General features: G+C 71.1%; 48 protein-coding genes, 1 tRNA gene and 1 riboswitch (1 of these 50 cut by a window edge). Of the genes, 17 read left to right on the forward strand and 32 right to left on the reverse strand.

What is annotated here, in order from left to right:
* The 5 genes from ACFUPX_RS24480 to ACFUPX_RS24500 all read right to left on the reverse strand — a co-directional run.
* Nucleotides 1-1,114 (reverse strand): proton-conducting transporter membrane subunit (locus ACFUPX_RS24480; protein WP_383326392.1); only part of this gene is annotated, 1,114 nt, incomplete at its 3' end.
* A 105-nt stretch (nt 1,115-1,219) separates the two neighbouring features.
* Nucleotides 1,220-1,906, reverse strand: a complete 687-nt coding sequence (locus ACFUPX_RS24485) for a GNAT family N-acetyltransferase (protein WP_383326396.1) — start codon at nt 1,904-1,906, stop codon at nt 1,220-1,222.
* The gene (locus tag ACFUPX_RS24490) at nt 1,903-2,766 is read right to left on the reverse strand and encodes a class I SAM-dependent methyltransferase (protein WP_383326399.1); all 864 of its coding nucleotides are present in this window, start codon (nt 2,764-2,766) and stop codon (nt 1,903-1,905) included. Before ACFUPX_RS24490 ends, ACFUPX_RS24485 begins: the two co-directional genes overlap by 4 nt.
* Before the next feature lie 267 nt (nt 2,767-3,033).
* Nucleotides 3,034-4,620 carry an MFS transporter gene (locus ACFUPX_RS24495; protein ID WP_383326402.1) on the reverse strand — a complete coding sequence of 529 codons (1,587 nt, stop codon included), beginning with the start codon at nt 4,618-4,620 and terminating at the stop codon, nt 3,034-3,036.
* An 88-nt stretch (nt 4,621-4,708) separates the two neighbouring features.
* Complete coding sequence (locus ACFUPX_RS24500; protein WP_383326602.1) at nt 4,709-5,698, reverse strand: NAD(P)/FAD-dependent oxidoreductase; 990 nt, start codon at nt 5,696-5,698, stop codon at nt 4,709-4,711.
* A 237-nt stretch (nt 5,699-5,935) separates the two neighbouring features.
* Here ACFUPX_RS24500 and ACFUPX_RS24505 point away from each other — a divergent pair, with 237 nt between their 5' ends.
* Both ACFUPX_RS24505 and ACFUPX_RS24510 read left to right on the forward strand, forming a co-directional pair.
* Nucleotides 5,936-6,535 (forward strand): helix-turn-helix domain-containing protein, encoded by a 600-nt coding sequence (locus ACFUPX_RS24505; RefSeq protein ID WP_383326405.1) that lies wholly within the window; start codon nt 5,936-5,938, stop codon nt 6,533-6,535.
* 114 nt (nt 6,536-6,649) lie between these two features.
* Nucleotides 6,650-7,525, forward strand: coding sequence for a methyltransferase (locus ACFUPX_RS24510; protein WP_383326408.1), 876 nt, complete (start codon nt 6,650-6,652; stop codon nt 7,523-7,525).
* A gap of 350 nt (nt 7,526-7,875) precedes the next feature.
* Here the strand turns inward: ACFUPX_RS24510 and ACFUPX_RS24515 are convergent, their stop codons facing one another.
* On the reverse strand, nt 7,876-8,217 hold the full coding sequence (locus tag ACFUPX_RS24515) for a hypothetical protein (protein ID WP_383326411.1): 342 nt from the start codon (nt 8,215-8,217) through the stop codon (nt 7,876-7,878).
* 349 nt (nt 8,218-8,566) lie between these two features.
* On the opposite strand from ACFUPX_RS24515, the gene ACFUPX_RS24520 reads away from it, so the two are divergent.
* A complete protein-coding gene (locus ACFUPX_RS24520) occupies nt 8,567-9,847 on the forward strand; it encodes a YeeE/YedE family protein (protein ID WP_383326414.1) in 1,281 nt (426 codons plus the stop codon).
* A gap of 9 nt (nt 9,848-9,856) precedes the next feature.
* Here the strand turns inward: ACFUPX_RS24520 and ACFUPX_RS24525 are convergent, their stop codons facing one another.
* Together ACFUPX_RS24525 and ACFUPX_RS24530 are read right to left on the reverse strand one after the other, a co-directional pair.
* A complete protein-coding gene (locus tag ACFUPX_RS24525; protein ID WP_383326417.1) occupies nt 9,857-11,068 on the reverse strand; it encodes an FAD-dependent oxidoreductase in 1,212 nt (403 codons plus the stop codon).
* Between the two features lie 92 nt (nt 11,069-11,160).
* Nucleotides 11,161-12,669: an MDR family MFS transporter gene (locus ACFUPX_RS24530; RefSeq protein WP_383326420.1), complete on the reverse strand. Its 1,509-nt coding sequence runs from the start codon at nt 12,667-12,669 to the stop codon at nt 11,161-11,163.
* A 160-nt stretch (nt 12,670-12,829) separates the two neighbouring features.
* Here ACFUPX_RS24530 and ACFUPX_RS24535 point away from each other — a divergent pair, with 160 nt between their 5' ends.
* Nucleotides 12,830-13,438, forward strand: coding sequence for a TetR/AcrR family transcriptional regulator (locus ACFUPX_RS24535; protein ID WP_383326423.1), 609 nt, complete (start codon nt 12,830-12,832; stop codon nt 13,436-13,438).
* A gap of 24 nt (nt 13,439-13,462) precedes the next feature.
* Here ACFUPX_RS24535 and ACFUPX_RS24540 read toward each other — a convergent pair whose 3' ends face one another.
* Both ACFUPX_RS24540 and ACFUPX_RS24545 read right to left on the reverse strand, forming a co-directional pair.
* A complete protein-coding gene (locus ACFUPX_RS24540) occupies nt 13,463-14,128 on the reverse strand; it encodes a histidine phosphatase family protein (RefSeq protein ID WP_383326426.1) in 666 nt (221 codons plus the stop codon).
* Between the two features lie 145 nt (nt 14,129-14,273).
* Complete coding sequence (locus ACFUPX_RS24545) at nt 14,274-15,317, reverse strand: Ku protein (protein WP_383326429.1); 1,044 nt, start codon at nt 15,315-15,317, stop codon at nt 14,274-14,276.
* A gap of 260 nt (nt 15,318-15,577) precedes the next feature.
* Between ACFUPX_RS24545 and ACFUPX_RS24550 the strand changes: the two genes are divergently transcribed.
* Both ACFUPX_RS24550 and ACFUPX_RS24555 read left to right on the forward strand, forming a co-directional pair.
* Nucleotides 15,578-16,219: a GntR family transcriptional regulator gene (locus ACFUPX_RS24550; protein WP_383326432.1), complete on the forward strand. Its 642-nt coding sequence runs from the start codon at nt 15,578-15,580 to the stop codon at nt 16,217-16,219.
* Nucleotides 16,220-16,410: 191 nt separating this feature from the next.
* Nucleotides 16,411-17,730: a phosphatase PAP2 family protein gene (locus ACFUPX_RS24555; RefSeq protein WP_383326435.1), complete on the forward strand. Its 1,320-nt coding sequence runs from the start codon at nt 16,411-16,413 to the stop codon at nt 17,728-17,730.
* Between the two features lie 36 nt (nt 17,731-17,766).
* Here ACFUPX_RS24555 and ACFUPX_RS24560 read toward each other — a convergent pair whose 3' ends face one another.
* Together ACFUPX_RS24560 and ACFUPX_RS24565 are read right to left on the reverse strand one after the other, a co-directional pair.
* Nucleotides 17,767-22,224: a CHAT domain-containing protein gene (locus ACFUPX_RS24560; RefSeq protein WP_383326438.1), complete on the reverse strand. Its 4,458-nt coding sequence runs from the start codon at nt 22,222-22,224 to the stop codon at nt 17,767-17,769.
* Nucleotides 22,225-22,233: 9 nt separating this feature from the next.
* Nucleotides 22,234-22,569, reverse strand: a complete 336-nt coding sequence (locus ACFUPX_RS24565) for a hypothetical protein (RefSeq protein WP_383326441.1) — start codon at nt 22,567-22,569, stop codon at nt 22,234-22,236.
* 245 nt (nt 22,570-22,814) lie between these two features.
* Here ACFUPX_RS24565 and ACFUPX_RS24570 point away from each other — a divergent pair, with 245 nt between their 5' ends.
* Nucleotides 22,815-23,537, forward strand: a complete 723-nt coding sequence (locus tag ACFUPX_RS24570; RefSeq protein WP_383326444.1) for a restriction endonuclease — start codon at nt 22,815-22,817, stop codon at nt 23,535-23,537.
* Nucleotides 23,538-23,559: 22 nt separating this feature from the next.
* Here ACFUPX_RS24570 and ACFUPX_RS24575 read toward each other — a convergent pair whose 3' ends face one another.
* Nucleotides 23,560-24,807, reverse strand: a complete 1,248-nt coding sequence (locus ACFUPX_RS24575; protein ID WP_383326605.1) for a cation:proton antiporter — start codon at nt 24,805-24,807, stop codon at nt 23,560-23,562.
* 344 nt (nt 24,808-25,151) lie between these two features.
* On the opposite strand from ACFUPX_RS24575, the gene ACFUPX_RS24580 reads away from it, so the two are divergent.
* Nucleotides 25,152-25,280 (forward strand): LPFR motif small protein, encoded by a 129-nt coding sequence (locus tag ACFUPX_RS24580; protein ID WP_351165998.1) that lies wholly within the window; start codon nt 25,152-25,154, stop codon nt 25,278-25,280.
* A gap of 9 nt (nt 25,281-25,289) precedes the next feature.
* On the opposite strand, the gene ACFUPX_RS24585 is transcribed toward ACFUPX_RS24580, so the two are convergent.
* Nucleotides 25,290-26,501, reverse strand: a complete 1,212-nt coding sequence (locus ACFUPX_RS24585) for an aromatic acid exporter family protein (RefSeq protein WP_383326448.1) — start codon at nt 26,499-26,501, stop codon at nt 25,290-25,292.
* 100 nt (nt 26,502-26,601) lie between these two features.
* Nucleotides 26,602-26,757: a DUF6131 family protein gene (locus ACFUPX_RS24590; RefSeq protein ID WP_383326451.1), complete on the reverse strand. Its 156-nt coding sequence runs from the start codon at nt 26,755-26,757 to the stop codon at nt 26,602-26,604.
* 300 nt (nt 26,758-27,057) lie between these two features.
* Here ACFUPX_RS24590 and ACFUPX_RS24595 point away from each other — a divergent pair, with 300 nt between their 5' ends.
* A complete protein-coding gene (locus ACFUPX_RS24595) occupies nt 27,058-27,711 on the forward strand; it encodes a YceI family protein (protein WP_383326454.1) in 654 nt (217 codons plus the stop codon).
* Between the two features lie 92 nt (nt 27,712-27,803).
* Here the strand turns inward: ACFUPX_RS24595 and cobN are convergent, their stop codons facing one another.
* Complete coding sequence (gene cobN, locus ACFUPX_RS24600; protein WP_383326608.1) at nt 27,804-31,400, reverse strand: cobaltochelatase subunit CobN; 3,597 nt, start codon at nt 31,398-31,400, stop codon at nt 27,804-27,806.
* A gap of 69 nt (nt 31,401-31,469) precedes the next feature.
* A riboswitch (cobalamin riboswitch) is annotated at nt 31,470-31,622 on the reverse strand.
* Nucleotides 31,623-31,670: 48 nt separating this feature from the next.
* Between cobN and cobG the strand changes: the two genes are divergently transcribed.
* From cobG to ACFUPX_RS24615, 3 genes are all read left to right on the forward strand, one after another.
* Nucleotides 31,671-32,981, forward strand: a complete 1,311-nt coding sequence (gene cobG / locus ACFUPX_RS24605) for a precorrin-3B synthase (RefSeq protein WP_383326611.1) — start codon at nt 31,671-31,673, stop codon at nt 32,979-32,981.
* A gap of 71 nt (nt 32,982-33,052) precedes the next feature.
* Nucleotides 33,053-33,679, forward strand: a complete 627-nt coding sequence (locus ACFUPX_RS24610) for a precorrin-8X methylmutase (protein ID WP_383326614.1) — start codon at nt 33,053-33,055, stop codon at nt 33,677-33,679.
* The gene (locus tag ACFUPX_RS24615; RefSeq protein ID WP_383326457.1) at nt 33,676-35,187 is read left to right on the forward strand and encodes a precorrin-2 C(20)-methyltransferase; all 1,512 of its coding nucleotides are present in this window, start codon (nt 33,676-33,678) and stop codon (nt 35,185-35,187) included. Before ACFUPX_RS24610 ends, ACFUPX_RS24615 begins: the two co-directional genes overlap by 4 nt.
* 15 nt (nt 35,188-35,202) lie before the next feature.
* On the opposite strand, the gene ACFUPX_RS24620 is transcribed toward ACFUPX_RS24615, so the two are convergent.
* Nucleotides 35,203-35,958 (reverse strand): cobalt-precorrin-6A reductase, encoded by a 756-nt coding sequence (locus ACFUPX_RS24620; protein ID WP_383326460.1) that lies wholly within the window; start codon nt 35,956-35,958, stop codon nt 35,203-35,205.
* An 11-nt stretch (nt 35,959-35,969) separates the two neighbouring features.
* On the opposite strand from ACFUPX_RS24620, the gene ACFUPX_RS24625 reads away from it, so the two are divergent.
* The gene (locus tag ACFUPX_RS24625; protein WP_383326463.1) at nt 35,970-37,085 is read left to right on the forward strand and encodes a cobalt-precorrin-5B (C(1))-methyltransferase; all 1,116 of its coding nucleotides are present in this window, start codon (nt 35,970-35,972) and stop codon (nt 37,083-37,085) included.
* A 26-nt stretch (nt 37,086-37,111) separates the two neighbouring features.
* On the opposite strand, the gene ACFUPX_RS24630 is transcribed toward ACFUPX_RS24625, so the two are convergent.
* From ACFUPX_RS24630 to cbiE, 3 genes are all read right to left on the reverse strand, one after another.
* Nucleotides 37,112-37,948, reverse strand: a complete 837-nt coding sequence (locus ACFUPX_RS24630) for a GAF domain-containing protein (protein ID WP_383326466.1) — start codon at nt 37,946-37,948, stop codon at nt 37,112-37,114.
* A gap of 90 nt (nt 37,949-38,038) precedes the next feature.
* The gene (cobM, locus tag ACFUPX_RS24635; RefSeq protein ID WP_383326469.1) at nt 38,039-38,791 is read right to left on the reverse strand and encodes a precorrin-4 C(11)-methyltransferase; all 753 of its coding nucleotides are present in this window, start codon (nt 38,789-38,791) and stop codon (nt 38,039-38,041) included.
* Entirely contained in the window at nt 38,788-40,089 is a 1,302-nt protein-coding gene (gene cbiE / locus ACFUPX_RS24640) for a precorrin-6y C5,15-methyltransferase (decarboxylating) subunit CbiE (protein WP_383326472.1), read from the reverse strand. Before cbiE ends, cobM begins: the two co-directional genes overlap by 4 nt.
* Before the next feature lie 137 nt (nt 40,090-40,226).
* Here cbiE and tsaD point away from each other — a divergent pair, with 137 nt between their 5' ends.
* Together tsaD and ACFUPX_RS24650 are read left to right on the forward strand one after the other, a co-directional pair.
* Nucleotides 40,227-41,294 (forward strand): tRNA (adenosine(37)-N6)-threonylcarbamoyltransferase complex transferase subunit TsaD, encoded by a 1,068-nt coding sequence (tsaD, locus tag ACFUPX_RS24645; protein WP_383326475.1) that lies wholly within the window; start codon nt 40,227-40,229, stop codon nt 41,292-41,294.
* An 80-nt stretch (nt 41,295-41,374) separates the two neighbouring features.
* Nucleotides 41,375-42,031: a maleylpyruvate isomerase N-terminal domain-containing protein gene (locus ACFUPX_RS24650; RefSeq protein WP_383326478.1), complete on the forward strand. Its 657-nt coding sequence runs from the start codon at nt 41,375-41,377 to the stop codon at nt 42,029-42,031.
* Between the two features lie 21 nt (nt 42,032-42,052).
* Here the strand turns inward: ACFUPX_RS24650 and ACFUPX_RS24655 are convergent, their stop codons facing one another.
* A complete protein-coding gene (locus ACFUPX_RS24655; RefSeq protein ID WP_383326481.1) occupies nt 42,053-44,548 on the reverse strand; it encodes an alpha-L-fucosidase in 2,496 nt (831 codons plus the stop codon).
* Nucleotides 44,549-44,854: 306 nt separating this feature from the next.
* Between ACFUPX_RS24655 and ACFUPX_RS24660 the strand changes: the two genes are divergently transcribed.
* A complete protein-coding gene (locus ACFUPX_RS24660; RefSeq protein WP_383326484.1) occupies nt 44,855-45,565 on the forward strand; it encodes a hypothetical protein in 711 nt (236 codons plus the stop codon).
* A gap of 7 nt (nt 45,566-45,572) precedes the next feature.
* Here ACFUPX_RS24660 and ACFUPX_RS24665 read toward each other — a convergent pair whose 3' ends face one another.
* From ACFUPX_RS24665 to ACFUPX_RS24715, 11 genes are all read right to left on the reverse strand, one after another.
* A complete protein-coding gene (locus ACFUPX_RS24665; protein ID WP_383326487.1) occupies nt 45,573-47,375 on the reverse strand; it encodes an ABC-F family ATP-binding cassette domain-containing protein in 1,803 nt (600 codons plus the stop codon).
* A 73-nt stretch (nt 47,376-47,448) separates the two neighbouring features.
* Nucleotides 47,449-47,952, reverse strand: a complete 504-nt coding sequence (locus ACFUPX_RS24670; RefSeq protein ID WP_383326490.1) for an AraC family ligand binding domain-containing protein — start codon at nt 47,950-47,952, stop codon at nt 47,449-47,451.
* Between the two features lie 52 nt (nt 47,953-48,004).
* A tRNA-OTHER gene (locus ACFUPX_RS24675) sits at nt 48,005-48,124 on the reverse strand.
* A gap of 165 nt (nt 48,125-48,289) precedes the next feature.
* A complete protein-coding gene (locus tag ACFUPX_RS24680; protein ID WP_383326493.1) occupies nt 48,290-48,931 on the reverse strand; it encodes a class I SAM-dependent DNA methyltransferase in 642 nt (213 codons plus the stop codon).
* A gap of 123 nt (nt 48,932-49,054) precedes the next feature.
* Nucleotides 49,055-50,404 (reverse strand): PQQ-binding-like beta-propeller repeat protein, encoded by a 1,350-nt coding sequence (locus ACFUPX_RS24685; RefSeq protein WP_383326496.1) that lies wholly within the window; start codon nt 50,402-50,404, stop codon nt 49,055-49,057.
* On the reverse strand, nt 50,401-50,949 hold the full coding sequence (locus tag ACFUPX_RS24690; protein WP_383326499.1) for a SigE family RNA polymerase sigma factor: 549 nt from the start codon (nt 50,947-50,949) through the stop codon (nt 50,401-50,403). The genes ACFUPX_RS24685 and ACFUPX_RS24690 overlap by 4 nt, the downstream gene beginning before the upstream one ends.
* An 83-nt stretch (nt 50,950-51,032) precedes the next feature.
* The gene (locus tag ACFUPX_RS24695) at nt 51,033-51,482 is read right to left on the reverse strand and encodes a response regulator (RefSeq protein ID WP_383326502.1); all 450 of its coding nucleotides are present in this window, start codon (nt 51,480-51,482) and stop codon (nt 51,033-51,035) included.
* Nucleotides 51,479-53,056, reverse strand: a complete 1,578-nt coding sequence (locus ACFUPX_RS24700) for a CHASE3 domain-containing protein (protein WP_383326617.1) — start codon at nt 53,054-53,056, stop codon at nt 51,479-51,481. Before ACFUPX_RS24700 ends, ACFUPX_RS24695 begins: the two co-directional genes overlap by 4 nt.
* A gap of 70 nt (nt 53,057-53,126) precedes the next feature.
* Entirely contained in the window at nt 53,127-54,398 is a 1,272-nt protein-coding gene (locus tag ACFUPX_RS24705) for a PP2C family protein-serine/threonine phosphatase (protein ID WP_383326505.1), read from the reverse strand.
* Between the two features lie 181 nt (nt 54,399-54,579).
* The gene (locus ACFUPX_RS24710; protein ID WP_383326508.1) at nt 54,580-55,149 is read right to left on the reverse strand and encodes a DinB family protein; all 570 of its coding nucleotides are present in this window, start codon (nt 55,147-55,149) and stop codon (nt 54,580-54,582) included.
* 60 nt (nt 55,150-55,209) lie between these two features.
* The gene (locus ACFUPX_RS24715; RefSeq protein WP_383326511.1) at nt 55,210-56,022 is read right to left on the reverse strand and encodes an IclR family transcriptional regulator; all 813 of its coding nucleotides are present in this window, start codon (nt 56,020-56,022) and stop codon (nt 55,210-55,212) included.
* 104 nt (nt 56,023-56,126) lie between these two features.
* Between ACFUPX_RS24715 and ACFUPX_RS24720 the strand changes: the two genes are divergently transcribed.
* Nucleotides 56,127-56,557, forward strand: the start of a protein-coding gene (locus ACFUPX_RS24720) for a 5-dehydro-4-deoxyglucarate dehydratase (RefSeq protein ID WP_383326514.1). Its footprint extends 541 nt past the window's final position; the window shows 431 of its 972 coding nt (coding positions 1-431); the start codon lies at nt 56,127-56,129; its stop codon lies off the right edge, out of view.

A 56,557-nucleotide genomic window follows, 5' to 3' on the forward strand; every position in this document is an offset into this window, starting at 1 on the left:
CGACGACGGCGACCACCGCCACCCAGGGAAGTGCCCGCCCCACACCGGAGAGCCGCCGCAGATCGCGCGTCCCCGCCGCGTGGTCGACGATCCCGGTGACCAGGAACAGCGGCGCCTTGAACAGGGCGTGTGCCAGGAGCATCGCGATGGCCGCGAGCGCGACGTCGTACGAGCCGTCGCCCGCGAGCACGATCAAGAAGCCGAGCTGGCTGACGGTCCCGTACGCGAGCACGAGCTTGAGGTCGTTCAGCCGCAGCGCGCGCCAGCCGCCGAGCAGCATCGTCGCCGTGCCCAGCGTGAGCAGCACCGGCCGCCAGGGTGCGGCGTCCGCGAACGCGGGGGCGAGGCGCGCCACCAGGTACACGCCCGCCTTCACCATCGCCGCCGCGTGCAGATAGGCGCTGACCGGGGTGGGCGCGGCCATCGCGTTCGGCAGCCACAGACTCAGCGGCCACACCGCCGACTTGGCGAGCGCCCCAACGAGGATCAGCACCAGGGCGGCCGAGAGCGTGCCGCTCGCCGCGGGCGGCGACTCCAGGATCCGGGAGATCCGGTACGTGCCCGCCAAGTGACCCAGCATCAGGAACCCGACGAACATGGCGAGTCCGCCCACCGAGGTCACGGTCAGTGCCTGGAGCGCCGAGCGGCGGCTCGCGCGCTTCTCGCTGTCGTACCCGATCAGGAGGAAGGACAGGACGGTCGTCAGTTCCCAGAACAGGTACAGGATCATCAGGTCGTCGGCGAGGACGAGCCCCAGCATCGCTCCGGCGAAGGCGAGGAGGTTGCCGCCGAACGCCCCCAACTGCCGTGTCCCCGGAGGGAAGTAGCTCACGCAGTACAGGAGGACGAGCGCCCCGATCCCGGCGGCGAGCAGCACCATCACCAGGGCCAGCGCGTCGAGCCGGAACGCCACGTCGACGTCGTACGCCTCGATCCACGTCCACGCCTCGCCGCGCGCTCCGCCGCCCGTCACCGTGCCCCACTGGCAGAGCGCCCATGCGAGCGCGGCCGCGGGGGGTACCGCGAGCCCGACGAAGGCGCGCGGGCCGAAGCCGCGGACGAGCGGGGCGGCGCAGAGCGCGACGACGAAGTGGGCCAGGACCAACACGGTCATGGGTCATGCATATCGGCAAGTAAGCGACATATAGGGTGGGCGCGCCGAGGAACGGTGCGGGGCGCCGCCGAGCGGTTGCCTACTCAGGGAGCGGCTCGCGGTTTCTCAGTAGCCGCGCAGGGCTTTCCAGTCGTCCTCGAGGATGGAGTACTGGACGATGTCGTGCCACACGCCGTCGACATGGCCGTAGTGCCGCAGCCGGCCCTCCCGGACCATGCCGGCCTTCTCGATGGCGCGCTGCGCCGCGATGTTGGACGGCATGAAGCCCGACCAGATGCGGTGCAGGCCGAGCCGGTCGAAGCCCAGGACGCCCAGCAGGAAGCCGATTTCGACGCTGTGGCCGACGCTGACCCGGTCGGCGCGCAGCGCCAGGCCCACCTCCGCGCTGCGGTAGCCGACGCGGACCATGCCGCCCTCGGCCGACTGGTCCTCGACGATGAGCTTCGCGGAGCCGATCAACTCACCCGTGGCGATCTCGCTGACGCCCAGCCGGTAGTGGGAGCGCGGCGTCCGCCGGGCGCCTTCCCTCGCCTGCTCGACCAGCGCCGCCGCGTCGGGGCGCCGGAAGGGCGGCATGCCGAACTCGCGGGTCGTGCGGGGGTCGCCGAAGATGTCGAGTACGCCGTCGACGTCGCTGGGCAGGAACTCCCGCAGTCGCAGCGTGGCACCTTCGATGAGTACGGCACGCTGCTCGGACACGGGCGGTGGCCGTTCGTCGAGCCGTGTCTGGCGCGGCTCTCGCGGCGCCCACAAGGGTGTTTGCTCCCGCTCGGCTTCCAGGCGTTCCGTCATGTGCTGACTCCTTGGTGATGTTCCGTCGGGCCGAACGACACACGTGTGACCCAGAGTGGTTTGCGCGCACGGAGCGCAGGAAGGAGGTTGGCCAGCGGCAGGAGCCACCCGCAGAGGAAGCCCCGGCCCCGGGGTTCGCGCACCGCGCGCACGGCCTTGATGTTCGGGTGCACCGCCCGCAGCTTCCGCTGTTCCGCCGGTGTCATCCCCCAGAGCATCGGCGGCGGCCGGTACCCGGCGGGGTACTTCCACCGGCCCTGTTCGGTGCGGGCGGCCATCCAGGCGGGCGGGGTGTCGAAGACCAGCTCGGCTCCGGGGAAGCGGGCGGCGCAGTCCTCGATGAGCCGGTGGACCACGTCCCGCGGGAGGTACATCAGCATTCCCTGGGCGAGGATCAGCACTCCGCGTGAGGCGTCGACCTCGTCCATCCACCGGGTGTCCGTGGCCGAACAGGGCAGCGTGCGGTGGCGCGGCGCGTCCGGCAGCAGCCGCTGCCGCAGCGCGGCGACCTCGGGCAGGTCGACCCCGAGCCAGTGGACCCTGCCGTTGTCGACCCGCCAGAACTGCGTCTCCAGGCCTTCCCCGAGCGAGACGACCGTGCCGTCCGGGTGGTCGTCGAGGAAGCGGCGCACCACGCGGTCGTAACAACGCGCGCGTACGGCCATTCCTTGCGCCAGGCCCCAGTTGCCGGTGCCGAACCGCCGCTCGAAGGGGTAGTCGACGGCGTCGATCACCTCGATGGCCTTCGGGTCGAGCAGTGCCGAACCGGGGTCCTTTGCGGCCAGAGCGCGATGGTGCAACGTCCACAGCGTCGTCTCGGCGACGCCGTCCAGCTGGGCCTGCCGCTTCTGTCCGTCCATCCGGCGATGTTCACAACACCGGCGGCGGCCCAGCAAGGAGCATCACTCCTCCGAGCGCATAGATCACTCCTTCAGTTGGGATTTCCCACCGCGCCGTTCCCGCCCTCAAACCTCCCGATCACGTCAACTTGCCGCACGGCCGCATCACCCTGCCGTGCCGCCCCACGCTGGTCAGTTGGACCCGCAGAAGTTCTATGGACATGCACGATGAGGTTTTGACACGGCGAGACCCCCCGGCCCACGCATCGAACGAGTGGCCGACGCCTCCTAGGCGGGCTGTTCCACCACGACATCGCGAGGGACCGGTCCTCGCGCCAGGATGTAGAGGAACAGCACGGCCATGACGGCGACGCCTGCCCACATGGCTTGTTGCCAGCCGTCGACGAACGACTCCTGGGCGGCGCGGATCAGCTCCCGGCCATGGGTACCGGCGCCGTCCGCGGCGCCGATGGCGTTCGCGACGCCTTCGCGTGCGGTGTCGGCCGCGCCCCGGGGAACGCCTTCGAGCCGGGAGTCGATGGCGCCGCGGTAGCCGGAGGACAGCAGCGCGCCGAGCAGGGCCACGCCCAGCGCGGTTCCGAACTCCCGGGTGACGTCGTTGAGCGCGGAGGCGACGCCCTGGCGCTCACGCGGCAGGGAGCTGGTGATGGCCTCCGTCGAGGGAGTCATCGCCAGGCCCATACCGGCCCCCATGGCGAGCATGCCGGGGAGTACGGAGAGGTAGCCGCCGCCGACGGAGACGAAGGAGGCCATGAGGGCAAGGCCCACCCCTGCCAGCAGGATCCCTGACGCCATGGTCGAGCGGGCGCCGACGCGGGCGGCCAGCTTGGGGGCCAGGCCCGAAGTCATCATCATCAGCACGGCCATGGGCATCAGCGCCACAGTGGAGAGCAGACCCGACCAGCCGAGCACGGCCTGGAAGAACGGGAAGAGGACCACGAAGATGCCCGCCTGGACACCGAACACCACCAGGAGCGTGATCGAACCGCCGGCCGGCGAACGCTCGCCGAACAGCCGCACGTCCAGGAGCGCGGCATCCCGGCGGCGCAGTTCCCAGACCACGAACCCGACGGCGGCGACGGCGCCGACACCGAGGCTGAGCAGGGTCACGGGGGCGGTCCAGCCCCGCTCGGGGCCCTCTTGCAGTACGTAGATGAGCCCGACCACCGCGACGACGGAGGTCAGCGCGCCGACGGTGTCAAAAGCGTGCACGAGCTTCTCGCGGGAGTTGGGAACGGACCGCAGTGCCATGACGAGGGCCACGACGACCAGCGCTACGGGCAGGACGAACAGCCAGCGCCAGCTCGCCGCGTCGACCAGGGCGGCGGAGAGGAACATGCCCAGGATGCCGCCGCCTCCGGCGACACCGGTCCACACGCCGATCGCCCGGCCGCGCTCCTCCTGGGGGAACGTGGAGGTGATGACGGCCAGGGTGATCGGCATGATCATCGCCGCGCCGACACCGCTGAACAGCCGTGCGGCGAGCATGACTTCGGCCGAAGTGGCGAGCCCTGCCACCACGTTGGCGACGCCGAAGAGGGTCAGCCCCGCGAGCAGCATGGGCTTGCGGCCCCAGCGGTCACCGAGCGCGCCGAGCGGCAGGAGCAGCGCGGCCAGGCTGAGCGTGTAGATGTTGATGATCCACAGAATGGTGCTCTGCGAGGCGCCGAAGGCGATGGCTAGGTCGGGCTGGGCGACGTTCAGCCCGGACACGGAGGCGATCACCGCCATCAAGGCGATGCAGACGGCGATCAGAATGGTGCGGCGCCGGCGCGCGTCCGGTACGACCTCGCCAGTTGGGCCACTGGGACTGGGATCAGCCGTGCTCACCTGCGGAGGCTGGTTCGTACTCATGGATTCCTCTCCAAGGGCATGCGGACACCAGCGCCGGATCAATCGACGGGCGGCGCCGGTGTGGTGGGGCGAGGTCAGGCGGGGTTGTTCAGGTCCGGGTGATTCCGCGCTGCGCGGCGGCGAGGGCCGCGTCGGTGTCGGCGGTCGCCAGGTCGGCATTCATGCGGGCGCCGGCCAGCGCACCCGCCGCGGCGGAGGCGCCGACCTGGGCGGACAGGTCGGTGGCGTTGCCGGCCACCCACACCCCCGGCACATCGGTGATGCCGGCCGCGCCGGTGGCGAAGTGGCGGCCCATACCGCCGGGCAGGTCCTGCATCGCCAGCCCCAGTTCCGCCAGGCCTTCGGTGCGGGCCCGCATGGTGGTGGCGACGGCGAGGACACGCCGGGCGACCAACTGACCGTCCCCCAGGCGTACGCCTGCGATGCCGCCGTCCTGCGAGGCCACGACCTCGGTCACCGGGGTGTCGACGACGCGGATGCCGCGCGCGGAGAAGCGCGCGCGGGTGTCCTCGTCCAGTTCGGTGCCGCGGGTGAAGTAGGCGAGGTCGTCGGTCAACTGACGGAACAGCAGGGCGTGGTGGACGGAGGCCGGACCGACGGCGAGGACGCCGATGGGCTCGTCGCGCACCTCCCAGCCGTGGCAGTACGGGCAGTGCACCACCCCGCGTCCCCAGTGCTGGGCAAGGCCGGGCACGTCGGGCAGGACGTCGCGCAGTCCGGTGGCGACCAGCAGGCGGCGCGCCGACAGGGTGCCGCCGTCGGTGAGGCTGACCGTGAAACGCAGGTCGCCGTCGGCATCGGGTCCGGCCGGAGCAGCGGAGGCGACCTCCCCGGTCACCACGAGGCCGCCATAGCCGCGTACCTCCTCGCGTCCCTTCCGCAGCAGTTCGGCGGGCGGGGTTCCTTCGAGGCCGAGCAATCCGTGCACGCCGTCGGCGGGGGCGTTGCGCGGGGTGCCGTTGTCGATCACGACGACCGTACGGCGGGAGCGGGCGAGCATCAGCGCGCCGCTCAGGCCCGCGGCGCCGCCGCCGATCACCACGGCGTCGACGGTCTCGCCCGGCAGTCGGTCGGTCATGCGGGCGGCAGTGGTCCGGGGCGCGTGCGCGGCGGTAGTTGTCGCGCTCGCGGCGGTGGTCATCGCACTCGCGGCGGTGGTCGTCGCACTCGCGGCGGTGCTCGTCGCATTCGCGGCGGTGGTCGGGGACATGGCGTCGCACCTCTCCTTCGCGTCCTTCGCGCGAGCCCCCGGCGGTTCGGGGGCCGTGCTCACGACGATAGGCACGCCTTGCGGTCAGGGCATACAATGTTGCCTATGACGCAAGACAATGGCGAGATGGACAGCCTGGTACGCAAACGGATCCGGGCCCTGCGTGTGGCGCAGGGCTGGTCCCTGGAGGAACTGGCCACCCGCGCATCGGTCAGCCAGTCCACGCTCAGCCGCATCGAGAACGGCCAGCGCCGCCTGGCCCTGGACCAGCTCGTCACCCTCGCCCGGGCCCTGGACACCTCGCTGGACCAGCTCGTCGAGACGGCCACCGACGACGTCATCAGCAACCCGGCGATCGACGGAGCCCACGGACTCATGCGCTGGCCGATCAAGGCCGAGCCCGGCATGAGCGTCGTACGCCAGCGCATGACGAACCCACCGCCCGACAACCCCTCCCGCATGCGCGCCCACCCGGGCCGCGAGTGGCTCGTGGTTCTGTCCGGCACCGCGGTCCTGCTGCTCGGCAACCGGCGCCTTCGCATCGAGACCAACCAGGCGGCGGAGTTCCCCACGATGCTCCCGCACGCCATCGGCGCCGAGGGCGGACCCTGCGAGATCCTCGGAATCTTCGACCGCGACGCCCGCCGCGGTCACCAGCGCGAGGACAGCGGCGACAGCGGCGACGGCGGCCGATCCCGGACGTGACGTGTCCGGCGGCGACGCCCGTCGGTTGCGCGTACGGCAGCGCGGTCGGCCATCTTCTTGCGCACTCCGGGATCCATGGTGTCGCCACGGCATGATCGACTTAGCGTCGCTGTCATGACCCACACTTCCCCGCACGCAGCCCACGCCCACGCCGACACCCACCACCGTCCGCAGCACCAGCCGGTCGCGGACGACCAGGCGGAGATCCTCGACCTGGACGCGGAGGTGCTCGCCGAGCACATCGCGTCCATCGCCGCGTGGCTGCCCCTCGATGAGGAGCCACGCCACATCGTGGACCTGGGGTGCGGGACGGGCGCCGGCACCTTCGCTCTGCTCGCGCGCTTCCCTGGAGCCGAGGTGACCGCCGTCGACACGTCGAGCGGCCATCTGCACCGGCTGCGGGCACGGGCCGACGCGCTCGGGGTGGGCGACCGGGTGCGTACGATGACCGCCGATCTCGACGCGGACTGGCCCGAGCTCGGCGAGCCCGGTCTGGTGTGGGCGTCGGCGTCGATGCACCACATGGCCGACCCCGACCGCGCCCTGCGCCGCGTCCACGACGTGCTCGCGCCCGGTGGTCTGTTCGCCGTCGTCGAGCTGGCCGACTTCCCGCGCTTCCTGCCCGCCGACGCTCCGAAGGAGCGGCCCGGCCTCGAGGACCGCTGCCACGCGGCCCTCGCCCACCACGACGCCGAGCATGTGCCGCACCGCGGTGCCGACTGGGGCCCCAAGCTGGCCGCCGCCGGGTTCACCGTCGAGGGCGAGCGCACGATCACCGTGAACGTCGAGGGCTCGCGCGACGAGGCCGTCGGCCGCTACGCGCTCAGCAGCCTGAAGCGTGTGCGCGCGGGCGCCGTCGACACCTTGGCCCCGGACGATCTCCAGGCCCTCGACCAGCTCCTCGACACCGAAAGCCCTCTCAGCATCCTGCGGCGCGGCGACCTCGCGGTGCGCACCGAACGCAGTGTGTGGGCGGCACGGCGCGCCTGAGGGGCCTGAGGGGCCTGAGGGGAGGGAGGATTCGGGGCCGAGCGGGCCGGAGCCGAGGCATCCGCCTGGCCACCCCGGACGACATCGCCCAACTCACGCGGCTGCCTACTCACCTCACCGCGCCGGACACGAGAAGGGCGGGCCCGCCACGTGCGAACGGAAACGGGCCCACCCACAGCGTCCTCGGGAACGCATGCGGCCACCGTACGATCACCCGCGCCACCCCGCATGCCGAGCACCCACCTCAACCCCGCCGGAGGGAGCGGCCGTCGTACGCGCAGGCGCCCCGTAGCGAACTGTGCGGCGACGGGTGTCGATCCTGAGCCTGCTGCTTCTTCGCAGGTGGGCCACTACATCGGCGCGGGCCCGCCGACCACCGACACGACGTCCTCGTCGACTACTTCGAGCCCTTTGATCAGCCAGAAGCGCCCGTCCATGGCAGTACCGGCACCCGTGGTGTAGGCCATCACCCTCAGCACCATCCCCCCGGAGGCGTCCGTGCGCAGCTCTGCCTCCGTGACCACGTCGTCGGCGAAGCGCAGCACCAGTTCGATCGTCCACGGAGCGGCCGCGAACGCGTCAGGGTCGGCCAGTCCCTGGATGCGGCAGCGGGCGCCGGGGAATAGGTGGGTGTGACCACAGTCAGCGAGGAAGGCATCCTCTTCGACCGGTCCGGTGGCGTCCTGATCCACGATCCAGCTCCGAGACACACGGGGGCGACGGGCTCACAGACTGTCTGACGCGGTGGGCGGGAAACGGCATCGCATGGCCGGCCTGTTTCCGCCGTCACCCGGACGGATCCGTTCCAGATCACGGCAACGAGCCAGGGATCTCTGGCTCTCTATGTGAGACGGCGCGCCGGGATCTCCGCGGGTTGCTTATGGTGGTGCGCATGTTCGGACCCGCCCGTCAGCTCGCTCTCGCGCTCTTCGCGGCCACGCCGTGGAGCGTCGACGACGCGCTCTGTCGCCGCTGACGCCTCGCTCCGCGCTCACGCGAGCACCGCCCGTCCGATCCGCCCTCCCGTTCCCGGAGACCCCCTTGACCACCGCTGCCGACGCCGAGGCGCCGCCCAGGGCCGCCCTGCTCACCCCTGCCCCCACCTCCACCCCCGCCCCTGCGACCGAGGCGTCGCCGCCGGTCCGGCGGGTGCCGCTGGCGGTGGCCTGCGCCATCGGCGCCGCGCTCACCGGGTACGTCTTCGCGGAGCACGGGGCCAAGCCCGGCGTCCTGCTGCTGCTCGGCATCGGACTCGGGTTCGCCCTGTTCCACTCCCGGTTCGGCTTCACCTCCGCCTGGCGGCAGTTGGTGGCCGTCGGCAACGGCACCGGGCTGCGCGCCCACACCCTGCTGCTCGGCACCACCGCGACACTCTTCGCCCTGATCATCGGTACCGGCAGCGGCCTGTTCGGCTCGGTGCCCGCGCCCAGCGCCGGGCCGATCGGGGTGGCCCTGCTCGTCGGCGCCTTCCTCTTCGCCATCGGCATGCAGCTCGGCGGCGCCTGCGCCTCCGGGACCCTCTTCGCCGTCGGCTCCGGCCAGGGCACCATCGTGCTCACCCTCCTCGGCTTCATCACCGGCTCCACCCTCGCCGCCTGGCAGTTCGGCCTCTGGAACGATCTGCCCGCGCTCGACCCGTATGTGCTGTCCGACCACATCGGCTGGTTCGGCTCCTGGGCGGTGACGATCGCGGCGCTCGCCGGGATCTGGCTCATCGCCCGCGCCGTGCAAGCCCGCCGCACTCCCCCGCCGGTCGGCAGTCCGCCGTCCGCGCGGGGCGTCCTGCGCCGTACGGTGCGGGGTTCGTGGCCGCTGGCCGCGGGCGCCGTGGTGCTTTCGGTGCTCGGCGCCGGCGTACTGCTCGTCTCGGGCGGCGCCTGGGGCGTCACCAGCGCGTTCGCCCTGTGGGGCTCGAACGTCGTGGACGCGCTGGGCGGCGCGCCTCAGACCTGGGCGTTCTGGCAGCAGCCCGACAGCGCGGCCCAGCTGTCGGGGCCGGTGCTCGCCGACAAGAACAGCCTCACCGACATCGGCATCATGGTCGGCGCGGCCGTCGCCGCGGCCGCAGGCGGCGTGTGGCGGTTGCACCGCGCCATCCCCGCCCGCACAGCGCTCGCCGCCGTGATCGGCGGCATCCTGATGGGCGTCGGCGCCCGCCTCGCGGGCGGCTGCAACATCGGCGCCTACCTCGCCGGCATCGCCTCCGGATCCCTGCACGGCTGGATCTGGGCCGCCGTGGCGATCCTCGGCACCTGGGCCGGACTGCGGCTGCGCCCGCTGTTCGGCCTGGGCAACCCGAAGCCGACGGACAGCGTCTGCTGACCGTGCGCCTCAGTGATGCTGCGTCATGTGGGCGAGGGTCTGCGTGGCGCTGTCGGGGGCGAAGGCGCTGTTGATGCCCTCGGCCGCGCCTTCGGCGGCTTCGATCGATCGTGGCAGGAGGGTCTCCTCGTACGCGGTGATCGCTTGGTCGATCGTGGGGTTGTCGACGAGAGCACGCGCGAGGTCCGCGCCGTCGAGCATGGCGAGGTTGGCGCCCATCCCCGAGAAGGGGGACATGAGGTGGGCGGCGTCGCCGAGGAGGGTGAGGCCGGGTGTGTGGGGCCAGGTGTGCGGGACGGGCAGGGCGTACAGGGGGCGGTTGGTGTAGCCGGTGTCGGTGCCGGTGATGAAGCCGAGCAGCTCGGGGCTCCAGCCGGCGAACTCGTCGAGCAGGGCTTCGCGTACGGCGGCGGTGTCGGTGTCGGTGAGGTCGACGCCTGCCTGCTGGTGCCAGTTCTCGTCGGTACGCAGGCCTACGTAGACGCGGATGTGTCCGCCGCTGTTGCGCTGGGCGACGAAGCCCCGGTTGTCGTCGAGGGCCATCATGGTGCCGTCGCCGGTGAGTTCGGCGAGGACGGGGTGGTGGCGGTCGGCGTCATTGAAGCCGGTCTCGACGAAGGTGACTCCGGTGTAGACGGGCTCGGCGTCGGACAGGAGGCGGCGGACCCGGGACCAGGCGCCGTCGGCGCCGATGACGAGGTCCGCGTCGGCGGTCGTCCCGTCGGCGAAGTGGAGGCGGTGGGTGCCGTCTTCGAGGGGCGCGACGCGGGTGAGTTTGTGATCCCAGCGCACGGTGTCCGGCTTGAGGGAATCGAGGAGCAGGTCGCGCAGTTGGCCGCGGTCGATCTCGGGGTTGCCCTCGGTGGCTTCGGACGTGGGCGGGGCGGTGTCGGACGTCGGCGGGGCGGTGTCGGCCGGGGGCGGGACCGCGTCGAACAGGATCCGGCCGTCGCGTCCGACAAGGCGCATCTGCTGGCCCTCGGGGCGCGCCTCGGCCAGGAATTCGTCCAGCAACCCGGCTTCTTTCAGGGCGTGTTGGCCGGAGCCGGGATGCATGTCGAGGGTGCCGCCCTGGTCGCGTGCGGTGCGGGAGGCGTCGGCGTCGTAGACGGTGGCGGTCACGCCGTGCTCTTGCAGGATGCGGGCGCAGGTCAGGCCGCCGGGGCCGGCGCCGATGATCGCGATGCGGGGTGCGGGTGTGGGTGCGGGTGTGGTGTTCATGGTCGTCCTCGGTTCGTGCAGCACAGCCGTGCCGTGCCGCCGGGGTGCGTGGGGTGTGGGTGTTCTTCTGCGGGTTGCTCGCAGTGGTCGGGTCAACTGGCCGTGGTGGCAGGGCTCTTGTCAGGCTGCTCGCTGCCCGGCCGCGGGCCGGCCTTCTTCAACGGGACTTCGACGACCCGGAGTGCGGCGACGAAGGCCAGGGCACACAGGATCGCGGCGGCGAGGAAGATCTGGTGGGTGCCGTCGGCGACCGCGGTGAGGTAGGCGTCCTTGGCGCCGGCGGGCAGCCTGGAGGCGGCGGATGCGCCGTCGGTCGGGATGCCGCCGCCCATGCCTGACAGGTGGGGCTGGACGGCGCGGGTGAACATCGAGCCGAAGACCGCGATGCCGAGCGAACCGCCCAGCGTACGGAAGAGGTTCACCGAGCTCATCGCCGCGCCCATGTCCCGCATGGCGACGCTGTTCTGCGCGATCGTGCTCGCCATCTGCAAGGTGAAGCCCAGGCCGATGCCGACGAGCACCATGTAGAGCCCGGTCGACAGCCGTGAGGTGCCGGTGTCCATGGTGGCCAGCAGGGCCAGGCCCGCCGTCAGGAACCCCGTACCGAGCACGGGGAAGATCTTGTATCTGCCGGTGGCGGACATGACCTTGCCCGCGAGCGTGGACACGATCACCACCGGGATCATCATGGGCAGCATCAGCAGCCCGGAGTTGGCGGCCGACGCGCCCTGGACGGTCTGCTGGAAGAGGGGCAGGTAGAGCCCCGTACCGAACATGACCACGCCTGCGGCCAGGATCATCGCCACCGCGAGCGGGAAATTGCGATGGCCGGTGAACACCGACAGGGGCACCAGCGGCTCACCGGCGCGCTTCTCCGTGCGGATGAACAGGGCGAGTCCGCTCACGGCTACGGCACCCAGGGCGAGGATCTGCCAGGAGCCCCACGGGTAGGTGGTGCCCGCCCAGGTGGCGGCAAGCACGATGGCGCCGATGGAGACGCTCAGCAGGGCGATCCCCGCCCAGTCGATCGATGCCTTGATGCGCCGGGCGGGCACGTGCAGCTTCAGCCACAGCCACACCAGGGCGAGCAGGCCGAGCGGCAGGTTGATGTAGAAGGCCCAGCGCCAGTCCCAGTGACCGGCGATGAACCCGCCGAGCAGCGGGCCGCCGATGGTGCCGATGGCCATGACCGAGGCGGTCATGCCCTGATACCTGCCGCGCTCCCTGGGCGGCACGAGGGCGGCGATCAGGGCGAAGGCGCCCGCGCCGATGCCACCGGCTCCGACGCCCTGCAGCGCCCGGAAGGCGATCAGCCCGGTCATGGACTGGGCGGCGCCGCACAGCGCGGAGCCGACGATGAACACGGCGATCGAGGCCAGATACAGGGGCTTGCGGCCGAACAGGTCGCCGAACTTGCCCCAGATCGGGGTGGTCACCGCGGTGACGAGTGTGTACGCGGTCACGACCCAGGACATGTGCTCGAGCCCGCCCAGGTCACCGACGATCGTGGGCATCGCGGTACCCACGACCATGTTGTCGAGCATCGACAGGAGCATGGCGAGCATGACGCCGAGCAGCACCCAGCGCACGTTCTTGGGCATGATCACCCCTTTCGGAGGTGAGGAAGAGAGGCGCAGAGGCCCGGGAGGAGAGGGGGGCCGGGCAAGTGCTTCACGGCCGCTGTTCCAGAAAAGCACATCAGCTCACTAAGTGCAACGACTCAACTTTTGGAGCTGGGCAACCTACGAGTAGAGTGTGGGTATGACCGACACCGACACTGAGGCCGGGACCCCATCGGCGCCGATGGGACGCCGCGAGCGCAAAAAGGCCGCCACCCGCCAAGCCATCGCGGATGCGGCCCTGCGCCTGTTCCTGGAGCGCGGGTACGACGACGTGGGCATCCGCGAGATCGCGGAGGCCGCGGACGTGTCCACCACCACGCTGTTCAAGCACTTCCCGGTCAAGGAAGCGCTGGTCTTCGACGAGGACGCCGCCCAGGAAGCCCGCCTGCTCGCCGCCGTGCGCGAGCGGCCCCGGGACCAGTCCATCCCTGCGGCGCTACGCGACCACGCGCTGCGCTACCGCTTGGCGGGCGCGGGCGGCGACGACCGCTTCACCGCGTTCTTCGACCTGGTCAACACCACCCCGGCCCTGCGCGACTACGTACAGAACATGTGGCTGCGCCACACCGACGCACTGGCCCGCGTCATCGCCGACGAGAGCGGCCTGCCCGCGGACGATCCCGGCTGCACCGCCCTGGCCCACTTCACCCTCGAGGCCCCCCGCGCGGCTCGCGGCCACGGCGACCCCCGCCAGGCCATCAGCCGCGCCTTCGACCTCCTGGAGAACGGCTGGCGCGCTCCGGCCTGAGGCTCCTGCGGCCGGCCCCGAGCTTCAGGCCACCGAAGTGGTGGCCTCTCCCGCCGGGCCGCTGTCCTCGGGCGAGTCCCCTTCCGGGCCCAGCGGGCGGCCCTCCCACACCAGGGCGTGCCAGCCCTCGTCGGGCGAGCCCGTGAGGACGACGACTCCCGTGTTGGCCAGCGGGTGACTCGCAGCGAATGCCACGTCCACGTTGACCGCCCGAGCCGCCACCCACATCCGGATCGCGGCACCGTGGCTGACCATCGCCACCGTCTCCGCTCCCGTCGCGGCCGCCTCGGCCACCACCGCGTCGAAGCGGCCCAGCGCCTCCACGCCGTTCTCGCCACCGGGCATCCGGCGCTCGGTGTCGCCCCCGGACCAGGCGAAAGCGGCGGCGAGGTAGTCGGCGGCGGCCTCGGCGTCGCCCCGCATCTCCAGGTCGCCGGCGATCAGCTCCCGGATTCCGTCCCGGACCTGGGCCTCCAGGCCCGTCGCGGCGGCCAGGGGCGCGGCGGTCAGCTGGGTGCGCAGCAGAGTGGAGACGTACAGGGATTCGATCTTCTCCGCGGCCAAGGCCTGCGGCAGCGCCGCCGCCTGGTCCTGCCCCAGCGACGTCAGTCCCGGGCCCGGCGCGCCGGTGTCCAAGAGGTGCTTGACGTTGGACGGGGTCTGACCGTGACGTATGAGCAGCAGACGCATGCGGGAACTACCTCCAGTGGACGGAACAAGCCCTTCCACTCTGCCACCGAAGGCCGCCGCCCCGACACACGGGCGGGCCCGGCGCGCTGCTCGTACGCTCCCGGGCGGCATTCTCTGCAAGTGGCCGCCGCCCGGGGCCGACGGCTCAGGCAGTACGCCGCGGTCGCCTCGCGGTCGTCTTCTTGTCGGCGGTCTTCTTGTCGGCGGTCTTCTTCGCCGTGGAGGATTTCGTCGCCTCGGAGGACTTCTTCGCCGCAGCGGTCTTCTTCGCCGCCGCGGTGGTGGTGGTTTTGGCCGCCGCCTTCTTCGTGGCCTTCTTGGCCGCGGTCCTCTTCTTCGGCATCTCGTGGACAGTCGCGTCCTTGCCGTCCTTGCCGTCCTTGCCCTCCTTGCCGCTCTCGCCACGGGCCGACCGAGCCTTCTGTACGGACTCCTGGAGTGCGGCCATGAGGTCGAGGACCTGCCCTTCCGGTGCTTCCTCCTCTTTCGCCTCCGGCGGCTTCTTTCCCCCGGCCTTCGCCCGGATGATCTGTTCCAGGGCTTCGGTGTAGCGGTCGGTGGCCCACTCCTGGTCGGCGATGCCGTCCGTGGTCATGGAGTCGATGAGCAGGATCGCCCGGTCGATCTCCTCCTCGTCCAGGTCCATCGCCTTGGGGGCCAGTTCCTCGGGATCCCGGACTTCGTCGTCCCACTTCATGGCGTGCAGCAGGATCACGTCGTCCTGTACGCGCAGCAGGCCCAGCCTCTCGCGCCCGTGCCACGCGAACTTCGCGACGGCGGCCTTGCTGTTCCGCTCGAGGGCTTTGCGCAGGAGCGTGTAGGGCTTGTTCGCGACCTGCCCGTCGGCCTGGAGGTAGTAGCCCTCGCCGATCCGGATCGGATCGATCGATTCGTAGGGCACGAAACCGGCGATCTCGATCGCCTTCGCGGTCGGGAGCGGCATCTCGTCGAGCTCGGCGTCGGTGACCGCGACGATCGTGTCTTTGCTGACCTCGAACCCCTTGCCGATCTCGGCGTTCGTGAGCTGCTTGCCGTCGAGGTCGCAGATCTTCCGCGTTCGCACCCGGCTCATGTCCTCCAGGTGGTACTGGTGGAACGAGATCGAGTGGTTCTCGGTGGCGGGCAGCACCTTGATCGGGATCGTGACCAGGCCGAACGAGATCGCACCGGACCAGACAGGGCGGGGCATGAGGTACCTCCGTTGCAGCCCCGAGAGCACCAGACTAGGAGCGGCGACGGCCGACGGCACGCGGAGCGCTCATCCGCCGGTCAGGCGGCGAAGACCTGGCTCGATGACGAATTCGACGCCTGCCGTGTGCAGCCGCTCGGCGAGCTCCTGGAAGGCGGGGATCGCCAGGATCAGACCGAAGTGCGGTACCGGGCGGCACCGGGACGTCGTGGCCGTCGACCGGATTGTGGATGCGCTGGGCGCGCTCCGGTGCGAGGTGGGTGACGAACTGGTGGCCGTGCAGATTCCAGTCCCCCAGGTGTCCGCGCTGCGTCTCTGCTCGCCGTCGAGGCCTGGCCGACGAGGTCGCGGACCGCATCCGCGAGGCCATCTTCAGCGGCGCCTGCTTCCCCGGCGCGCAACTGCGCGAGGTGGAGCTGTCCGGCGAGATGGACGTCAGCCGCGGCCCGGTGCGCGAAGCGCTGCGCCTGCTGGAGCGTGAGGGTCTGGTCCACTGCGCGTGGCACCGGGGTACGACGGTGGCGACTATGTCCGCCGAGGACGTCGACGAGATCGACGGCCTGCGCGGCGCCCTGGACGACCTCGCCGTCCGTCAGGTGATCGCCCGCGCCTCGGAAGACGATCTCGCGTCCATCGCGAAGACGGCCGACATGATGGACCGGGGCGCGGACGCGCACGAGATGGTGCGCCTGGACATCGCCTTCCACGACGCGGTGTTCGCCGCCGCCAGGCACCGGCGCCTCGCCGATGCCTGGGACGGCATCCGGTGCCAGGTCCACCTGTTCCTGCTGACCCGGATCGGTGGCCGCAGCACCACGGGCCATCTCAACTGCGTCCCGCGCGAGCACCGCGGGCTCGTCGCCGGACGTGCCCCGGTGGCGTGTTTCCGCCCCATCTCGTGACCCTGGCCCGTTAACCCATCCGTACCGCTCCGCTAACATGATCGAACTCACAACGAGTGCCGTGATCGCCCGTACTTCACCGGAAATCCTGCTATCTAGCACGAAGAGTGAGCTATTAACTAACATCTAACAAATCGGCCAAACCATTGATATCTATAGCATCTCAAGTGTTTTCGCGAAAAAACGTCAGAATGGTGTTCGCCGCGTGGCGTCAGCCGCGGGCGTTGCTGTGGACCGCGGCAGCCCTGGTGGCCCTCGGGTTCCTCGTCGCACTGGAGATCGCCGCGCGTCACTACGGCGTGCAGGGGCCGATCGCGAACCAGGTGCGCGAGGTGGTGTTCGCCCCCAAGTCGGGGCCGCTGCTGTACGCCTCCATGGCGTTGATGATGGTGGTCCTCACCTGGCGGCAGCGCTTCATCGCGATGGGTACGGCGGTCGGCATCGACATCGTCTTCTTCCTGGTGCGGTGGGCCGTCGACGCCGAGATGATGTTCGGCAACGGCGCGTTGTGGGTGATGATGGGCTGCGCGGTCATCGCCGTCACACGCCGTACCGGCTCGGAGCGCGTTCTGCTCCTGAAGGGCGTCGGGCTCGGCCTGCTCCTGGTGGCCGGCCGTAAGACGGGCGACATCTGGCTGCTCATCACGTCGAAGACCCGTCCCACGGTGCTCGACCAGTACGTGGCGACCGCCGATCACGCGCTGGGCAACCCCTCGTGGGTGGTGGGCAGGCTGGTCAACGCCACCGGGCCGATCGGCGCCCACGTTCTCGACTACGTCTACATCCAGCTCGCGGTGGCCGCGGTCATCGTCGCGCTGTACCAGCTGCGCAACGTGGCGGTCGAGCGGCGCTTCCCGGGCCACCATCTGGTGCGCACGTTCCTGGTCATCGGTCTGCTCGGGCCGGCCATCTACATGATCTTCCCGGTGGTCGGACCGATCTTCACCTACGGCACGGGCGCCTTCGGCACCGGCGGCGAGCACTGGGCGCTGGCCAACCTGTGGCCGCACACACCGCCGCCGATCGCTGCCCCGCACGCGATACCGTTCGACGAGATCACCCCGCGCAACTGCATGCCCAGCCTGCACACGGCGTGGGCGACCACGATCTTCATCCACTCCCGCAAGGGCCCACGACTCCTGCGCTACGCAGGCGTGTTCTGGCTGGTGGCCACGCTGGGCGCGACGCTGGGATTCGGCTATCACTACGGCGTGGACATCATCGCCGGTGTGGTGTTCGCGTTCACCATCGATGCGGCGCTGCGTGCGCTCGACCGTGGCTGGGACCGCTCGGGCATTCAGCTGGTCGCCTACGGCACAGCGGTCTTCACCCTGCTCCTGGTGTCGTATCGCTATCTGCCGATGCAGATGGCCAGGCACCCCGAGGTGTTCGGGCCGCTTCTCGTTCTGGCGACGGCCTCGGTGGTCTACGGCTACATGCGGACCACCAGGCTGTGGGAGCCGAAGGCCGCACCCGTACAGCAACCGGAGCCACAGCCCGAACTGGTGTGAGGCACGGTGCGGCAGGGGGCGGGCCCCCGGAGAGGATCAGCGCTCCAACTCCCCCAGGGGGTCCGCCGAGGCAGGAGCGGCGGCCAGGACGATGACGTTGCGGGCCATGACCGTCGCCGACCGCAGCACCTCCTGACCGGCGGCCGTCCGGCGTGCGGCCTCGGCTTCGTCGATCCAGACGAGGGGGTCCGGCCAGGCGGGCTCCTGCGTGACGGGCCCTGCGGGCATGGGACCCGACAGATCCGCGGTGACGGCGAACGGCGTCGGGGCGCGCAGCGTTGCCCGCGTGTCGCCCCCGCAGAGCACGGCGTAGGACGTCGGCGCCATCGCCTCGCTGTCCACGATGCGCACCACGGGAAGCTCGAACCCGCTCTCCGCGAGTGTCTGCGCGCGCAGGCGTCTGATCTCGTCCAGCAGGATCCCGCCCTGGTCGGGGTCGCAGGCCGGTACGAGTTCCTCGCCGACCACCAGGGCGACCGGAGCCAGCTCCATCCCCAGCCGGAACGCGGCGAGGTCCAGGGCCGAGGCCTCCTCCGTCATCCCTCCGGCGTGGGCGAGCCGCGCCAGGGACTCGGTCACCAGCAGGGCCAGTTCCTGGTCGTCAAGGCCGGACATCAGGTCGAGGACGTATTCCATCTGGTCCTGGGCCTGGTCCAGGAGTCCGTCGTCCATCGCCCACTCGGCCAGCCGGCACCGGCACCGGACCGCTTGGCCGAGGTCGCCGAGGCCTTGCCAGGCTTGGGCCGCCTCGATCAGGGCGGCGTTGGCCTCTTCGGACCTGCCCGACTCGCGCAGGAGCGCCGCCTCCGAGTGCAGTGCCATCGCCGCGAGCTCCGGGTTGCCGCGCTTGACTTCGATCACGCGGCTGCACCTGACCCATTCCAAGGCCGCCGCACAGTTCTCCGGGTGCCACAGGAGTGCCAACGCCCGTGCGGCCTCCACTTGGCCTTCCGGGTCCTTGGTGGCCCCGTACCCCTCGAACGCCTGCTCCCAGACCTGCCGGGCCTCGTCGACGTGCTGCCCTCCGCACTGGCTCAGGGCTCTGCCCAGGTGGGCGCGTGCGGCGGCTTCGTCGTGCGCGTTGCGCGTGTTGTCCAGGGCGCGGCGCAGCATGGCTACCGCGCCCTCGGCGTCACCCCGCATCAGCTTGTCGTCGGCCCAGCTGCGCAGGAGGTTCACGACGGAGTGCCGCTGGCCGGCCTGCGTCATCAGCTGTTCCGCCTCGCGCAGCCGGCCGTCGGCGGTGTCGGGGTGGTCGTCGTGGGCGGCGCGGGTAGCGAGGAGGAGCGCCTTGCACATGGCGTCGTTGCACAGCTCGGCATCTCTGTAGGCCCTGTCCCAGGCGGCCTTCGCCTCCTCCACCCGGTCCGGCATCTTGAAGTAGATGGCGGCCAGGAGCCGCCCGGTGGCGCACAGACCCCGCACTCCCTGTACCGAGCCGCTGATCTCCAAGGAGTGCAGGGCGAGCTGCCGCGCGGTCTCCAGTTCGTCGCGCTGGCAGAGGATGTCCGCCATGTCGTGCAGCACCGCCGCTTCGTGGAGGGGTGCGTGAGCCGTTTCGTAGATCTCCTTCGCCTCGCGCAGCATGGTGAGGGCCTCGTCGCTGCGGTCGGTGGCGAAGAAGAGGTTGTAGGCCATCTCGGAGAGGACTCCGGCTCGCTGGCTGCGCCGCTCGCGCTCGTTCGGGTTGGTCTCGTCCGAGGCGACCCGCAGAGCCGAGCGGTAGGTGTGTTCGGCCTCCTCGAACCGGCCGACCGCCGCCGCCATGCCGGCGAGTTGGGTGAGCGCGAAGGCCCGTACGCCGTGGTCGCCGGTGCGCTCCCCCAGCTCCAACGCCTCGCGCAGCTGGGCCTGCGACTCCTCGGGCGGGCCTTGGGAGCCATGGTGGAAGACCATGCCGTTGAGGAGCGCCGCGCGTAACGCCGCCAGCTCGCGGGACGCGTCGTCCAGTGGACCGGGCAGGGGCGCGGGCACCTGGTCCAGCGCCTGCCGGAACAGCTCGTGGGCCCGTGCCATCTCGCCCAGTTCGGCCAGGGCGACGGCCTCCACGTGCAGCACTTTGGCCTCGGTCCGGCGCCTGGGGTCTTCGGCGCAGAAGTCGGCGACCGTCCGGAAGCGGCTGCGTTCCAGCCAGGCCGTGCCGAGTTGGTGCGCCGTCTCGGTGACGAGACTCCGGTGCCGGCCGGCGGCCGCGAGGCGGTGTACCTCTTGCAGGTACTGCTCGCGGCTGGGCCCGCGGGGCAGATCAAGCCGCTCCACGTCGTGCCACAGGGCGTCGGCCGCGCTCCGCGCGTGAGCGGTCTCGTCCACGGGGCGGTGCTCGGTGAGCAGGTGTCGGAAGATGGCGGGCACGCGGTAACCGGCCGAGTCGGCCACCTCCGCGCTCTCCAAAAGGCCCAGGAAGAGCGCCCTGTCGCGCAACTCGTCGAGATCGGCTCCGTCGAGATCCAGCAGTTCGTCGAGGACCTCGCGACGTACGGGAAGGCCGTACACCGACACCGATGCGATCGCCTCGCGTTGGCGCGGACGGAGCCTGTCGAGGAGCTCCTGCGCGAGGAGGCTCTCGCGGAACTCACCCTCGCTCGCCCCCACCAGCGCCAGCAGGGCGTCCTCGCCGAGCGCTTGCCGCTCGTCGGCGAGCGTGAACAGGGTCTCCAGAAGCCGGGGGTTGCCGTCGGCGGCCTCCCGCAGGCTCTGTTCCAGCGGCTTCGGCACCTTCCTCGTCTCCGTCATGCGCCGTACCTTCTTGGCCACATCGGCCTCGGGCAGCCGGGCCAGCGGGACGTCGACGAAGTCGTCCTTGAAGATGTTCAGCGGATAGCGGCTCGTGATCAGCACCACGTGTTCGCGGTTGGCTTCGCGGACCGCCTCCATCAGGTCTTCCAGGACCCGCACGGCGCCGGGCGCGAGCCGTGCCTCGCCCTCGCCGTCGAACGCGGGGCGCTCGGTGGGCTCCTGGTCGGCGCTCTGGTCGTCCCAGCCAAAACCGGGACGCACGGAAGGCTGCCAGCGCTCTTCGGGCCGGTAGTTCTCCTCGAACTCGTCGAGCACTATCAGAAGCCGGTCCACGTTCGACAGGAAGCGGTAAAGGCGTTCGCGCAGCGAACCGCCGCGGGAGGCCTGAAGATGGCCGCTCTGCGTGTCCAGCGCCTCCAGCAGCGCGCTCTCCGTCAGACGCCCCACCACGACGGCGTCCTCGAAGCCGATGGCCCGCTGCCGCAATCGGTTCGCCAGGCTCGATTTCCCTGCTCCGCCGATACCGTGCACGACGAGCCCGACCAGCCGTCCGTCGGACTCGGGGATCTCCTGGTGCAAGAGCGTCAGACATCTCTGCACCTCGATCCTTCGGCCGACGAAACGCTCCGGTGGGCAGACGGGCACCTGTTCCCGACGGTCGAGGAATCCTTTGGTCGGCCGACGGCGCCGCAGGGGCGCCCGGCCCGGGGTACGCGCGGGCGTGACCAGCGGCGGGGGCGGGTCGGGGCGGGTGTACAGGCGCAGCAGATGCCACTGCGGATTCTCTGCCTCCGCCAAGGCGCGCTGAGCTCTGGCCAGTGCGTGGGCCGGATCGAGACCGGCGCCCAGCTCCTTGTACAGCTCGGCGCACGCCTTGCTCGCGGTCACGTCCTCCACGACCCGCCCCCACGCGAACACCGCGGAGACCCCTGACTCCACCAACTGCTGAGCAAGGGAGGGCAGTTCGGCGCGTCGCTGAGCTTCGCCGGTGCGGCACGCGGAGAGGAAGACCACGGGCGGGACATGGACCAGAGCCCGGCGGATCTGCTGGGCGTCGAGAGGGCGGGGCCGGCCGAAACGGTCCTCGAAGAGGAAGTACGCACCTGTTTCGCCATGACCCGCGTGGCCGGTCAGGTGCACCACATCGACGTCGTCGCGTACGCGGGTGTGGTCTTCCAGCTCGCTGATGTCGCCGCTCTCGACCGTGCTCAGGCGATGCCCCCGCCTCACGGCGTTCAGGATCAGCGACTCCTCCTGCTCGAAGTCGAGGACCGGCTCGATCTCCTTGGGCGACGCGGCCAGGAACACCGTGTGCAATGGGCGGTTCTGCGGCGGGCGTTCGTCGGCGGCGCGGCTGCCGACGGATGGCGTACGCACGACGACGAGCGTGGGGCCGTCGCGCTGGAGCAGAAACCCCGTGCCGTCGTGCAGCAGTTCCCAGGGCAGGTGGTGGAGCGGTCCGTAACTCGTGGACACGGCAAGGACGACGAGGGATCCGTGCCCCCGCAGCTCCTCCAGGGGGCGGCCGAGACAGCGCGTGGGGCCGTCGATCGCTTCGTAGAGATGGCGACCGGTGTCGGCCAGGTCGGCGGGCCTGGCCGTGTAGTAGCCGGCCTCGGCGCGGGCGAGCAGGTCGTCGAGCGTGCCGGGATCCAAGCGGTGCTCGGTGGGATGCGGGGAGCCCTCCAGGCTCACCCGCACGGCCACGCCCCGGGAGAGGGTGCCGGCCAGTTCCACACGCAGTACGGATGTCGCCATGGCGGCCGTTCAGTCTTTGAGCAGTTGGCGGAGCTCCGACGGGGTCGTGTCCTCAAGGACGACACGACGCCCGTCGGGGAGGATCAGTACCGCCTTCTCGATACGGGCGGCGGGTCCGCGCCACTTGGCGTACCACCGGACCACGTGATCGGACAGCTGGGCACCGGCGGCCACCAGACCGATGACGCTGGCGACGACCGCGAGGGTCATGGGTTCGCGGTAGTCCCCGTCGTACGCGTCGATCCGCCCCCGCACGACGTCCGGGTCCATCAACTCCCGCGCGGCAAGGGCGGCATCAGGTCCCTCGATGACCAGCTCCGCCAAGGGCGTCTCTTCCTGCGGCATATGCCCTACCTCACAGACGCGTGGGTGGGCGGGCGTCACGGCCCCCCAAGAAGTGCAGAATTTTGCAGCTATAGAGTACTTGTCCCCTTGTGGCGCCGTACAGAACTCGCGGCGCCCGAGCACGAGTTCTCACGGGCGTTGATCTTGATCTCGTTGATCTTGGGCACACGGAGGCAGGCGATCTCAGTTTCGTCAGCCACAAGCAGTCAGCCGTCAGCCTCAGTCGTCACCCCTCAAGGAGAGCAATGACCGTACCTACACGCCCGGTTCGACGCATGGACCGTGAGAGGCGCTTCGATCTGCGCGCGACCGCCCTGTACTTCATGCTGCTCGCGATCATCCTGTGCGTCCTGGTGTTCGCGTTCCGCACCGCGGCAGGCATCGTCGAGAGCCGCCCCCTGTGGGCCGGAGTCCTCGTCGTGGTGGGGCTGGCTCTCGTGCAGTTGTGCCGGTCCAAGTGGCGCCGCTTCTCCGCCGCGAGATACGCGCGCCGTGCCGCCGGCGCACTGGAGAAGGCGGCCGAGAGCGTCTCGCAGCCGAACATCGAGTACGCGGAGTACGCAGAGTATGCCGAGTACGCCGAGCTCGATCCCGACGGCTTCGAGGACGCCATAGCCGACCTGTGCGCCCGTGACGACTGCCGGGAGGTGGAAGTGGTGGGAGGCGCCTGCGACTTGGGCGCGGACGTCATAGCGGTGACCCCTGAAGGGCTCCGCGTCGTCATCCAGTGCAAGCGTTACGGTGACGACAACAAGGTCGGCTCGCAGGATCTGCAGCGCTTCGGCGGGACGTGTTTCGCCGTCCACGAGGCCGACGTCGCGGTGCTCGTCACGACGAGCGACTTCACCGCTCCCGCTCTTGAGTACGCCGAGCAGTGCGGCATCGTGTGTGTGAACGGTGCGGAGCTGGACGCCTGGCTCGACGGCACGGGGCCGAGCCCCTGGGAGGAAGCAGTCGTCGACGCCTGATCCCCCGGTCCGCTCCGCCCCGTCAGCGGGAGCCGGATCTGTCCAGGCGCCTGAGCACGGGCGAGGCCGCGGCCCCGTGCAGCATCACCGACAGCAGGACGCAGAACGTCACCACCGCCCACAACTCCTCCTGGAACGCCCCGAGGTCCTCCACTCCCAGCGCGTACGCCAGATAGAAGACGGACCCGATCCCCCGGATGCCGAAGAAGGAGGTCACCGCGCGTTCGCCGGGCGTCGTCCTGCCCCGCAGCTGGGCGATCCAGCCCGTGAGCGGACGGATCACGAGCAGTACCAGGACGGCCGTCACCGCGCTTCCCCAGGAGAGGGCGGACAGACCGCCGCAGGCGATGAACCCGCCGATGAGGAACAGCACGCCGGCCGTGAGCAGCCGCTCCACCTGTTCCATGAAGGTGTGCATCACCACCTGGTAGCCGTGGGCGCGCTCGGCGGACCGGATCGCGCAGGCCGTCGTGAACACCGCCAGGAACCCATATCCGTGCAGCACTTCCGTGAGGCCGTACGAGAGGAAGGTCGCCGCGAGGGCCACGAACCCTTCCCGGTGCTCCGAGAGCCGCAGCGCCTTCCAGTTCGCCCGGAAGAACATCCAGCCGAGCAGCCTGCCCACCAGCAGGCCCACCGCCACACCGACCGTGCCGCGCACCACCACGTCGCTCCACAGCCAGTGGCCCACCCACTCGCCCGACCAGCCCGTCCGCGAGGCGGCGAACATCGCCAAGGCCGCGAGGACCAGCGGAAAGGCGAGGCCGTCGTTGAGGCCCGCTTCGCCGGTGAGGGCGAAGCGCACCTCGTCCTCGTCGTGTTCGCCGTCGGTCGGCTCCCCGACACGGACCTCCGCCGCGAGCACGGGGTCGGTCGGTGCGAGTACGGCGCCCAGGAGCAGGGCGACGGCCGGTGGCCAGCCGACGAGACCCCAGGCGACAAGGGCGGTGACCACGACGGTCAGCGGCATCGTGATGCCCAGCAGGCGCCATGCGGTGGACCAGGACCGCCGGCCGAACGGTCTGTTGATCGCGAGCCCCGCACCCATCAGTGCCACGATCACGATCACCTCGGTGAGGTGCTCGACCCATGCCCGGTGCTCGTAGGGATCCAGGTCGGGAAGTCCGGTCGGCAGAAGGTAGACGAGGAACCCGACGGCCAGGAAGACCATGGGCATGGACATGGGCTGCCGTGCCACCAGTCTGGGCAGGACCGCGGCGAGCAGGGCGCCGATGCCCAGGCATGCGTATCCGACGTCCGCGGCCGTCACTTCCATCGGCCTACGCCTGTCCTCGTGGTCGTCTCCGACTCCGGCATCTGTTCCCCCTCGACTTGGCTGCAAGGACCTCGCTGAGGGGAGCTCCATTCGTCGGATACAGGCGTGCCGCCCTGTCAGGAGTTCCCACTTGGATCAATCCTAATCAAGCGGCTGCGGGACGTAATCGGGGCATCACGGAATTCCGGTACGGCGCCGCTTGAACACCCTTACGTTTCCGTCGCCGATCGCAGGGAATCCGGCAGAAGACAAGCCGTAGAACGGTTCAAGCCGTAGTGCGCAGAGCGGTTAATGAACCGATGACGCGCAAGTAATGACGTTTTTGTGGAGGTCCCGACATGCTGAAGGCCATTGCAGATGTTCTCCGAGCCATCGGTGGAGCCATTGCCACGGTGGTCACCCTTCCCTTCCGTGCCGTCGCGCGGCTCTTCGGGGGAGCTTCCTCCAGCGCCCACGGCCACCACTGATCGGGGAGTTCACGCCGTATGGCCGACGTGCCGCTGAAGCACGTCACAGGCGTGCTGGAACTCCTCCATGAGGCGGGTGGACTCCACGACGAGGACTCCGTAGGGGCGAGCCGGATCGGCCAGTGGAAGGCCGGCCCGGCTCGCTCCGTCTGCCACCCTCCTGCAGCATCCCTGGGCCTCGTCGGCCAGCTGACACAGCTGCTTGGCCTGCTCCGTGAGGGAGTCCTCGTCCAGCTCGCCGAGCACCTGGGCGATCCGCTCGAGGGACTCCAGGAAGTCGGCGTAGCCGAGGAGGAAGGCCCGGTCGTCGTGCCGGCTCCCCTCTTCCTCATGCCACTGGTGCAGGCTGCGCGTCAGCGACGCCACTTGGTACAGCGAACGTTCGAGCGCTCCAAGCACCGCTCCGTACCCGTCGAAGGAGGCCCGGCCCCGATGCCTGCGCAGCAGTCGACGCGGGTTGAAGTACAGGCTCTCCTCTGCGGTACGGAAACCTTCCCTGGCCTGCGTGATCAGACCCCCGGTCTGTTCGGCCCTCCAGCGCCACTGACGGCAGAGCTCCTCGTCCAGCTCGCCCTCGCGCAGCACCGGATACATGTCACTCACCAGCTCGCCCAGAGCCACGGAGAGCGAGCGGATCCCGTACTCGGCGCTGCGGTAGCGCATGGGCGGGGCCACCGTGACGTTGACGACGACGCCGATGGCGCAGCCGATGAGGACCAGCAGGAGGATCTGCCCGAGCTGGGAGACCTTGTCGGTCGCGGTCGTGGCGGAGGCGTAGGTGGAGAAGGCGAAGAACGCCGCCGTGGCGACCTGCGATCCCTGTACGCCCAGTGCGGGCCAGCGTCCGATGGACAGGCCCACCAGCGCGACCAGCGCGAACGTCAGCAGGTCGGGTCCGCCCAGGAATCCGAGGCCCGCCACCATGGCCACGCCGACCACCACCGCCGCCAGGTAGCGCAGCGACTGCAGCAGCGACTGATAGACCGTCACCTGCATGATCAGTACGGCGGAGAAGGGCGCGAAGGCGGGGGACGGCGCGTCGAGCAGGTAGTAGGAGACGATCCAGGCCAGGGTCGCGGCCAGCGTGCTCTTGAGGACCAGGAGCAGGGTGTGGCGCTCGTAGCCCGGCACTCCTCTGGCCCGCTGCCACCATCGCCGTACGCGGTCGAACCACCCCTGGGCCGCGGCTTCCGCACGCTGCCCTCCAGCCTCGCCGGCCATGCACCGACTCCATTCCGTTCAGCAGGTCATCCAGCTCAGCCTGCTACCCGGCGATGCCGTCCGCATGCGGGCTTCGGATCGCGAGGGGAATCCGGAGCCGCTACCAATAATGCTTTCGCCCGCCCACCGCGTGGCCGACAGCGCCGAGAATCCACAGGACCGCACCGATGACGACGAGGACGACGCCGATGGTCCACAGGATGGAGATTCCGGCCAGGAGACCGATGATGAGGAGGATGATTCCGAGTGCGATCATTGAGTCCTCCGACCCTCAGAATTGTTTCAAGTATGCGCCTTTTCCATTCCGATGCCAGGCCGCGGGCCGGATCCGGTGGGCACGCCCTTCGCGTGGATTTCGCCGCGGCGCGGGCAAACAGGCGCAATTGTGACCGTGCGTGACGCCGAGTCATCCGATCGTGCATCCACATCCGTGCCGATCTTGTGCATCTTTGCAGTCAGCCCCATGGAACCCGGACGAGACCGCTCATCTTGCTGAGCAGCGCGCGCCAACCGCGTGATAACACGGAGTGATCAAATCCAAGGAGACGACGACATCATGGGTATCTTCAGCCGTCGCCAGACCGCGACCCTCGAGCCGACGCCGTCCGCCGGCCCCGGTTCGCCTTTTCCCGCGGCCTCCGGCGCCGAGCTCGACCCGGCGCTCCGTGCGCTGACCGGGCAGTGGACCATCGACCGCCCGCACAGCCGCATCGGGTTCTCCGTGCGGCACGCGATGGTCACGACGGTGCGAGGTGCCTTCGCCGACTACGACAGCACGCTGTACTTCGACGGCGCCAGGCCCTCCGAGTCGCGGGCCGAGATCGTCATCCGGGTCGCCGGCGTCGACACGGGTGTGGAACAGCGGGACACGCACCTCATAGGCCCCGACTTCTTCGACGCGCGCCGCCACCCGGAGATGTCCTTCCGCAGCACCTCGACGATCCACGAGGGCGGGGAGACCTTCCGCATGGCGGGAGACCTCACCATCCGCGGTGTGTCCAGGCCCGTCGAGCTGCAGCTCGACTACCTCGGCTCGGTCGTGGACCCGTTCGGCTTCGAGCGGGCGGGCTTCGACGGCACCACGACCATCGACCGCACCGAATGGGGTCTGGTCTACAACCAGCGGCTGGAGACGGGCGGGGCCATGGTGAGCGAGAAGGTCCGGCTGCAGTTCGACATCTCCGCGATCCGGTCCACGCCCCAGGCGTAGCCGGTCCTCCGCACGGAAAGGGAGGGCCCCGTCCCGGTGCCGGGACGGGGCCCTCCCTTTCGTCGTCGTTCGCCGCGCCGCGAGGCGGGGCCTCAGTCCTCGCCCTCCAGATTGCCTTCCGTCTCCAGGTACGCCTGGCGCAGGGCCTCCAGCACCGCGGGGTCGGGCTTGGCCCACATGCCGCGGGACTCGGCCTCCAGGAGGCGCTCGGCGATGCCGTGCAGGGCCCAGGGGTTGGCCTGCTGGAGGAATTCACGGTTGGTCGGGTCCAGGACGTACGTCTCGGTGAGCTTGTCGTACATCCAGTCGGCGACCACGCCCGTCGTCGCGTCGTACCCGAAGAGGTAGTCGACCGTGGCGGCGAGCTCGAAGGCCCCCTTGTAGCCGTGGCGGCGCATCGCCTCGATCCACTTGGGGTTGACCACGCGGGCACGGAACACGCGCGAGGTCTCCTCGACCAGCGTGCGGGTGCGCACCGTCTCGGGGCGGGTGGAGTCGCCGATGTACGCCTCCGGGGCGCGGCCCTTCAGCGCGCGGACCGTGGCCACCATGCCGCCGTGGTACTGGAAGTAGTCGTCCGAGTCGGCGATGTCGTGTTCGCGGGTGTCGGTGTTCTTCGCCGCGACCTCGATGCGCTTGTACGCGGTTTCCATCTCCTCGCGCGCCGGACGCCCGTCGAGCTCACGGCCGTAGGCGTAGCCGCCCCACACCGTGTAGACCTCGGCGAGGTCGGCGTCGGTGCGCCAGTCGCGGGAGTCGATGAGCTGGAGCAGGCCCGCGCCGTACGTGCCGGGGCGGGAGCCGAAGATGCGGGTGGTGGCGCGGCGTTCGTCGCCGTGGGCCGCCAGGTCGGCCTGGGTGTGGGCGCGGACGAAGTTCGCCTCGTCGGGCTCCTCCAGCGAGGCGGCCAGGCGCACGGCGTCGTCCAGGAGGCCGATGGTGTGCGGGAAGGCGTCGCGGAAGAAGCCGCTGATGCGCAGGGTGACGTCGATGCGCGGGCGGCCGAGCTCTTCCGCGGGGATCGCCTCCAGGCCCGTGACACGGCGCGACGCGTCGTCCCAGACCGGGCGGACGCCGAGGAGGGCGAGCGCTTCGGCGATGTCGTCACCGGCGGTGCGCATCGCGCTCGTACCCCACAGGGAGAGGCCGACCGAGGTGGGCCAGTCGCCGTTGTCGGTGCGGTAGCGCTCCAGGAGGGAGTCGGCCAGGGCCTGGCCGGTCTCCCAGGCGAGGCGCGAGGGCACCGCCTTGGGGTCGACGGAGTAGAAGTTGCGGCCGGTCGGCAGGACGTTGACCAGGCCGCGCAGCGGGGAGCCCGAGGGCCCCGCGGGGACGAAGCCGCCCTCCAACGCGTGGACGGCGTGGTCCAGTTCGTCGGTCGTGGCGGCAAGGCGCGGCACGACCTCGCCGGCGGCAAAGGCGAGGATGTCCGCGACGGCCTGCGGGTGGCCCGCCGCGACCGTGGCGACGGCCTCCGGGGCCCAGTCCGCGTCCTCCATCGCCTGGACCAGGGCGCGGGCCTTCTCCTCGACCGCGTCGGCGGTGGTGCGGGTGGCCGCCGACTCGTCGAGGCCCAGCGCCTCGCGCAGGCCGGGGAGCGACGCCGTGCCGCCCCAGATCTGCCGGGCCCGCAGGATCGCGAGGACCAGGTTGACGCGGTCGGATCCGGCCGGGGCGCCGCCCAGGACGTGCAGGCCGTCGCGGATCTGGGCGTCCTTGATCTCACAGAGCCAGCCGTCGAGATGCATGATGAACTCGTCGAAGCCCTCGTCCTCGGGACGGTCTTCGAGCCCCAGGTCGTGGTCGAGCTTGGCGGCCTGGATCAGGGTCCAGATCTGGGCGCGGATCGCGGGCAGCTTCGCCGGGTCCATCGCGGCGATCTGGGCGTGCTCGTCCAGGAGTTGTTCCAGGCGGGCGATGTCGCCGTAGCTGTCGGCGCGGGCCATCGGCGGTACGAGGTGGTCCACGAGGGTGGCGTGCACGCGCCGCTTGGCCTGCGTGCCCTCCCCCGGGTCGTTGACCAGGAACGGGTAGATCAGGGGCAGGTCGCCGAGGGCGGCGTCGGGGCCGCAGGCGGCGGAGAGGCCCGCGTTCTTGCCGGGCAGCCATTCGAGGTTGCCGTGCTTGCCCAGGTGGATCATCGCGTCGGCGCCGAAGCCGTTGTCGTCGGCGGAGGCGGCGATCCAGCGGTAGGCGGCCAAGTAGTGGTGCGAGGGCGGCAGATCGGGGTCGTGGTAGATCGCGATCGGGTTCTCGCCGAAGCCGCGCGGCGGCTGGATGAGGATGAGCAGGTTGCCGCGGCGCAGGGCCGCGAGGACGATGTCGCCCTCAGGGTTGCTCGACCGGTCCACGAACATCTCGCCGGGGGCGGGGCCCCAGTGCTGCTCCACGGACTCGCGCAGCTCGGCGGGAAGCGTGGCGAACCAGCGGCGGTAGTCGGCCGCCGGGATGCGGACGGGGTTGCGGGCCAGCTGCTCCTCGGTGAGCCACTCCTGGTCGTGGCCGCCCGCCTCGATCAGCGCGTAGATCAGCTCGTCGCCGTCACCCGAGGCGAGGCCTGGCACCTCCTCCGTACCGAAGTCGTATCCCTCGGCCTGGAGTCGGCGCAACAGGGAGACGGCGCTCGCGGGGGTGTCGAGGCCGACCGCGTTGCCGATCCGGGAGTGCTTGGTCGGGTAGGCGGACAGGACAAGGGCGATGCGCTTGTCGGCGGCCGGGATGTGGCGAAGGCGCGCGTGCCGCACGGCGATGCCGGCCACGCGGGCGGCGCGCTCGGCGTCGGCGACGTACGCGGGAAGTCCGTCCTCGTCGATCTCCTTGAAGGAGAACGGCACCGTGATCAGGCGGCCGTCGAACTCGGGGACCGCGATCTGGCTCGCCGCGTCCAGCGGCGACACGCCCTCGTCGTTGTCCTCCCAGTCGGTGCGCGAGCTGGTGAGGCAGAGCGCCTGGAGGATGGGTACGTCGAGTCCGGTGAGGGCTCCGGCGTCCCAGGACTCGTCGTCACCGCCCGCAGAGGCCTCGGCGGGCCGCGTGCCGCCCGCCGCGAGGACCGTGGTCACGATCGCGTCGGCGGCGCGCAGTTCATCGATGAGTTCGGGTTCGGGGGTGCGCAGCGAGGCGACGTACAGCGGCAGCGGGCGCGCGCCCGCGTCCTCGACCGCGCGGCACAGGCTGTCGATGAAGGCGGTGTTGCCGCTCATGTGGTGGGCGCGGTAGTAGAGCACCGCGACGGTCGGTCCCTCGACCTGGCGTGCGGTGCGCTCCAGCGGGCCCCACGAGGGCGCGGGGGCGGGCGGCTCGAAGCCGTGGCCGGTGAGCAGGACGGTGTCGGAGAGGAACCGGGCCAGCTGCTCCAGGTTGCCGGGGCCGCCGTGGGCCAGGTAGGCGTGGGCCTCGGCCGCGATGCCGATCGGCACGGTGGACGCGGCCATCAGCTGGGCGTCGGGGGCCTGTTCGCCGGTGAGGACGACCACGGGCCGTCCGGTCGCCACGACTTGGTCGAGGCCGTCCTGCCAGGCGCGCACGCCGCCGAGGAGGCGTACGACGACCAGGTCGGTGCCGTCCAGGAGCTGCGGAAGGTCCTCGAGCGGGAGCCGGGAGGGGTTCGCGTAGCGGTAGTCGACCGGGCCGGCGGCGGCGCGGGCGCTGAGCAGGTCGGTGTCGGACGTCGACAGGAGCAGGATCATGCGGCGTCGGGCCTTCCTCGGGGTGTCCACGCCCCGGGTGGTGTCGATGGCGTCTTCCCCTGCTCGAGCGGACGAGAGCTCGGGGAAGGGAGTTCCTGACTCACCCGGCATGCGCACCGGGCTCACAGTGGCGGGACCGCGCCGGAATCGCACCGGGCTTCCTCCCCTTGTCGCCGTCTGTGGCGACGACGGGCCGGCTGGCCCGTCACCAGGAATACTAAGGGCCGATCATCTGCTGGGGGGCAGGCGGACCTGGTGCGATGGGTCGGTATGCTCGCCGCCATGCCCCCATCGGTCCCCCAGCCCGCGCTCTCGGGAGACGAGTCTGCCCGCGGCCGCGGCGACGCATGCCCCGGGACGCTGCGGCTGCACCGGGCGGACGACGGGGCCCTGGCCCGCGTCCGGGTCCCCGGCGGTCTGCTGAGCGTCGGGCAGGCGGACGTACTGCGGGATGTGGCCCAGCGTCTTGGAGACGGGGAGTTGCATCTCACATCGCGGGGCAATGTGCAGCTGCGCGGGCTGCGTGCGGACCGCGGGAGCGAACTGGCCCGCATGCTTGCCGAATCGGGGCTTTTGCCCTCGGAACGTCATGAGCGGGTGCGCAATGTGGTGGCCTCTCCGCTCTCGGGTCTCGACGGTCTGGGCGAGCGGGACATCCGTCCGTGGCCGGCCGTCCTGGACGAGCTGCTGTGCGCCAGCGACCGGGCCACCGCCCTGTCCGGCAGGTTCTTGTTCGCCCTCGACGACGGCCGCGGCGACGTGGCGGCCCTCGGCGGCGACGTGACCCTGACGGCGCGGGGCGAGGACCAGGCCCTGCTGCGGATCGGTCCGGCGGACGACGCCGTCCTGATCCCTGCCGCGCGGGCACCACAAGCCGCGCTCATCGCGGCCGAGGCCTTCCTGGAGCAGGCGCCCGACGCGAGTTCCTGGCGGGTGACGGATCTGCCCGGCGGCGTCGGCCCCCTCCTGGACGCGGTCCAGCTCCGCCTGCGGCAGGCCGGTTTCGCCCCCACCCGCATCACCGTTCCGCTTCCCCAGGACGCGGCCGGGCCCGCCCTCGGCGTCGTGCCCGGCCCCCGCGACACGGCCGCGCTGTCCGTCGGCCTGCCGCTGGGCAGTGTCGGCGCGGCCCAGTGGACGGCACTGGCGGACATCGCCCGCCACCACGGCAGCGGCGAGCTGCGGCTGACCCCCTGGCGCGGAGTCGTCCTGCCGGGAGTCGGGCGGACAGCGGCCGCTCAACTCCTGGCGGATCTCGGGGCCCTCGGCCTCATCACCGCGTCCGACTCCCCCTGGACCGGCGTGGGGGCCTGCATCGGCAGGCCCGGCTGCGCCAAGGCCCTGGACGACGTACGCGGCACGGCGCAAGCGGCGTTGGGGCCCGTCGGGGCGCTGCCCGTGTACTGGTCCGGGTGCGAGCGCCGGTGCGGACATCCCCACGGGGAGTGGATCGACGTCGTCGCCACTCCCGAGGGACACCAGATCTCCCGCGTACACGGCGGGAAACGGGACGCTCCGGCGAGCATCCCCGGCAGCCCCGGCGCGGCGCTGGCCGCCGCTGTGGCCGCGGCCCGCGGCTGACTACGCATGAACACATGAACAACCCTGCAACACTTGACCGTCCCCTGCCCTATCAAGAGAGCGAACGCACTGTGCATCAGTACGAGAAGGACGGACCGGCGATCTACCGCCAGTCCTTCGCCACGATCCGCGCGGAGGCGGATCTGTCGGGCCTGCCCGCCGACGTGAGCCAGGTCGCGGTCCGCATGATCCACGCCTGCGGCATGGTCGACCTCGTACGCGACCTCGCTTTCACCCCGGACGTGGTCGCCCGCGCCCGCGAGGCCCTGCGCGCCGGCGCGCCCATCCTGTGCGACGTGGCCATGGTCGCCAGCGGCGTCACCCGCAAGCGGCTGCCCGCCGACAACGACGTGGTGTGCACCCTGTCCGACCCGGCGGTCCCCGATCTCGCGGCGAAGCTCGGCACCACCCGCAGCGCCGCCGCCCTGGAACTCTGGCGCGATCGCATGGAAGGCGCGGTGATAGCCGTCGGCAACGCGCCCACCGCGCTGTTCCGCCTGCTCGAAATGATCGAGGAGGGGGCGCCGCGCCCCGCCGCCGTCATCGGTGTGCCGGTCGGCTTCGTCGGCGCCATGGAGTCCAAGGACGCCCTGGCCGCGCACCCCTCCGGCCTGGAACACATGATCGTGCGGGGCCGCCGGGGCGGAAGCGCCATCGCGGCAGCCGCACTCAACGCGATCGCCAGCGAGGAAGAATGAGCGTGAGCGAGCACAAGACGGGCCGTCTCTACGGTGTCGGCCTCGGGCCCGGCGATCCGGCCCTCATGACCCTGCGGGCGGTGCAGGTCATCGCCGAGGCCGATGTCGTCGCCTATCACAGCGCCCGGCACGGCCGGTCGATCGCGCGGTCCATCGCGGCCGAGCACCTGCGCGCCGACCACATCGAGGAAGCGCTGGTCTACCCCCTCACCACGGAGACCACCGACCATCCCGGCGGCTACCGCGGCGCGATGGAGGACTTCTACACCGAGGCCGCGGCCCGCCTGGCGGTGCACCTCGACGCGGGACGCACGGTGGCCGTCCTCGCCGAGGGCGATCCGCTCTTCTACGGCTCGTACATGCACATGCACAAGCGCCTCGCGGACCGCTATCCCACCGAAGTGATCCCCGGAGTCACCTCCGTCAGCGCCGCGGCAGCCCGGCTCGGCACCCCGCTCGCCGAGGGCGAGGAGGTGCTGACCATCCTGCCCGGCACCCTGCCGGAGGAGGAGCTGACCGCGCGTCTGGCCGCCACGGACGCCGCGGTGGTGATGAAGCTCGGCCGTACGTTCCCCGTGGTGCGCCGCGCCTTCGAGAGCTCCGGGCGGCTGCCCGAGGCCCACTACGTCGAGCGCGCCACCATGGCGGGCGAGCGCATCGAGGATCTTGCCGCGGTCGACGCCGACTCGGTGCCGTACTTCGCGGTCGCGGTCCTGCCCAGCCGCATCGACGCGCCCCGGCCCGAGCGTGCCCCGGACACCGGTGAGGTGGCCGTGGTCGGTACCGGCCCCGCCGGACCGCTGTGGCTCACGCCCGAGACCCGTGGGGTGCTCGCCGCCGCCGACGACCTGGTCGGCTACACCACCTATCTGGACCGGGTGCCGGTCCGGCCGGGGCAGGTGCGCCACGGCTCGGACAACAAGGTCGAGTCGGAGCGCGCCGAGTTCGCCCTGGATCTCGCCCGGCGCGGGCGTCGCGTCGCCGTGGTCTCCGGCGGCGACCCCGGCGTCTTCGCGATGGCGACGGCCGTCCTCGAGGTGGCCTCGCAGAAGCAGTACGCGGACCTGCCGGTACGGGTGCTTCCGGGGGTGACGGCGGCGAACGCGGCCGCCGCCCGCGCGGGCGCTCCGCTGGGCCACGACTACGCGACGATATCGCTCTCCGACCGGCTCAAGCCGTGGGAGGTCATCGCGGAACGGCTGCGGGCGGCGGCCTCCGCGGACCTGGTGCTCGCGCTGTACAACCCCGGCTCGCGCAGCCGCACCTGGCAGGTCGGCAAGGCGCGCGATCTGCTTCTTGAGCACCGCTCGGCGGACACGCCCGTGGTCCTGGGGCGCGATGTCGGCGGGCCTGCCGAGAGCGTACGCACCGTGCGCCTCGCCGATCTCGATCCGGCCGAGGTCGACATGCGCACGATCCTGCTCGTGGGGTCCTCGCAGACCCGCTGGGAGCAGCGCGGTGACGGCCAGCAGATCGTGTGGACGCCCCGCCGCTACCCGGAGGACTGAGCCCGCGGTTCTCCGCTAGGCCTGGCTGTCGCCGAGCGCGCGCAGCCAGGCCAGGGCCTGCTCGGGGGTGTCGGCCACCGCCACGCCTTCGGGCACCGGCGGGCGGCGCACCACGACCACCGGGATCCGTGCCTCGCGGGCCGCGGCCAGCTTGGGCGCGGTGGCGGCGCCGCCGCTGTCCTTGGTGACGACGACGTCGATGCGATGGCGGCGGATCAGCTCGCGCTCGCCCTCCAGGGTGAACGGGCCGCGGTCGAGCAGCACCTCCATGCGCACGGGGTGCGGTGTGTCCGGGGCGTCCACCGAACGCATCAAGAACCACAGCTGGTCCAGCGCGGCGAAGGCGGCGAGACCCATGCGCCCCGTCGTGAGGAAGACCCGCTCGCCCAGCGCGGGCAGCGCGTCCGCCGCATCGGCCAGGGAGCCGACCGGGTGCCAGGCGTCGCCGTCGCCCGGCACCCAGCCGGGCCGGCGCAGCGCGAGCAGGGGAACATGGGCGGCAGCGGCAGCGGCGGCCGCGTTGAAACTGATCGTCTCGGCGAAAGGATGGGTGGCATCGATGAGCGCGCTCACCTGGTGCGTACGCAGCCAGGCGGCCAGGCCGTCGGCTCCGCCGAAGCCGCCCACGCGCACCTCGCCGGGCGGCAGCTTCGGGCTCGCCACCCGCCCGGCCAGGGAGCTGGTCACCCTCGCCCCGGCGGGGAGCGTGTCCACCAGCGTCTCGGCGAGGCGGCGGGCTTCGGTCGTCCCGCCCAGTACCAGTACGTGCATCGGGTCCATCCGTGGGTGAGGCGAAGGGCGGGCGCAGCGCCCAACTCAAGCACACCGGTCTGCGGCCCGGCTGGACGACCGGTGCCTGCGCGACCGCGGCCGCCACGGCCGCCTACACGGCCCTGCTCAGCGGCGACTTCCCCGATCCGGTGACCATCACCCTGCCCAAGGGCCAGACCCCGGCCTTCGCCCTGGCGATCGAGGAGCTGGCCGAGGGGCGGGCGACGGCGGGGGTGGTCAAGGACGCGGGCGACGACCCCGACGTGACGCACGGCGCGCTGGTGCGGGCCACCGCGCGGCGGCTGCCGCCCGGTTCGGGCGTGGTCTTCAAGGCGGGGCCCGGCGTGGGCACGGTCACCCTGCCCGGACTGCCGCTCGACGTGGGGGAGCCCGCGGTCAACCCGGTGCCGCGCCAGATGATCCGCGACCACATCGCCCGGGTCGCCGCGGAGCACCGGGGTTCGGGAGACGTCGAGATCACCGTCTCCGTGGACCACGGCGAGGAGATCGCCCGCTCCACCTGGAACCCCCGCCTGGGCATCCTGGGCGGTCTGTCGATCCTGGGCACCACCGGCATCGTCGTGCCCTACTCCTGCTCGGCGTGGATCGACTCGATCCGCCGGGGCGTGGACGTGGCACGCGCCGCCGGGCATACGCATGTGGCGGGCTGCACGGGCTCGACGTCGGAGAAGACGGTGGTGTCCGAGTACGGGCTCCCGGAGATCGCCCTGCTGGACATGGGGGACTTCGCGGGCGCGGTGCTCAAGTACGTGCGTCGGCATCCGGTGGACCGGCTCACGGTGTGCGGCGGGTTCGCCAAGCTGTCCAAGCTCGCCGCCGGACACCTCGACCTGCACTCGGCCCGCTCCCAGGTCGACAAGCCCTTCCTGGCCGCGCTCGCCCGCCGGGGCGGCGCGGACGAGGCCCTGGCTGCCGAGGTGGAAGTCGCCAACACGGGCCTTGCCGCGCTCCAGTTGTGCCAGGCCCGGGGCGTCCCGCTCGGGGACCTGGTGGCCGTGGCCGCGCGCGACGAGGCGCTGTCGGTGCTGCGGGGAGCGCCGGTCGCCGTGGACGTCATCTGCATCGACCGGGCGGGCACGGTCGTCGGGCGCAGCAGCGTGCGCTGAGGGATGCCGGCTGCCGGTGGCTGCCGTCAATAGAGGAAGAGGGCGGCGCGGGCGATTCCTTCCAGGGCGCGGCGCTGCTCGTCCGTCCACCGCATCGCCTGCTCATGGTGGACGGACACCACACCGATCAGCGCGCCGGCTCCGGAGGTGATCGGTACCGAGACGCACGCGCCGACGCCGGCCTCCTCCAGCACGTCGAGCGCCGGGTTGCCGAGGAAGACCGGGGAGGCGGCCACCTCCTCGACGAGCACCGGCTTGCCGTCCTGCGCGGCCACCCCGCAGGCGGTCTCCCGGTCGGCCACCGTCTCGAAGTAGCTCAGGAACGGGTGGTGGAAGCCGTGTTGGGCCACGATCCGCAGCACGCCGCCCGCGGGCTCGTAGAGCTGGGCGTTGCCCATCGGCGCCCCGGTGATCTCGAACGCGGCCGACAGCGCCGCCGACACCACGGACAGCCGCAGGCGCCGCTCGTTCTCCGGCAGCGGCATGGTCGCCAGTTCCCTGGCGATCCGGCGGCCCTCCTCGTCCCCGGTCAGCAGCAGCGGGCGCAGCACCGAACTGTGGGCCCGCTCCACCACCAGGCCGCCGCCTGCCGCCACGGCCCGCCTGCGGGTGTCCAGCAGCAGGCCCACTCCCTCCGTCCCGCAGAACGTCACCCGGCTCAGGTCCAGCAGCACGCGTCCGGCGGATTCCTCCACGGCGCGGTCCAGTTCATGGGCGAGGGTCTGTACGGAGGCGACGTCCAGTTCCCCGGCCACACGGATCGTGATCCGGCCGTCCACCTTGGCGACGCCGACGCGCATGGACGGCGACGACTGGGGCCACTCCACGGCCACCCCGCCGCTGACATCGCTCCCCAGGCCCATGTCGGCCCACGTTAGAGCCGATGCCCTGCACGCCGGGAGCACTTCACCAGGACGGTCCGCGATGGCACCGATTGGGCCAAGAACGAAGAATCACTGGCAGGCGTGGCGCTCGCGTCCGGGCGAGTAGAGGTGGCTGTCGCGGAACTGCTCGGCGCCCAGGGTGCGGCCGACCATGATGACGGCGGTACGGATCACACCCGCCGCCTTCACCTGCTCCGCGATCTCGTCGAGGGGCCCGCGCAGGATGAGCTCGTCGGGGCGCGAGGCCATCGCCACCACGGCCGTGGGGCAGTCGGCCCCGTAGTGCGGCAGGAGTTCCTCCACCACGCGGTCCACATACCTGGCGGCCAGGTGGAGCACGATCAGGGCTCCGCTGCGGCCAAGGGTGGCCAGGTCCTCGCCCTCGGGCATCGCGGTGGCCCGCTGGGCGATCCGGGTGAGGATGACGGTCTGGCCCACGGTCGGCACGGTCAGCTCCCGCTTGAGCGCCGCCGCGGCTGCCGCGAACGCGGGCACACCGGGCACCACTTCGTAGGGCACGCCCGCCTCGTCCAGGCGGCGCATCTGCTCGTTGACGGCGCTGAAGACGGACGGGTCGCCCGAGTGCAGGCGGGCCACGTCCTTGCCCTGCTGGTGCGCGGTGACGAGTTCGGCGGTGATCTGGTCGATGTCCAGCTCGGCGGTGTCGACCAGGCGGGCGTCGTCGGGGCACTCGGCGAGCAGTTCGCGGGGTACCAGGCTTCCGGCGTACAGGCAGACACCGCAGGCGGCGAGCGTGCGCGCGCCCCGCACCGTGATCAGGTCGGCCGCACCGGGGCCCGCGCCGATGAAGTACACGGTCATCTGTTGTCTCCTGAGGGTTCTGCGGGGGCCTTGGCTGAGCGTTCCGCGGTGGGGGCGTTCGAAGGTTTGCGTACGGACCACTGGGTGACCGGCATCGCCTGGCGCCAGCCGGTGAAGCCGCCGACGGGCACGGCGTGCGCCACGGCGAGGCGGACCAGGTCGCCGCCGTGCCGCCGGTAGCGCTCGGCGAGCAGCGCCTCCGACTCCAGCGTGACGGTGTTGGCGACGAGACGGCCGCCGGCGGGCAGCGCCTCCCAGCAGGCGTCGAGCAGGCCGGGCACGGTGAGGCCTCCGCCGATGAACACGGCGTCGGGCGTGGGCAGTTCGGCCAGACCTGCCGGAGCCCGGCCGGTGACCACGCGCAGGGCGGGCACCCCCAGGTGTGCGGCGTTGCGCTCGATGCGCTGGGCCCGGACCGGATCGCGCTCCACGCTGATCGCCCGGCAGGAGGGGTGGGTGCGCATCCACTCGATCGCCACGGACCCCGAGCCGCCGCCGATGTCCCACAGCAGTTCGCCGGGGGCCGGGGCGAGCACGCCGAGGGTGGCGGCCCGGACGTGGCGTTTGGTGAGCTGTCCGTCGTGTTCGTAGGCGTCGTCGGGCAGACCGGGCACGGCGCCCAGGCGCAGGGCGTCCGGGTCACGTCGGCAGTCGACCGCGATCACGTTCAGCGGGTCGCCCTGCGGGTGCGCCCAGGTGTCGGCGACGCCTTCCGCGTACGCCTCGTCCTCGCCCCCGAGCTGTTCCAGGACGCGTAGCCGGCTCGGTCCGAAGCCGTGTTCGCGCAGCAGCGCGGCGACCACGGCGGGCGTGGTGGCGTCCGCGCTGAGCACCAGGAGCCGACGGCCGTCGTGCAGGGCCGCGGCGAGCCGGGCAGCGGGCCGCCCCACCAGGGTGACGACCTCGGTGTCCTCCACGGCCCAGCCGACGCGGGCGCAGGCGTAGGACACGGACGACGGGTGCGGCAGGATGCGCAGCCGGTCGGCGCCGATGACCTCGGTCAGCGCGCGGCCGATGCCGTAGAACATCGGGTCACCGCTGGCCAGGACGGCGATCCCGCGGCCCGCGTGCGCGGCGAGCAGGCCGGGAACGGCGGGCCGCAGCGGCGAGGGCCACGGCACGCGCTGTCCCGTGCACTGCGGCGGGAGCAGGCCCAGTTGGCGCTCGGCGCCGATCAGGACCTGGGCCGAGATGAGCTCCGAGCGTGCCGCGTCGGACAGTCCGCCCCACCCGTCGGCTCCGATGCCCACCACGCTCACGGCAGGCGGGGCGGGGGGTGCGGCGGGTGCGGGGGTCACGGACGGTACCTCGGTGTTCGGGGGCTGACGCACCCGAACTCTACTGTCCGGCCCTGGTGGGACACCCGCCAGGTGGTCACCGCCGTACCCTTATTGCACATTACTTGCAACTAGGAAGAAAGTTCAGGAGGCGGGACGTGGAGTCTCCAGTGGTTCTGGGCATCGAGTCGTCGTGCGACGAGACCGGCGCGGGGCTCGTGCGCGAGGGGGAGCTGCTCGGGCATGCGGTGGCGTCGAGCATGGACGAGCACGCCCGGTTCGGTGGAGTGGTGCCGGAGATCGCCGCGCGGGCGCACCTGCACTCCTTCGCGCCCGTCGTGCGCGAGGCCCTGGACCGGGCCGGACTGCGGATGGGCGACATCGGGGCGGTGGCCGTCACCACGGGGCCCGGTCTCTCGGGCGCGCTCCAGGTGGGTCTGGCCGGGGCGAGGACCCTGGCGTTCTCGCTCGGGGTGCCGCTGTACGGGGTGCACCACCTGGCCGGGCATGTCGCCGCCGACACGCTGGAGCACGGCCCGCTGCCCGATCCCTGCATGGTTCTCATCGTCTCGGGCGGGCACACCTCGCTGCTGCTCGTACGGGATCTGGCGCGGGACCCGATCGTGCACCTGGGCGACACCATCGACGACGCGGCGGGCGAGTGCTTCGACAAGGTGGCCCGGGTGTTCGGTCTCCCGTATCCGGGCGGTCCTGCCATCGACCGCACCGCGCGGCAGGGCGATCCCGCCGCCGTCGCGTTCCCCCGGCCGCTGACCGGGTCGCGGGACGCGCGCTTCGACTTCTCCTTCTCCGGGCTCAAGACGGCCGCCGCACGCTGGGCCGAACAGCACCGGCTGCGCGGCGACGAACTGCCGCTCGCGGACGGGGCGGCCTCGCTGCAGGAGGCCGTGGCCGACGTGCTGACGCGCAAGGCGGTGGCCGCCTGCCGCGAGCACGGTGTGGGGACGCTGGTCGTGGTGGGCGGGGTGGCCGCCAACTCCCGTGTGCGGGCGCTGGCCGAGGAACGCTGCCGGGCCGCCGGGATCGCGCTGCGGGTACCGCCGTTGAAGCTGTGCACCGACAACGGCGCGATGATCGCGGCCGTCGGTGACCTGCTGGTCCGCGCGGGCGCCGCACCCGCCCCGCTGGACGTGTCCATCGACCCGTCCGCGCCCCTGGAGTACGCGGGTCTGCACCCCGTGGCCCCTACCGCCAGGGCCGCTTGACGGCGTCGGAGCGAGCTCCACCGTGCCGGTCCCGCGGAATGTACTTGTCCGGCTTCGCGACACCCCACTACGTTGGCGAGGTGGATCTCTTCTCACGCTCCTGGGCGGCACTGCGCGCGGCCGTGGCCGAACTTCCGGACGACGACTTCGCGCGGCCGTCCGGCTGCACGGGCTGGCTCGTGCAGGACCTGGTGTGCCATCTGGTCGTCGACGCCCAGGACGTCCTGATCACCCTCGTGACCCCCGCCGACACGGAACCGACCCGCGACGCGCTGACCTACTGGGACGTCACCGAGACGGCGCCGACCGGCGAGGACCCGCTCGACGCGCTGACCGTCCGGCTCGCCGCCGCCTACCAGGAGCCCTGGCTGCTCAAGTTCCACCTCGACGACATCGGCTCGGCCGCGGGCCGCGCCGGCGAACTGGCCGATCCTGCCGCCCGGGTGAGCACCCGCGACGAGGTCCTGACCGTGGGCGACTTCCTCATGACGTACGTCATGGAGTGGACCCTGCACCACCTCGACCTGATCGCGCACCTCCCGCAGGTGGCCGGGCCTCCCGCCGAAGGGCTCGCCCGGAGCCGCGAGATGCTGGAGAAGATCGCGGGGGCCGCGTTCCCCGCGTCGTTCTCCGACCGGGACGCGCTCCTGGTGGGCACCGGGCGGCGCGCCCCGACCGAGGCGGAGACGGCCGAGCTGGGCGGCCTTGCCGCGAAACTCCCGTTCGTACTCGGGTGATCGGCCGACCGCGCAGCCCGGTCACCGCCCCCTGACCACCACCTCCGTCAGCGACAGCGGATCGGTCCGCGACTCCAGCTGGACACGCACGTACCGCCCCTTGGTTCCTTCGAGACCGATACGGGTGGGGCGCTGCGCCCGGCCGTCCATGTGTACGGCCACCACTCCCGGCGTCGCGCGCGCTTCCTCGAGGGAGTCACCGGTGAACGGGGTGTCCGAGACGAGCACCCAGTAGTCGGAGAGCCGCTCGGCGCAGCAGTCGGTGCGGTTCCAGACCTCCGCGGACGCGATCTCGTACGACGTCCCCAGATCGACCTGCCACCACGCCTGGTCGGAGGGTTCCGCGGTGTGGGTCGTGGTGTTGTCGCGGGAGTAGTCGCCCGCGGTGTCGCCGTCCACGGCACGGCCGGGAACGCCGTCCCAGGCCGTGCTCGACTGGGTGGCCGCCTTGCCTCGCGCGATGTCGGGCAGCACCACCTCGGCGCGGCTGCTCAGTTCGACGGCGTCTCTGCCGCCGCCGGAGACGGTGGCCGTCAGCGTCCGGGGGCCGGTGGCGCTGTCGGCGGGCACGGCGAGGGGGAACGAAGCGGTGTGGGTACGGCCCGGCGCCAGGCCGGTGAACTTCTCGCCCGCACCGGTGCTCCACCCGTCCGGCGCGCGCAGCGCCAGGGTGCCGTGTGCCGGGCGGCGCCCGAGGTTGGTCACGTGCACCGCCAGGTCCCGCCGCGAGCCCGCTTCGAGCTGGGGCGGCGCCTGGGTCCAGGACACGAGGCTGCCGGTGGGCGCGATCAGCAACGAGTCCAGGTCCAGGCCCAGTTCCTCCCCCGCGTGCTGCGGCTGCGCCAGGGTGACGCTCACCGGGGTCACCTTCTTGCCGGGTACGGAGAAGGGGCCGACGGCACGCCGGGTCAGGTCCGCGCCCTTCACCAGCCGGGAGTGCTTGCCGACCCGCACCCGGTAGAGAGCCTCTGGGCGGGCGGCCTCGCCACGGACCGCCACCGACAGGTTCTCGGTGCGGTCCGCCGTGATGTGGGCGGTGTGCCGCACCGTCGTCCGGTGGGTGCTGGAGTAGCTGCCGTCGTCGGCGTAGCTGTAGCCGTGCTCGATGTCGGCGGCGTCCAGGACTGCGGCCTTGTCCGGGCCGAGGGCGACCGTGCGCTCCGGAATGATCCGCAGCTCGCCGCCGAGGTCGACCTGCACGACGGGCAGCACCTCGTCGCGCGGCCGTTCGGGCAGCGTCACCACGAGGTCGTCCCCGTCCCAGCGCCACTTGAGCCGGTCGGTCGAGCCGTCCTCGCGGACGTCGCGTACGGAGGTCGCCAGGCCCGGCAGCCGCAGTTCACCGGACTTGGGCCACTGGCTCACGTGCAGGAACAGGTCCCGGTCGTTGACCGTGACCTCGCCCCACGGCTGCCCGCCGAAGCGGGTGGCCGACGCACCGAGTACGGCGCCGGGGTGGCGGTCGAGCCAGTCGCCCATGCCGCGCAGGACGTCGGCCTCGAACTCCACCACCGAACCGTCGCCGCGCGGGCCGATGTTGAGCAGGTAGTTGCCGCCCCGGGCGCGTACGCCGGTGAGACCGCCGACCAGGTCCCTGATCTTGCCGGGCAGGTCCTCGCGCTTCTGCCAGCTGCGGTAGCCCCAGGTCTCGTGGTAGATCGACGCGGGTGTCTGCCAGGCGCCGTCCAGGGCCACCGAGGGGATCTCGTTGTCGCCCAGGGTGCGGAAGTCGCCCTGGTTGTTCCACACCCGGCTGTTGATCGCCGCCTTCGGCTGGAGTTCGCGGACGATGCCGGCGAATTTCCGGCTCTGGGCGGCGGTGGGCGACGACATGTCGAACCACACCTCGGCGATGTCCCCGTACCGGGTCATCAGCTCGCGGAGCTGCCCTTCGATCACGGGTTCCATCGACGCGGGGATCGGATTGTTGTTGTTGCCGTCGAAGTCGTGGCCCTGGTGCCAGTCGACGAGCGAGAAGTAGAAGCCGAACTTCAGCCCCTGGCTGCGGCATTCGTCAGCGAGCGCCTTCAGCGGGTCCTTGCCGTACGGCGTCGCGTCGACGACGTCGTATCCGGTGGTGTCGGTGTCGAACATGGAGAAGCCGTCGTGGTGCTTGCTGGTGATGACCACATAGCGCATCCCCGCCTGCTTCGCGAGGGAGCAGATCTCCGCGGGGTCGAACCGGTCGGGCCTGAACCGCTGGGCGACTTCGAGGTACTCCTCCTCGGAGATGTCGGCCCACATCTGGATCTGTTCGCTGTAGCCCTCGGTGACGGGTTTGCCCTTCCAGACGCCTCCCAGCTCGGAGAACAGGCCCCAGTGGATGAACATCCCGAACTGGAGCTCCTGCCAGGCCGCGAGGTCCTTGTCGTCGCTGGGCTCGATCTCGCCGGGTATGCCTTGCGTGCGTGGGCCGCCGGTGGGTTCCGTCTGCGTGGCGACCGCTGCGGGAGGGCTTGCCATGGCTGCTCCGAGGGCGAGCAGGAGCGCGAGCACGACGCCGAGCACCTTGCGCATCACGAATCTCCTCCACAACGGCCCTTGCTGATTCATCCGACGTTAAGAGCAAAAGCAGGGGCTCTACGCGTCACGAGGGGGATCTGAGGGCGGGTACATCGGATGTTAGATGCGCGGGGGCGTGGCGTCACCACCCCCGACAGGCCGACTTCGGACAGATACCGGTTTCTATTCGGCGGCGCTCAACTGGCCTTTCCCTCTTGAGCGTTCAGCACAGGCCGTGCTAGAAACCGCTTACTCTCCCCCGTCACACGGATGGCACACAGCCACGCGAGCCCCATCCCCCCACTCGCAAGGAGCCCCCTCATGCGCAAGCGAACCGGCACCCTCACGGCCGCCGCCTCGTCACTGGTCCTGCTCACCGCGGCACCCGCCGACGCCTCCGTCATCTGGGACGGGGACGCCTCGGCGGGGACCGGCGTGTTCTCCTCGACGCTGTGCGACGCACCCGGCAGCGTCACGGCGCAGGACAACGGCGACGGCCGCGGCCAGGTCTTCAAGTTCAACAAGCCGCTCGGCCTGGAGCGTTGCGAGGCGCACGGGATCAGCGTCGGCGGCTCGCGGTACACCTTCAAGAACGACTCGACGTACTGGATCGGCTGGGACACCTCCACCAACACCGCGGACGCGGGCACGATCTTCCAGTGGAAGTCGTACGGCACCAACGACCAACACCAGCAGAACTACCCGGTGTTGATGAAGGTCGAGGGCGGTGTGCTCAAGCTGTTCCACATCGAGGTCGGCGAGAAGTGGACCCTGAAGTGGTCCACTCCCGTCACCACGAGTACGTACAAGCGCATCGTGCTCGGCATCCACACCTCGTCCGACGCCTCCACCGGGTGGGTGTCGGCCTTCTACAACGGCACCAAGGTCGCCGAGTTCTCCGGCCGCACGTGGGACGACCTGGGCAACGACACGCGCTTCGGTTCCTACGGCTCCGACGTCAAGGACAAGCGGGTCATCAACTGGGTCGACGGGCTCAAGGTCGGCACCACGTACGGAGATGTGGACAACTGACCTGACGTCAGGCCGACGCAGGCCCCAGCCGGCCGCCGGACAGCTCCAGCAGGCTGTCGCGATGGCGCTCGCGCAGCGCCCGGTCGTGGGTGACCATCACGACCGGGCCCGTGAACCGCGCGATCGCCTCCTGGAGTTGCTCGACCAGGGCCAGGCTGAGGTGGTTGGTCGGCTCGTCGAGCAGCAGCAGGTGCGGTCGCCGCGAGAACAGCAGCGCGAGTTCGAGGCGTCGCAACTGGCCCACGGAGAGCCGGTTCACCGGCACGTGGAAGTCCGCGGTCCCGAACAGGCCGAACCGGGTCAGCTCCCTCGCGGCGTCGTCGACGTAGGCCGCGCGGTGAGCGGCGAAGGCGTCCAGAACGCCGCGCCGCTCCCGGGAGAAGTTGCTCTCCTGGGGCAAGTAGCCGATGCGCAGGCCTGGTTCGCGTACGACCGCCCCCGCGTCGGGCGTCCGCAGGCCTGCCAGGGCCGCGAGGAGGGTGGTCTTGCCCGCGCCGTTGGCTCCGGTGATCACATGCAGCGAGCCGGGAGCGAGGTCCAGGTCCACGCCACGCACCACGTCGCCGACGAACAGGGCATCGGCCCGCAGCAGTACCCCGTCGGGCAGCTCCGGGCTCTCCGGGGATTCTGAGCCTTCTGGGCTTTCTGAGCCTTCCGGGCTATCTGGGCTTTCCGGCGGCTGGAAGGTCAGCGGCTCGGGAGGGCGATGCACCTCCTCGTCCAGCAGCCGCCCCAATTGCTGCCGGGCGGCTCGGGTCGCGCGCGCGGCGGCGGCCTGGGCGCCGCCCCCGGCGAAGTTGTAGGACAACTTGTCGCTGTCCCGCATTCCACCGAACGTACGGCCGGTCCTGGTGGCCCTGTCGAGCTTCCGCCGGGTCTCCGCCAGCTCCTGACGCCAGTCGCGGTACTCCTGCCACCAGCGGGCCCGGGCCGCGGCACGCTCGTCCAGGTAGTCGCGGTAGCCGCCGCCGTAGCGCACGGTGGTGCCGCGGGAGCCGTCCAGGTCGACGATGGCGGTGACGGCGGTGTCGAGCAGCAGCCGATCGTGCGAGGCGATGAGGCACGGCCCCTGGTACCGGGCCAGCCACTGGACGAGCCAGTCCACCGCACGGTCGTCGAGGTGGTTGGTCGGCTCGTCGAGCAGCAGCCCGGCAGGTTCGGCGAGGACCAGCTCGGCGAGCGCCAGGCGGGAGCGTTCGCCGCCCGACAGCGTGTCGGTGGGGCGAAGCCGGTCCAGGGCGCCGAGACCGAAGACGTCGAGCACCTCACCGACGCGGGCGTCCAGTTCCCAGCCGCCGCGCCGGGCGAACTCGTCCTGGAGTCGGCCGTACTCGGCGAGCACCGCGCTCAGATCGCCCTCGCCCTCGCCGTTGTCCTCGCCCTCGCCGTCGTCCTCGCCCCGGCCGGATGCGTGAGGCCCGGTGGACATCAACTCCTCCGCCGCGCGCATCCGTTCGGCCATGTCGCCGAACTCCGCGGTCGCCCGCGCGAGCACGGTCTCGATGGTCGCACCGGCCGGGAAGCCGGGCTGCTGCGGCAGGAATCCGACCTGGCCCGCGACCGCCCGTACGACCTGGCCGCGCTGGAGCGGCAGTTCACCGGCGAGGGCGCGCAGCAGCGTCGACTTGCCCCGCCCGTTCTCGCCGATCAGGCCCACCCGCTCGCCACGGGACACCTTCAGCGACACATCGCGCAGGACGAGGCGGTCACCGAGCGCGCAGTGCACGTTCTCGGCGAGGAGGTGCGCGGAGCGGTGATCACCGGACAGGACGTCCTGCGCACCGGCCTGTCCCGCGTTCGTTCCGGACATGGGGAGGAGCTCCTGTCTTACGCCGCCGAGAACTGCTGAAGAGCCGTTGAAGAACCGCTGGAGGGCCAGGTGGTCAGTCGGCCAACGGCGTTCCGCAGCGGGAGCAGTAGCGGGCGTCGCGTTCGGCGGCGAGGCGGCCGCAGTCGGGGCAGACACGCCCGAGCAGACAGACCGGCTCGCCCGCGTCGGAGCCGTCGGCCGCCGCCGGATCCGTGCCGAGGGCGGGGTGCCGACGGTGCGCGGTCGTGTAGACGAGCCCCTGCTGCCCCGCGTCCACGCGGCGGGTGACGCCCGCGGGGAGCCAGGCGAGGGCGCCGGGTGTGAGCTGCCAGGTCTCGTCCGGGGTGCGGAGCTCGCCGGTGCCGGTCAGCACGGTGAACAGGACACCGAACTCCTTCTCCGCGTGCTCGCCGACACCCGCACCCGGGGCCAGCCGCACGACGGCGACGTCCAGATCCCTCGCACGCCGGCCGAGCGACCACAGCACGCTGATCTGCCCTCGCCCGGCAGCCGCGGTCTGTTCCGGTCCGACGAAGACCGGAACGGCGGAGGCGGAGGCGGAAGCGGGGGTGCTCATGCGGACTCCAGTCAGCGGTCGGCGGAGGCGCGAGGATCGGGCCGGTCGGCTGCGGAGCCGACGGGATTCGAACCCGCGGGCGAGGTAGGGCAAGGCCCGCCCTGTTCCCGCAAGTCGACGTAAGAGGGGTTTCCCTCACGCCGATCGCAATAGACCGCTCTGCCACGGCTCCGCAACCTGCGGGACCGCGCGATCCCGCTCCGGTGAGGATAGGGAGTGCGCCCGGTGGGGGGCGAGTTGTTTACCGCCACGAGCCGCTGCGCACGGCGGACGCCGCCTAGCCACCCCGCTACCCCGCTACCCGGCTACCCGGCTACCCGGCTACCCGGCTACCCGGCTACCCGGCTACCCGCATCAGGAGATGCCCCCGGCGGAACCGCTCCCCCTCGCCCGGCTCGCGCAGCATCCGGCCGACTTCGGAGAATCCGGCCTCGCGGGCCAGCCCCGCGAGGTCGTCGATCGGCCACCGGTAGGCGGTCGTCACCTTGTGGTCGAACGGCGTGACCGGCTCCCCCTCCGCCTCGAAGAAGCCGAGCAGGAGGTGGCCGCCGGGCGCGAGTACCCGCCGGAACTCGGCGAAGTACGGAGGCAGGTCCCCCGGAGGTGTGTGGATGACCGAGTACCAGGACACGACCCCGTTCAGCTTGCCGTCGGGCAGGTCGAGGGCGTCCATGGAGCCGACCTCGAACCGCAGGCCAGGGTAGGCCTCCCGGGCGAGATCGATCATCGCCGGCGACAGGTCGACGCCGGACATCTCGAGCCCCAGGTCCCGCAGGTGCGCGGTCGTCTGTCCTGGTCCGCAGCCCAGCTCGGCGACAGGTCCGCCGCCGGAGGCCAGCACCAGCTCGGCGAACGCGGCGAGCACCGCACGGTCCAGCGGAAGCTCGTCGAGCGCGTTGCGGGCCATGTCGGCATAGAGGACGGCGACGGCGTCGTAGGCGTCCGCTGTCGCACCGGGGTGGGAGGAAGTCTCAGTCACAAGTGAGGAATCTAGTCCTTGCCCAGCACGCCGACGGCAGCCCCCTCCCCCTCGAACAGGTCCCCAGCGTTCGCGAAGAATGGGCCGGGGCGGCAGTGCCGCCCCGGCCTGGGGTTCCTCGGGTCAGTCGTCCAACTGCGGCAGCATGGTGGCGATCTCGCTGCCCAGCCGCACGACCAGCACATCCTGATGGAGCTGGAGTTGGGGCGTGCGCCTGGGGCCGGGCCCCGGCCTTCCCAGCTCGACGTGGCTGCGCCAGACCTGCTCACCCGTACGCAGATCCAGGCCGGACAGGTCTCCGTTCGGGCTGAAGAAGTACACGACCCCCTGACCCGTCGACACCACGGGAGACGCGATGCCCTCCATCGTGTCCCTGCCGGGCATCTTGACGCCCACCGGTCCGGTCCACAGGGTCTTGCCCGTGGTCAGGGAGTAGGCCGAGGCCTTGCCCTGCCAGTTGACGGTGATCAAATGATTCCCGACGACATCGGCGTTGGCCACCTTCCCCTCGGGCCGATAGGGGTGCGAGGTCTGCTTCCCGGAACCGTCGACGGTCGTCAGCCGCCGGCCCTTGTCCGCCGCCGCCGTCTCCCCCGTCAGGACCATCCGGTCCCCCGAAGTCCCCATGAGCTGCTGCCTGCCGGGGATGGTCGTGACCTTCTTGGCGTTTCCGGTGGCGGGGTCGAGACGGATGACCTCCGTGTCGCCTGGCTTCTCGGTGTCACGCGCGCACAGGAGATGCGGCACGCCGCTCAGCACCGTCCGTTGGCACGCGATGCCCTTGTCCCACGTGTAGTGCCACTTCTCGTCACCGGTCAGCGGGTCGAGGGCCGACATCGTACGAAGCGACGGGGTGTTCGCGAGCATCGCGCCGTCGATGGGCATGGCCGCCTGGTCGGTGCGGTCGTCCTGCGGCATCCTCTGCTTCCACAGCACGTCACCGTCGTCGGCGTCCACCGCCATCAGATCGGTGCCGCCCGCGTAGTCCCCGTCCGGCAGGTTCTTCGCGGTGTGATTGCGGTAGGCGTAGACCACGCCGTCGCGGACGGCGAACGGGTGGTCGATGCCGTCGCCCTCGCGATTGACCTTGACGGTCCACAACCGCTCGCCGGTGTTGGCGTCGAACTTCGCGGCGTCGTACTTGGACCCGCCGCAGTACAGCGCGGAACCGTCCACCAGGCAGCCCCGCTCGCCCGCACCCGTGGCGTCCTTCTGCCACGGCTTCCAGCCCTGTGGCGAAGCCGCGGGCCGCGCGGGCCGGTCCTGCTCGGTGCCGGTGCCGCCCCCGAAACCGAGCACCGCTCCCACGCTGATCGCGGCAACGGCCATCGCCGCCCCGGCGGCCTGCGAGAAGCGGCGCCTGCCGCGTCGCCGCACCACCTGCTCGACCAGATCCCCCGGCGCCCGCACCCGGTCCAGGTCGACCGCGTGCAGGGTTTCCCGGACCTTCTCCTCCACCCGCTCCGTCGTCATCCCCGCATCTCCTTCGCCGCGTAGCTGAGCGCCTGGACCTGTTCCGCGGGCCTTTCGGGCCCGAGCTCGGGCACCAGGGCCCGGAGCTTGGCGAGCGACCTGTGGGCCGTACTGCGCACCGTGCCGACCGGGCATCTCAGCAGCGCCGCCACCTCGGCCTCCGGCAGATCCTCGAAGTAGCGCAGTACGATCACGGCCCGCTGCCGCTTCGTCAGGCGACGCAGCGCCGCCCACAGCGCGATCCGCAGCTCGGAACCGGCCTCGGCGCCCTCCGTGCCGGACTCGGGCAGCACGGGCACCGTCGTCTCGGCACGGTGCCCGCGCAGCCGCCACCGGTTGACCTGCTGGCGGTACATGATCTGGCGGATGTACGCCTCGGGCTGCTCGATGCGCGCCCAGCGCCCGTAGGCCTTCATCAGCGCAATCTGCAGCAGATCCTCCGCCGCATGCCGGTCCCCTCCGGTGAGCAGCACCGCGAGCCGCAGCAGCGCGGTGGAGCGCATCGCTACGAACTCCCGGAACTCGTCGTGACTTGAGGCCTCCATCGACCCTCCCCTTCTTGGCAACCATCACGACGCGACGGGCCACCCGCCGCTATCCATCGGCGGGGGAGAATCTGTGATCGGATTCAGCCGTTGCGTCGGGGCAGCCGTACGACCTGGACGAAGAAGTCGTCGATCTGGCGTACCGCGGCGATGAACTGGTCCAGGTCGACCGGCTTGGTCACGTAGGCGTTGGCGTGCAGTTTGTAGCTGCGCAGGATGTCCTCCTCGGCCGCCGACGTGGTGAGCACGACCACCGGGATGTCCTTCAGGTCCGCGTCCGACTTGATCCTCTCCAGGACCTGGCGCCCGTCGTACTTGGGGAGGTTGAGGTCGAGCAGGATGAGATCGGGGCGCGGCACGCCCACGTACTCACCGCGCTGATAGAGGAAGTCGAGCGCCTGCTCGCCGTCCCGGGCCACGTGCAGCTTGTTGCGGATCTTGTTGTCCTGGAACGCCTCGCGCGTCATCAGTTCGTCGCCCGGGTCGTCCTCCACGAGGAGCACGTCGATCGGGGTGGCGGGAGGGGTGGTCATCTCAGGGCCTTTTCCTCGGTGCGGGCTTCGGTGGTGACATCCGCTTCAGTGGTCACGTCCGCTTCGGTGGTGACATCCGCTTCGGTTTCGGACGGCAGGGTGAAGCAGATGCGCGTTCCCCCTGTGTGGCCGCTGTCGATCCAGATGTGGCCGCCGTGATACTCGACGATCTTCTTGCAGAGGGCCAGGCCGATGCCGGTGCCCCCGTAGGCATCGCGGCCGTGCAGGCGTTGAAAGATCACGAAGACCTTCTCCGCGAACTCCTCGGGGATGCCGATGCCGTTGTCGGCGACCCCGAAGTTCCAGGCGCCGGAGCTCGCGTCCTGATCGCAGGTGATCTGGATCCGCGGGGTGCGCTCGGGGTGGTGGAACTTGACGGCGTTGCCGACGAGGTTCTGCCAGAGCATCGTGAGGAGCGTCGGGTCGCCGACGGTCTCGGGCAGCTTCTGGGGGCGTTCGACGAGCGCGCCGGTGTCCCTGACGGAGGTTTCCAGGTTGGCCAGCGCCTTGGTGAGGGCCTGGTCGAGGTCGACGGGCACCCGGGCGTCGTTCAGGCGCCCCACGCGGGAGAAGGTGAGCAGGTCGTTGATGAGGACCTGCATGCGCTTGGCGCCGTCGACCGCGAAGTCGATGTACTGCTTGGCCCGGTCGTCGAGGGCGTCTCCGTACCGCTTCTCGAGCAGTTGGCAGAAGGAGGCGACCTTGCGCAGGGGCTCCTGCAGATCGTGGGACGCGACGTAGGCGAACTGTTCCAGCTCGGCGTTGGAGCGCCGCAGTTCCACGGCCTGGGCGTCCAGTTCGGCCGCCTGCTGGGTCAGCGCGTCCCGCTGGCGGCGTGAGGCCCCCAGCTCCTCCAGCATCTGCTGCCGCATGCCCTCCACGTCCCTTGCCACCGCCCTGAGGTCCGCGGGACCGTGGACCGTGATGACGTGGTCGAAATCGCCGCGCGCCACCTGCCGCGACGAGGCACGCAACGCCTCCAAGGGGCGGGCCACCAGCACCCGAACCAGGAATGCCAGGGCGATCCCGGCCAGCAGGAAGACCGCCACCATGGCGCCGAGGATCACGGTGCGCACCGCGCGGGTGCGGTCCAGCTCGTCCTTGCCGTCGATGACGGCCCGGCCCAGATCGTCGTTCTGCGCGCCCCACACCGTGCGGACCTGGTCGAAGACCTGCTTGCCGCGCTCGGCGTTCTTCGCCGCGAGTGCGCGGGGTTCACCGGGCGTCACGTCGGACACCAGGGGGTCGGCGTAGTCGCGCCGCCAGTCCGCCGCCTCCCGCTGGACCGCCTTGAGGTCCGCCATCAGTGTGGGCCGGTCCCCGATGAGGTCGTGCAGTCGGGCGGCGGCGCGGGCCTCGTCCCGCTTTCCCTGGACATAGGGGTCCAGGAACTGGCGGTCGGCGGTGATGGCGTAGCCCCGGACGCCGGTCTCCTGGTTCACCAGAGCGGCCTGGAGTCGGTACGCCTGTGTCCGGGCCGGCTGAATGCGGTCGGTGAGCTCGTCGGTCACGTCCGCGGTCTGCCCCAGCAGCCGGGCACCGACCACGGTGCCGACCACCACCAGGAGCACCATCAGGGCCAGCACCAGCTGGAACCATCCCCGCACCGTCAGCCGACGGCCGATCCATGCCCTGCTCTTCGTCTCAACCACGGCGTTGTTCTCCGATACCGCTCTTGTAGCGCCCCTCGATCACCGCTCGCGTCGGCCCTTCGCCGTCCCCGTGCCAGTGCAGGTGCACCACGGCCACGTCGTCGGCCAGGCCGCCCTGCGCCTCGGCGAGGTCCTCGGCACGCTGGATCAGCGTGTCGACGAATGCCTCCGGTGCCAGACCGGCCAGCTCGCGTGCGAGGCGCAGCAGTCCGTCCTCGCCGAGCCGCTCGCGGCCGTTGCCGACATGCCCTTCGAAGAGGCCGTCGGTGAACAGCACCAGCGCCGAGCGTGCGGGAAGGGGCACTTCCTCGACCGGCCAGCGCGGCACGCCGCGCGCGACGCCCAGGGCAGGTCCGCCGGCCACCTCCACCCACTCGACGCCGCCGTCCGCCGTGCGCAGCAGCATCCCGGGGTGGCCCGCCCGCGTCAGGCGCACGTGTTGTGCCCCCGCCGGAACGGAGAGGCTCGTCAGGGTGGCGAAGACATACGGCTTGACCCGCTCCGCCAGCATGATCTCCTCGAGCCTGCCCACCTGCTCGGGGCCGGTGACGCCGCTGAGCACCAGCGTGCGCCAGGCGATGCGCAGTGCCACGCCGAGGGCCGCCTCGTCGGGGCCGTGGCCGGAGACGTCGCCTATGAGCGCGTGGACGGTGCCGTCCGCGCTCTGGACGATGTCGTAGAAGTCGCCGCCCAGCAGGGCCTGGGCGCGGCCGGGCCGGTAGCGGGCCACGACGTCCACGCCCGCGCTGTTCAGGAGCGGCCTCGGCAGCAGCCCCCGCTCCAGGCGGGCGTTCTCCTGTGCCTGCATCTGGCTGGCCCGCAGGGCGACGGCCGCCCGCTCGGCCTGCTTGCGCTGGATCGCGTAGCGCACGGCCCGGCCGAAGAGCTCCGGTTCCACCCGGCCCTTGACCAGGTAGTCCTGGGCCCCCGCGGCCACGGCGGCCAGGCCGGTCTCCTCCTCGGCGAGGCCCGTGAGCACGACGACCGCGACCCGCTCGGCATGGGCCCGGACCATGGAGACGGCTTCCAGCCCTTGGGCATCGGGCAGATGCAGGTCCAGCAGTACACAGTCCGGCACTTCCATGGCGAGCGCTTCTCGGGCCTCGGCCATGGAGCGCACCCACCGCAGCCGCATCTTCAAGGCGCTGTCGGCGACGAGTTCCTCGACCAGAAGCGCGTCGCCGGGGTCGTCCTCGATCAGCAGCACCAACGGCGGCGACAACTGCCGGGTCCCGGCAGTGTCGTTCTCGACGGCCGATCGCACGCCGGAAGTCCCTGGCTGTGACGCCACCGCTCCGCTCCCGCCTTCCTCACCCGGTAAATCCGCCTGGCCGCGTGGCCGTTGTCGACGGCACCACCGCGGCGGACCCGCGCGCAGTGACCGTCGAATGGTCTCCGGATCTTCGCACAACGCACACAGCGCTCGGTAGCGAACCGTTCAGGCGCTACTGCCCCACCCTGCCGTCGATACATTCCCGCAACAGGTCGGCCTGCCCGCAGTGCCGGGCGTACTCCTCGATCCTGTGCACCATCAGCTCCCGGACCGCGAAGCCGTCCTTGCCCAACCGCTCCCCCAGGTCCGGATGCTCGGCCAGCTCGGCGTCCATCGCGGCCTGCTCGCGCGCCAGGTCGGCGTACGCGGCATCGACCTGGGACTGCTCGCCCACCGCACCGTGGAAGTCCGCGTCGCGCTCGCCGTACAGCTTCGGCAGCGGGTCGCCCTCCCTGATCCAGTTGCGCCAGTCCCGTTCCACCTCGGCGAGGTGCCGCAACAGGCCGAGCAGCGACATCGTCGACGGCGGAACCGACCGCAGGGCCAGCTGCTCCGCGTCCAGGCCGTCACATTTCATCCGCAGGGTGATGCGGTAACTCGACAGGAAGTCCTGGAGGGTCGCCAGTTCGCCGTCGGGGCTCACTCCGTCGCTGTTGCGGGGGTCGTCGTCCGGGTCGGCCCACATGTCGGGGTAGGTGGTCGCCTTGGTCCATCGTTCGGGTTGGTCGCTCATGCGGGCCATGGTTGACCGTGCGGACCCGGTGCGCCACCGACTTTCGCCGTCCGGCTCGACGCCGGTCCTTCAGCGCCAGTCCGGAGCCCCCGAAACGGGTGACAGGAGGCTCTCGATCTTCGTCTGGACGTCCCGCATGACGGACACGACGCGGCTCTGGTGTGCGTCGGTGAGCCGGGCCACGGGCACCGAGCAGCTGATGGCGTCGACGGCCGGAGCGTCGTACCGCAGGGCGAAGCCGAAGCCCGCGATGCCGCTCACCGTCTCCTCGCGGTCGATGGCGTAGCCGCGCTCACGCACCCGCTCCAGGTCGGCGAGGAGCGCGGCGCGGTCGACGTGCGTGCTCTGCGTGAAAGCGGTCAACGGTTCGTCGGCGAGCGGGAGTTCGCTCTCCGGGCGCTCGGCGAGCAGTGCCTTTCCGAGGGCTCCGGCGTGCGCGGGGACGCGGCGGCCGACCCGGCTGATGGTGCGCAGGTACTCGTGGGACTCCCGGGTCGCGAGGTACACGACGTTCGGTCCGTCGAGCCGCGCCAGGTGGATCGTCTCACCGAGAGCGTCCGAGGCCTCGTCCAGGTACGGGCGGATGGCGTGCACCCGCGCGTCGCCGTCGAGGTAACTCGTGCCGGTGAGCAGCGTGCGGATCCCGATGCCGTAGAGGGATCCGGTGGTGTCCGTGCGCACCCAGCCGCAGTCGATCAGCGTCCGCAGCAGTTGGTACATGCTGCTGCGGGGCACGTCCAGCTCTTCGGCGAGCTCGTCCAGGCGGGCCGGCCGGTCGGCGCGTTCGGCGAGCAGTTCAAGGAGCGCGACGGTCCGCAGCGCCGACTTCACCCCTCGGACTCCCGGCCCGGCGGCCTCGGGTTCCGTTCCGCTCTGCGCCATGCGCCCATCGTAGATCCGCCGCGCACACCCATTGACCCCCGTGGTTCATGACTCTAGCCTCCATTCTCATACGTGGACGCCATCTGCATATAGAGATGAGATTCATGAACAAGCTCAGTACGACGAGGCACGAAGAACCCCAGGACGTCGCCCAGCGGCTGCGGGAGGGCATGGCGCGCGGTGTGCTGTCCTTCCCCCTCACCAGCATGGACAGCGAGGGCGGCCTAGATCTGGAGTCCTACCGCTCCTATCTGACGGCCCAGTTGGCGACGGAGCCGGGCGCGGTGTTCCCCGCGTGCGGCACCGGGGAGTTCTTCTCGCTCGACGAGGAGGAGTACCGCGCGGTCATCAGGGTCACGGTCGAGGTCGCCGACGGCCGGCTGCCGGTGGTGGCGGGCACCGGATACGGGTGGGCCCAGTCGCTGCGGTTCGCCCGGATCGCCCAGGAGGAGGGCGCGGACGCCCTGTTGGTGATGCCCCACTACCTGGTCGAGGCATCGCAGGACGGCCTGGTGGAACAGTTGCGCCGCCTCTC

It is taken from the genome of Streptomyces sp. NPDC057302, assembly GCF_042667685.1.
GTDB lineage: Bacteria > Actinomycetota > Actinomycetes > Streptomycetales > Streptomycetaceae > Streptomyces.

Excerpts from the sequence above, each read along its gene's own strand:
- ACFUPX_RS24485 (WP_383326396.1), bottom strand. The coding sequence starts at position 1,906 with ATGACGGAACGCCTGGAAGCCGAGCGGGAGCAAACACCCTTGTGGGCG.
- ACFUPX_RS24490 (WP_383326399.1), bottom strand. The coding sequence starts at position 2,766 with ATGGACGGACAGAAGCGGCAGGCCCAGCTGGACGGCGTCGCCGAGACG.
- ACFUPX_RS24495 (WP_383326402.1), bottom strand. The coding sequence starts at position 4,620 with ATGAGTACGAACCAGCCTCCGCAGGTGAGCACGGCTGATCCCAGTCCC.
- ACFUPX_RS24500 (WP_383326602.1), bottom strand. The coding sequence starts at position 5,698 with ATGACCGACCGACTGCCGGGCGAGACCGTCGACGCCGTGGTGATCGGC.
- ACFUPX_RS24505 (WP_383326405.1), top strand. The coding sequence starts at position 5,936 with ATGACGCAAGACAATGGCGAGATGGACAGCCTGGTACGCAAACGGATC.
- ACFUPX_RS24510 (WP_383326408.1), top strand. The coding sequence starts at position 6,650 with ATGACCCACACTTCCCCGCACGCAGCCCACGCCCACGCCGACACCCAC.
- ACFUPX_RS24525 (WP_383326417.1), bottom strand. The coding sequence starts at position 11,068 with ATGAACACCACACCCGCACCCACACCCGCACCCCGCATCGCGATCATC.
- ACFUPX_RS24530 (WP_383326420.1), bottom strand. The coding sequence starts at position 12,669 with ATGCCCAAGAACGTGCGCTGGGTGCTGCTCGGCGTCATGCTCGCCATG.
- ACFUPX_RS24535 (WP_383326423.1), top strand. The coding sequence starts at position 12,830 with ATGACCGACACCGACACTGAGGCCGGGACCCCATCGGCGCCGATGGGA.
- ACFUPX_RS24540 (WP_383326426.1), bottom strand. The coding sequence starts at position 14,128 with ATGCGTCTGCTGCTCATACGTCACGGTCAGACCCCGTCCAACGTCAAG.
- ACFUPX_RS24545 (WP_383326429.1), bottom strand. The coding sequence starts at position 15,317 with ATGCCCCGCCCTGTCTGGTCCGGTGCGATCTCGTTCGGCCTGGTCACG.
- ACFUPX_RS24555 (WP_383326435.1), top strand. The coding sequence starts at position 16,411 with ATGGTGTTCGCCGCGTGGCGTCAGCCGCGGGCGTTGCTGTGGACCGCG.
- ACFUPX_RS24560 (WP_383326438.1), bottom strand. The coding sequence starts at position 22,224 with ATGGCGACATCCGTACTGCGTGTGGAACTGGCCGGCACCCTCTCCCGG.
- ACFUPX_RS24565 (WP_383326441.1), bottom strand. The coding sequence starts at position 22,569 with ATGCCGCAGGAAGAGACGCCCTTGGCGGAGCTGGTCATCGAGGGACCT.
- ACFUPX_RS24570 (WP_383326444.1), top strand. The coding sequence starts at position 22,815 with ATGACCGTACCTACACGCCCGGTTCGACGCATGGACCGTGAGAGGCGC.
- ACFUPX_RS24580 (WP_351165998.1), top strand. The coding sequence starts at position 25,152 with ATGCTGAAGGCCATTGCAGATGTTCTCCGAGCCATCGGTGGAGCCATT.
- ACFUPX_RS24585 (WP_383326448.1), bottom strand. The coding sequence starts at position 26,501 with ATGGCCGGCGAGGCTGGAGGGCAGCGTGCGGAAGCCGCGGCCCAGGGG.
- ACFUPX_RS24590 (WP_383326451.1), bottom strand. The coding sequence starts at position 26,757 with ATGATCGCACTCGGAATCATCCTCCTCATCATCGGTCTCCTGGCCGGA.
- ACFUPX_RS24595 (WP_383326454.1), top strand. The coding sequence starts at position 27,058 with ATGGGTATCTTCAGCCGTCGCCAGACCGCGACCCTCGAGCCGACGCCG.
- cobN (WP_383326608.1), bottom strand. The coding sequence starts at position 31,400 with ATGATCCTGCTCCTGTCGACGTCCGACACCGACCTGCTCAGCGCCCGC.
- cobG (WP_383326611.1), top strand. The coding sequence starts at position 31,671 with ATGCTCGCCGCCATGCCCCCATCGGTCCCCCAGCCCGCGCTCTCGGGA.
- ACFUPX_RS24615 (WP_383326457.1), top strand. The coding sequence starts at position 33,676 with ATGAGCGTGAGCGAGCACAAGACGGGCCGTCTCTACGGTGTCGGCCTC.
- ACFUPX_RS24620 (WP_383326460.1), bottom strand. The coding sequence starts at position 35,958 with ATGCACGTACTGGTACTGGGCGGGACGACCGAAGCCCGCCGCCTCGCC.
- ACFUPX_RS24630 (WP_383326466.1), bottom strand. The coding sequence starts at position 37,948 with ATGGGCCTGGGGAGCGATGTCAGCGGCGGGGTGGCCGTGGAGTGGCCC.
- cobM (WP_383326469.1), bottom strand. The coding sequence starts at position 38,791 with ATGACCGTGTACTTCATCGGCGCGGGCCCCGGTGCGGCCGACCTGATC.
- ACFUPX_RS24655 (WP_383326481.1), bottom strand. The coding sequence starts at position 44,548 with ATGCGCAAGGTGCTCGGCGTCGTGCTCGCGCTCCTGCTCGCCCTCGGA.
- ACFUPX_RS24660 (WP_383326484.1), top strand. The coding sequence starts at position 44,855 with ATGCGCAAGCGAACCGGCACCCTCACGGCCGCCGCCTCGTCACTGGTC.
- ACFUPX_RS24665 (WP_383326487.1), bottom strand. The coding sequence starts at position 47,375 with ATGTCCGGAACGAACGCGGGACAGGCCGGTGCGCAGGACGTCCTGTCC.
- ACFUPX_RS24670 (WP_383326490.1), bottom strand. The coding sequence starts at position 47,952 with ATGAGCACCCCCGCTTCCGCCTCCGCCTCCGCCGTTCCGGTCTTCGTC.
- ACFUPX_RS24685 (WP_383326496.1), bottom strand. The coding sequence starts at position 50,404 with ATGACGACGGAGCGGGTGGAGGAGAAGGTCCGGGAAACCCTGCACGCG.
- ACFUPX_RS24690 (WP_383326499.1), bottom strand. The coding sequence starts at position 50,949 with ATGGAGGCCTCAAGTCACGACGAGTTCCGGGAGTTCGTAGCGATGCGC.
- ACFUPX_RS24695 (WP_383326502.1), bottom strand. The coding sequence starts at position 51,482 with ATGACCACCCCTCCCGCCACCCCGATCGACGTGCTCCTCGTGGAGGAC.
- ACFUPX_RS24700 (WP_383326617.1), bottom strand. The coding sequence starts at position 53,056 with ATGGTGCTCCTGGTGGTGGTCGGCACCGTGGTCGGTGCCCGGCTGCTG.
- ACFUPX_RS24710 (WP_383326508.1), bottom strand. The coding sequence starts at position 55,149 with ATGGCCCGCATGAGCGACCAACCCGAACGATGGACCAAGGCGACCACC.
- ACFUPX_RS24715 (WP_383326511.1), bottom strand. The coding sequence starts at position 56,022 with ATGGCGCAGAGCGGAACGGAACCCGAGGCCGCCGGGCCGGGAGTCCGA.